Annotated in this window: 56 protein-coding genes and 9 tRNA genes (1 of these 65 running past the window's edge); 39 read left to right on the forward strand and 26 right to left on the reverse strand. The window is 44.5% G+C overall.

Annotated elements, in window-relative coordinates:
* A partial coding sequence (locus L3V23_RS19495; protein ID WP_237292795.1) for a 1-deoxy-D-xylulose-5-phosphate synthase N-terminal domain-containing protein occupies positions 1–892 on the reverse strand: 892 nt, incomplete at its 3' end.
* 313 nt (positions 893–1205) lie between these two features.
* On the opposite strand from L3V23_RS19495, the gene metK reads away from it, so the two are divergent.
* From metK to ruvX, 8 genes are all read left to right on the forward strand, one after another.
* Positions 1206–2360 (forward strand): methionine adenosyltransferase, encoded by a 1155-nt coding sequence (metK, locus tag L3V23_RS19500; RefSeq protein ID WP_102942709.1) that lies wholly within the window; start codon positions 1206–1208, stop codon positions 2358–2360.
* A gap of 232 nt (positions 2361–2592) precedes the next feature.
* Positions 2593–3390 carry a DUF2189 domain-containing protein gene (locus L3V23_RS19505; protein WP_237292796.1) on the forward strand — a complete coding sequence of 266 codons (798 nt, stop codon included), beginning with the start codon at positions 2593–2595 and terminating at the stop codon, positions 3388–3390.
* Between the two features lie 128 nt (positions 3391–3518).
* Positions 3519–4022: a SprT family zinc-dependent metalloprotease gene (locus tag L3V23_RS19510; RefSeq protein ID WP_102966999.1), complete on the forward strand. Its 504-nt coding sequence runs from the start codon at positions 3519–3521 to the stop codon at positions 4020–4022.
* A 136-nt stretch (positions 4023–4158) separates the two neighbouring features.
* Complete coding sequence (locus tag L3V23_RS19515) at positions 4159–4860, forward strand: endonuclease (protein ID WP_237292797.1); 702 nt, start codon at positions 4159–4161, stop codon at positions 4858–4860.
* 160 nt (positions 4861–5020) lie between these two features.
* Positions 5021–5752, forward strand: a complete 732-nt coding sequence (gene rsmE / locus L3V23_RS19520; protein ID WP_102942712.1) for a 16S rRNA (uracil(1498)-N(3))-methyltransferase — start codon at positions 5021–5023, stop codon at positions 5750–5752.
* Positions 5753–5764: 12 nt separating this feature from the next.
* Entirely contained in the window at positions 5765–6721 is a 957-nt protein-coding gene (gene gshB, locus L3V23_RS19525; RefSeq protein WP_102966996.1) for a glutathione synthase, read from the forward strand.
* A 26-nt stretch (positions 6722–6747) separates the two neighbouring features.
* On the forward strand, positions 6748–7311 hold the full coding sequence (locus L3V23_RS19530; RefSeq protein WP_042489186.1) for a YqgE/AlgH family protein: 564 nt from the start codon (positions 6748–6750) through the stop codon (positions 7309–7311).
* Between the two features lie 72 nt (positions 7312–7383).
* Complete coding sequence (gene ruvX, locus L3V23_RS19535) at positions 7384–7809, forward strand: Holliday junction resolvase RuvX (RefSeq protein ID WP_042489189.1); 426 nt, start codon at positions 7384–7386, stop codon at positions 7807–7809.
* A gap of 53 nt (positions 7810–7862) precedes the next feature.
* Here ruvX and L3V23_RS19540 read toward each other — a convergent pair whose 3' ends face one another.
* Positions 7863–8969 (reverse strand): PilT/PilU family type 4a pilus ATPase, encoded by a 1107-nt coding sequence (locus L3V23_RS19540; RefSeq protein WP_102966995.1) that lies wholly within the window; start codon positions 8967–8969, stop codon positions 7863–7865.
* An 11-nt stretch (positions 8970–8980) separates the two neighbouring features.
* Positions 8981–10018 (reverse strand): type IV pilus twitching motility protein PilT, encoded by a 1038-nt coding sequence (locus L3V23_RS19545; protein ID WP_102966994.1) that lies wholly within the window; start codon positions 10016–10018, stop codon positions 8981–8983.
* Positions 10019–10062: 44 nt separating this feature from the next.
* On the opposite strand from L3V23_RS19545, the gene L3V23_RS19550 reads away from it, so the two are divergent.
* From L3V23_RS19550 to hemW, 7 genes are all read left to right on the forward strand, one after another.
* The gene (locus L3V23_RS19550) at positions 10063–10767 is read left to right on the forward strand and encodes a YggS family pyridoxal phosphate-dependent enzyme (RefSeq protein ID WP_102966993.1); all 705 of its coding nucleotides are present in this window, start codon (positions 10063–10065) and stop codon (positions 10765–10767) included.
* 95 nt (positions 10768–10862) lie between these two features.
* Entirely contained in the window at positions 10863–11681 is an 819-nt protein-coding gene (gene proC / locus L3V23_RS19555) for a pyrroline-5-carboxylate reductase (protein WP_102966992.1), read from the forward strand.
* A 178-nt stretch (positions 11682–11859) separates the two neighbouring features.
* Positions 11860–12417 carry a YggT family protein gene (locus tag L3V23_RS19560; protein ID WP_042489200.1) on the forward strand — a complete coding sequence of 186 codons (558 nt, stop codon included), beginning with the start codon at positions 11860–11862 and terminating at the stop codon, positions 12415–12417.
* On the forward strand, positions 12417–12707 hold the full coding sequence (gene yggU / locus L3V23_RS19565) for a DUF167 family protein YggU (RefSeq protein ID WP_102955634.1): 291 nt from the start codon (positions 12417–12419) through the stop codon (positions 12705–12707). Before L3V23_RS19560 ends, yggU begins: the two co-directional genes overlap by 1 nt.
* Positions 12708–12772: 65 nt before the next feature.
* The gene (locus L3V23_RS19570) at positions 12773–13204 is read left to right on the forward strand and encodes a DUF4426 domain-containing protein (RefSeq protein WP_102966991.1); all 432 of its coding nucleotides are present in this window, start codon (positions 12773–12775) and stop codon (positions 13202–13204) included.
* Between the two features lie 24 nt (positions 13205–13228).
* On the forward strand, positions 13229–13828 hold the full coding sequence (locus tag L3V23_RS19575; RefSeq protein WP_102966990.1) for an XTP/dITP diphosphatase: 600 nt from the start codon (positions 13229–13231) through the stop codon (positions 13826–13828).
* Positions 13828–15000 carry a radical SAM family heme chaperone HemW gene (gene hemW, locus L3V23_RS19580; protein ID WP_102966989.1) on the forward strand — a complete coding sequence of 391 codons (1173 nt, stop codon included), beginning with the start codon at positions 13828–13830 and terminating at the stop codon, positions 14998–15000. Before L3V23_RS19575 ends, hemW begins: the two co-directional genes overlap by 1 nt.
* Here the strand turns inward: hemW and L3V23_RS19585 are convergent.
* The 3 genes from L3V23_RS19585 to trmB form a co-directional block, all read right to left on the reverse strand.
* Complete coding sequence (locus tag L3V23_RS19585; RefSeq protein WP_102966988.1) at positions 14997–15620, reverse strand: DNA-3-methyladenine glycosylase; 624 nt, start codon at positions 15618–15620, stop codon at positions 14997–14999. The genes hemW and L3V23_RS19585 overlap by 4 nt on opposite strands.
* A 21-nt stretch (positions 15621–15641) precedes the next feature.
* Positions 15642–16562, reverse strand: a complete 921-nt coding sequence (gene glsB / locus L3V23_RS19590) for a glutaminase B (protein ID WP_042489217.1) — start codon at positions 16560–16562, stop codon at positions 15642–15644.
* 115 nt (positions 16563–16677) lie between these two features.
* Positions 16678–17397 (reverse strand): tRNA (guanosine(46)-N7)-methyltransferase TrmB, encoded by a 720-nt coding sequence (gene trmB / locus L3V23_RS19595; RefSeq protein WP_042489221.1) that lies wholly within the window; start codon positions 17395–17397, stop codon positions 16678–16680.
* Between the two features lie 188 nt (positions 17398–17585).
* Between trmB and mutY the strand changes: the two genes are divergently transcribed.
* The 12 genes from mutY (at position 17586) to L3V23_RS19655 (ending at position 21685) form a co-directional block, all read left to right on the forward strand.
* Positions 17586–18635 (forward strand): A/G-specific adenine glycosylase, encoded by a 1050-nt coding sequence (gene mutY, locus L3V23_RS19600; RefSeq protein ID WP_102967004.1) that lies wholly within the window; start codon positions 17586–17588, stop codon positions 18633–18635.
* Positions 18636–18651: 16 nt separating this feature from the next.
* The gene (locus L3V23_RS19605; protein WP_042489224.1) at positions 18652–18924 is read left to right on the forward strand and encodes an oxidative damage protection protein; all 273 of its coding nucleotides are present in this window, start codon (positions 18652–18654) and stop codon (positions 18922–18924) included.
* Between the two features lie 164 nt (positions 18925–19088).
* Entirely contained in the window at positions 19089–20216 is a 1128-nt protein-coding gene (gene mltC / locus L3V23_RS19610; RefSeq protein ID WP_102966987.1) for a membrane-bound lytic murein transglycosylase MltC, read from the forward strand.
* A 109-nt stretch (positions 20217–20325) separates the two neighbouring features.
* Positions 20326–20401 (forward strand) — tRNA-Phe (locus L3V23_RS19615).
* A gap of 68 nt (positions 20402–20469) precedes the next feature.
* Positions 20470–20545 (forward strand) — tRNA-Thr (locus L3V23_RS19620).
* Positions 20546–20552: 7 nt separating this feature from the next.
* A tRNA-Phe gene (locus L3V23_RS19625) sits at positions 20553–20628 on the forward strand.
* Between the two features lie 46 nt (positions 20629–20674).
* Positions 20675–20750 (forward strand) — tRNA-Asn (locus tag L3V23_RS19630).
* Between the two features lie 397 nt (positions 20751–21147).
* A tRNA-Phe gene (locus L3V23_RS19635) sits at positions 21148–21223 on the forward strand.
* A 47-nt stretch (positions 21224–21270) separates the two neighbouring features.
* Positions 21271–21346, forward strand: a tRNA-Thr gene (locus L3V23_RS19640).
* A gap of 40 nt (positions 21347–21386) precedes the next feature.
* Positions 21387–21462, forward strand: a tRNA-Asn gene (locus tag L3V23_RS19645).
* Positions 21463–21498: 36 nt separating this feature from the next.
* Positions 21499–21574 (forward strand) — tRNA-Thr (locus L3V23_RS19650).
* 35 nt (positions 21575–21609) lie between these two features.
* Positions 21610–21685: transfer RNA gene (locus L3V23_RS19655), tRNA-Asn, on the forward strand.
* Between the two features lie 133 nt (positions 21686–21818).
* Here the strand turns inward: L3V23_RS19655 and djlA are convergent.
* Positions 21819–22679 (reverse strand): co-chaperone DjlA, encoded by an 861-nt coding sequence (gene djlA / locus L3V23_RS19660; protein WP_102966986.1) that lies wholly within the window; start codon positions 22677–22679, stop codon positions 21819–21821.
* 147 nt (positions 22680–22826) lie between these two features.
* Here djlA and lptD point away from each other — a divergent pair, with 147 nt between their 5' ends.
* From lptD to apaH, 6 genes are all read left to right on the forward strand, one after another.
* A complete protein-coding gene (gene lptD / locus L3V23_RS19665; RefSeq protein ID WP_102966985.1) occupies positions 22827–25235 on the forward strand; it encodes an LPS assembly protein LptD in 2409 nt (802 codons plus the stop codon).
* A gap of 46 nt (positions 25236–25281) precedes the next feature.
* Complete coding sequence (gene surA, locus L3V23_RS19670) at positions 25282–26577, forward strand: peptidylprolyl isomerase SurA (protein WP_102966984.1); 1296 nt, start codon at positions 25282–25284, stop codon at positions 26575–26577.
* Positions 26567–27559: a 4-hydroxythreonine-4-phosphate dehydrogenase PdxA gene (gene pdxA / locus L3V23_RS19675; protein WP_102966983.1), complete on the forward strand. Its 993-nt coding sequence runs from the start codon at positions 26567–26569 to the stop codon at positions 27557–27559. The genes surA and pdxA overlap by 11 nt, the downstream gene beginning before the upstream one ends.
* A 13-nt stretch (positions 27560–27572) precedes the next feature.
* A complete protein-coding gene (gene rsmA / locus L3V23_RS19680; RefSeq protein ID WP_102966982.1) occupies positions 27573–28400 on the forward strand; it encodes a 16S rRNA (adenine(1518)-N(6)/adenine(1519)-N(6))-dimethyltransferase RsmA in 828 nt (275 codons plus the stop codon).
* A 63-nt stretch (positions 28401–28463) separates the two neighbouring features.
* Positions 28464–28847 (forward strand): Co2+/Mg2+ efflux protein ApaG, encoded by a 384-nt coding sequence (gene apaG / locus L3V23_RS19685; RefSeq protein ID WP_102966981.1) that lies wholly within the window; start codon positions 28464–28466, stop codon positions 28845–28847.
* Between the two features lie 11 nt (positions 28848–28858).
* Positions 28859–29677 (forward strand): bis(5'-nucleosyl)-tetraphosphatase (symmetrical) ApaH, encoded by an 819-nt coding sequence (gene apaH, locus L3V23_RS19690; RefSeq protein ID WP_102966980.1) that lies wholly within the window; start codon positions 28859–28861, stop codon positions 29675–29677.
* A gap of 56 nt (positions 29678–29733) precedes the next feature.
* On the opposite strand, the gene folA is transcribed toward apaH, so the two are convergent.
* The 6 genes from folA to rplU form a co-directional block, all read right to left on the reverse strand.
* Positions 29734–30216: a type 3 dihydrofolate reductase gene (gene folA / locus L3V23_RS19695; RefSeq protein WP_102966979.1), complete on the reverse strand. Its 483-nt coding sequence runs from the start codon at positions 30214–30216 to the stop codon at positions 29734–29736.
* Positions 30217–30260: 44 nt separating this feature from the next.
* Complete coding sequence (locus L3V23_RS19700) at positions 30261–30734, reverse strand: threonine/serine exporter family protein (protein WP_180980185.1); 474 nt, start codon at positions 30732–30734, stop codon at positions 30261–30263.
* A gap of 2 nt (positions 30735–30736) precedes the next feature.
* Positions 30737–31498, reverse strand: coding sequence for a threonine/serine exporter family protein (locus L3V23_RS19705; protein WP_042489253.1), 762 nt, complete (start codon positions 31496–31498; stop codon positions 30737–30739).
* 129 nt (positions 31499–31627) lie between these two features.
* A complete protein-coding gene (gene cgtA, locus L3V23_RS19710; protein WP_102942736.1) occupies positions 31628–32803 on the reverse strand; it encodes an Obg family GTPase CgtA in 1176 nt (391 codons plus the stop codon).
* Positions 32804–33026: 223 nt separating this feature from the next.
* Positions 33027–33284, reverse strand: a complete 258-nt coding sequence (gene rpmA, locus L3V23_RS19715) for a 50S ribosomal protein L27 (protein WP_004409945.1) — start codon at positions 33282–33284, stop codon at positions 33027–33029.
* 21 nt (positions 33285–33305) lie between these two features.
* Positions 33306–33617 carry a 50S ribosomal protein L21 gene (gene rplU / locus L3V23_RS19720; RefSeq protein WP_042489259.1) on the reverse strand — a complete coding sequence of 104 codons (312 nt, stop codon included), beginning with the start codon at positions 33615–33617 and terminating at the stop codon, positions 33306–33308.
* A 268-nt stretch (positions 33618–33885) separates the two neighbouring features.
* Here rplU and ispB point away from each other — a divergent pair, with 268 nt between their 5' ends.
* Positions 33886–34857 (forward strand): octaprenyl diphosphate synthase, encoded by a 972-nt coding sequence (ispB, locus tag L3V23_RS19725; protein ID WP_102966978.1) that lies wholly within the window; start codon positions 33886–33888, stop codon positions 34855–34857.
* 69 nt (positions 34858–34926) lie between these two features.
* Here ispB and mdh read toward each other — a convergent pair whose 3' ends face one another.
* Complete coding sequence (gene mdh, locus L3V23_RS19730) at positions 34927–35859, reverse strand: malate dehydrogenase (RefSeq protein WP_042489265.1); 933 nt, start codon at positions 35857–35859, stop codon at positions 34927–34929.
* Between the two features lie 322 nt (positions 35860–36181).
* Here mdh and argR point away from each other — a divergent pair, with 322 nt between their 5' ends.
* From argR to L3V23_RS19755, 5 genes are all read left to right on the forward strand, one after another.
* The gene (argR, locus tag L3V23_RS19735; RefSeq protein WP_042489268.1) at positions 36182–36652 is read left to right on the forward strand and encodes a transcriptional regulator ArgR; all 471 of its coding nucleotides are present in this window, start codon (positions 36182–36184) and stop codon (positions 36650–36652) included.
* A gap of 368 nt (positions 36653–37020) precedes the next feature.
* A complete protein-coding gene (locus tag L3V23_RS19740; protein WP_042489270.1) occupies positions 37021–37989 on the forward strand; it encodes a TAXI family TRAP transporter solute-binding subunit in 969 nt (322 codons plus the stop codon).
* Positions 37990–38131: 142 nt separating this feature from the next.
* A complete protein-coding gene (locus L3V23_RS19745) occupies positions 38132–40711 on the forward strand; it encodes a TRAP transporter permease (RefSeq protein ID WP_102966977.1) in 2580 nt (859 codons plus the stop codon).
* Positions 40712–40773: 62 nt separating this feature from the next.
* Entirely contained in the window at positions 40774–41214 is a 441-nt protein-coding gene (locus L3V23_RS19750; protein ID WP_042489276.1) for a universal stress protein, read from the forward strand.
* 141 nt (positions 41215–41355) lie between these two features.
* Positions 41356–41742 carry a DUF2061 domain-containing protein gene (locus L3V23_RS19755; protein WP_042489278.1) on the forward strand — a complete coding sequence of 129 codons (387 nt, stop codon included), beginning with the start codon at positions 41356–41358 and terminating at the stop codon, positions 41740–41742.
* A gap of 43 nt (positions 41743–41785) precedes the next feature.
* Here L3V23_RS19755 and L3V23_RS19760 read toward each other — a convergent pair whose 3' ends face one another.
* From L3V23_RS19760 to L3V23_RS19815, 12 genes are all read right to left on the reverse strand, one after another.
* Positions 41786–42580 (reverse strand): hypothetical protein, encoded by a 795-nt coding sequence (locus L3V23_RS19760; protein ID WP_042489283.1) that lies wholly within the window; start codon positions 42578–42580, stop codon positions 41786–41788.
* Between the two features lie 98 nt (positions 42581–42678).
* A complete protein-coding gene (rraB, locus tag L3V23_RS19765) occupies positions 42679–43098 on the reverse strand; it encodes a ribonuclease E inhibitor RraB (protein ID WP_042489287.1) in 420 nt (139 codons plus the stop codon).
* A 213-nt stretch (positions 43099–43311) separates the two neighbouring features.
* Positions 43312–44757 (reverse strand): metalloprotease TldD, encoded by a 1446-nt coding sequence (gene tldD / locus L3V23_RS19770; protein ID WP_102966976.1) that lies wholly within the window; start codon positions 44755–44757, stop codon positions 43312–43314.
* A 2-nt stretch (positions 44758–44759) separates the two neighbouring features.
* Positions 44760–45599 carry a carbon-nitrogen hydrolase family protein gene (locus tag L3V23_RS19775; protein ID WP_042489293.1) on the reverse strand — a complete coding sequence of 280 codons (840 nt, stop codon included), beginning with the start codon at positions 45597–45599 and terminating at the stop codon, positions 44760–44762.
* 29 nt (positions 45600–45628) lie between these two features.
* Positions 45629–49525, reverse strand: a complete 3897-nt coding sequence (locus L3V23_RS19780; protein ID WP_102966975.1) for a YhdP family protein — start codon at positions 49523–49525, stop codon at positions 45629–45631.
* Positions 49526–49536: 11 nt separating this feature from the next.
* Positions 49537–51006 carry a ribonuclease G gene (gene rng / locus L3V23_RS19785; RefSeq protein WP_042489298.1) on the reverse strand — a complete coding sequence of 490 codons (1470 nt, stop codon included), beginning with the start codon at positions 51004–51006 and terminating at the stop codon, positions 49537–49539.
* Positions 51007–51031: 25 nt separating this feature from the next.
* Complete coding sequence (locus L3V23_RS19790; protein ID WP_042489301.1) at positions 51032–51631, reverse strand: Maf family protein; 600 nt, start codon at positions 51629–51631, stop codon at positions 51032–51034.
* A gap of 1 nt (position 51632) precedes the next feature.
* On the reverse strand, positions 51633–52121 hold the full coding sequence (gene mreD / locus L3V23_RS19795) for a rod shape-determining protein MreD (protein WP_042489304.1): 489 nt from the start codon (positions 52119–52121) through the stop codon (positions 51633–51635).
* Positions 52111–52998, reverse strand: coding sequence for a rod shape-determining protein MreC (mreC, locus tag L3V23_RS19800; RefSeq protein WP_102955313.1), 888 nt, complete (start codon positions 52996–52998; stop codon positions 52111–52113). Before mreC ends, mreD begins: the two co-directional genes overlap by 11 nt.
* Positions 52999–53047: 49 nt before the next feature.
* A complete protein-coding gene (locus L3V23_RS19805) occupies positions 53048–54091 on the reverse strand; it encodes a rod shape-determining protein (protein WP_042489310.1) in 1044 nt (347 codons plus the stop codon).
* A 149-nt stretch (positions 54092–54240) separates the two neighbouring features.
* Positions 54241–57645: a DUF6701 domain-containing protein gene (locus L3V23_RS19810; RefSeq protein ID WP_102966974.1), complete on the reverse strand. Its 3405-nt coding sequence runs from the start codon at positions 57643–57645 to the stop codon at positions 54241–54243.
* Positions 57646–57650: 5 nt separating this feature from the next.
* On the reverse strand, positions 57651–57671 hold the final stretch of the coding sequence (locus L3V23_RS19815) for an MSHA biogenesis protein MshP (protein ID WP_237292798.1). 429 nt of this gene lie beyond the right edge of the window; only the last 21 of its 450 coding nucleotides appear in the window; the start codon falls outside the window, past its right edge; the stop codon is at positions 57651–57653.

Raw genomic sequence — 57671 nt, forward strand, 5'->3', positions numbered from 1 at the left:
CTTTGGCATCCCAGTTCGCGTAGATATCTGCTGGGATTTCAAATGGTGCGTATTCCCAACCTAGGAATTCACGTGCTGCTTGGATTTCGTCTGCGCCTAGTGGAGCACCGTGACAGTCGTGAGAGCCGGCTTTGTTTGGCGAACCAAAACCGATGATGGTTTTGGTACAGATTAGAGTAGGACGACCTGTTTCTGATTTCGCCGCTTCAATCGCTGCGTTGATTGCGTCAGCATCGTGACCATCAACTGCAGGGATAACGTGCCAGCCGTAAGCTTCAAAACGTTTTGGCGTATCGTCAGCGAACCAACCTTCAACGTGACCATCGATAGAGATACCGTTGTCATCCCAGAATGCAATCAGTTTGCCCAGACCTAGAGTACCCGCAAGAGAACATGCCTCATGTGAGATACCTTCCATCATACAGCCGTCGCCCATGAATGCGTACGTGTAGTGGTCAACAATCTCATGGCCTTCTTTGTTGAACTGAGCAGCAAGCGCTTTCTCAGCCAGCGCCATACCCACAGCGTTGGTGATACCTTGACCTAGAGGGCCAGTGGTAGTTTCAACACCCGGTGCGTAACCGTACTCAGGGTGACCCGGAGTTTTAGAATGAAGCTGACGGAAGTTTTTAAGGTCATCGATTGAAAGCTCGTAACCAGTCAGGTGAAGCAGTGAGTAAATCAGCATCGAGCCATGACCGTTAGAAAGGATGAAACGGTCGCGGTCAGCCCAGTTAGGGTTTTGTGGGTTGTGGTTTAGGTGTGAACGCCAAAGTACTTCAGCGATATCCGCCATACCCATTGGGGCACCCGGGTGGCCAGAGTTAGCTTTTTGAACACCGTCCATGCTCAGAGCACGGATTGCATTTGCCAATTGTTTGCGAGACGCCATGTCAGCTCCTGATTGATTTAAGCGAAGTGAAATATACCCATCTATAATGGGAGGTATTGTTACAAAGCCCCTAGTTCACTGCAATCGTTTACTTGGCCGTTGAAGCAATTTTGTCGAATGTGCACGGATAAGATTGCAAGTTAAAGAAAGATACAAGCAAACGTTTGGTTATATCTAAAAGTGAAAAAGAGCTTGTAATTTAAGCATTCAAAACTAAAATAGCCGTCTAGATGTAGAAACGCCTACATAATGACCATTTTCAAAGTAGTGAAAAATCTGTTCCCTACTTTTTGACTATTTATATGGAGCTACCATGGCTAAACACCTGTTTACTTCTGAATCAGTATCAGAGGGACATCCGGATAAAATCGCAGACCAAATCTCAGATGCGGTTCTAGATGCTATTTTGGAACAAGACCCTAAAGCACGTGTTGCTTGTGAAACTTACGTAAAAACCGGCATGGTTATGGTTGGTGGTGAGATCACAACTTCAGCATGGGTTGATATTGAAGAACTAACTCGTGAGACTGTTCGTGAAATCGGTTATGTCCATTCAGATATGGGCTTCGATGCTAACTCATGTGCAGTTCTAAACACCATTGGTAAACAGTCTCCAGACATCAACCAAGGTGTTGATAAAGCCGATCCTAAAGAGCAAGGCGCAGGTGACCAAGGTATCATGTTCGGTTACGCAACAAACGAAACTGACGTATTGATGCCAGCACCAATTACTTACTCTCACCTACTTGTTCAAAAACAAGCTGAAGTTCGTAAGAACGGCACGCTACCTTGGTTACGTCCAGATGCAAAATCTCAGGTAACTTTCCAATACGACCAAGGTAAGATCGTTGGTATCGATGCAGTCGTTCTTTCAACTCAACACTGTGATTCAATCTCTACTCCAGATCTTCGTGAAGCAGTAATGGAAGAGATCATCAAACCTGTACTTCCTGCAGAATGGTTGAGCAAAGAGACTAAATTCTTCATCAACCCAACTGGCCGTTTCGTAATCGGTGGCCCAATGGGTGACTGTGGTTTGACTGGTCGTAAGATCATTGTTGATACCTACGGCGGCGCAGCTCGTCACGGCGGCGGTGCATTCTCTGGTAAAGATCCATCAAAAGTTGACCGTTCTGCAGCATACGCAGCGCGCTACGTAGCGAAAAACATTGTTGCTGCTGGTATGGCTGATCGTTGTGAAATCCAACTTTCATACGCAATTGGTGTTGCAGATCCAACATCTATCATGGTTGAAACATTCGGTACTGAAAAAGTATCTCACGACATCATCATCGAAGCAGTTCGCCAATTCTTCGACCTACGTCCATACGGTCTGCAAGAGATGTTGAACCTACTTCAACCTATCTATAAGAAAACAGCTGCTTACGGTCACTTTGGTCGTGAAGAATTCCCTTGGGAAGCAACTGACAAAGTTGAATTACTACGCGATTTCGCAAACATCAAGTAATTCAAAATGCTTTACTGACAAGCCCTCGCCAACTGGCGGGGGCTTTTCTTTTTCAACCTTCCTAAATCTGTTGCGGTTTAAATTTCCATCTGGCGATTTGTATTTTCCAACCTTATCTACAATAGTTAATAAAGTAATAGTTAATAAAATGTTACAAACGCGGTCGTTTTCTTAGAAATCCTAGGGAAGGCCCAATTTCTTAATTCACTGCCATATTGTTTTGGGAGGATTTATGCCTCGTACAATAGACCCTTCTGACTTCAAGCAAAAAGACAAAGAAGTCAGTCATCAGGAATATGCTCGCACACTGCCTTGCAATAAAGTGGAAATCTCCGCGCCTCTTCACTGGCTTGCTCTTGGCTTACACGACTTTATTCGCTTACCTTTAATCAGCGCCTTTTATGGATTCTGTTTTATGGCTGCTGCTGTTGGCATTGTTCTGCTTATTCAATGGCAAGGCACTCATCTTGTCGTGATGCCAGCCCTAGTGGTTTACATGCTAATTGGCCCTTTCCTAGCACTTGGCCTTTATGATGCAGCTTGGCAACGAGAACGAGGCAAAGAAAGTAGCTTATTACATTCGATGAAAGCTATTACGCGTAATAGCACATCACAGTGGATGTTTGCGGTCGCACTGGCTGTTGCGATGATTTTCTGGATGAGAATCGCTGCGCTTTTGCACGCACTCTATCCATCGGTGCAAGGAGCACCACTGACTGACTTCCTCCCATTCTTAGTCATCGGCTCTCTTATTGGCTTCATTATTGCCAGTGTTATTTTCAGCATCTCAGCGTTTTCAATTCCTTTAATGATGGAAAGACGTGTTGATGTGATGACAGCCATTTTCAGCAGTTTTAACGCAGTAAAATCGAACATCTCAGCCATGATTGTCTGGGCGGCAATTATCTGCGGCGGTATTTTAATCGGCTTTGCAACTTACGGAATCGGCATGCTCTTTACTATGCCGATACTCGGATATGCCACATGGCATGGTTACCAAGCAACGATTAAGAGAAAACATCAACCATAGGGTCTCCTCCTTCTTTTTATCATCTTGGCTCGAAGTTCTACTCAATGATAAAAAGAGGTTTGATGTTATAATCTCCCCGCTATTACCTGACTCTATAGGTAATAGTGGGGATATTTTTGGAGCCAGACTTGACCGATTTTCAACTGCAATACCAAGCATTATCACAAGTAAAAAAGTGTATAGACATTGCTTCTCTATACTTCAATCGCCAGTTCAAACTGCCAGAAATCAGCTATCGACTCAGAGGGAAAGCTGCGGGTAAAGCTTATCTTCAACTGTGGGAAATCCGCTTAAATCCCGTTTTATTCAAAGAAAATCAACAAGCTTTTTTTAATGAAGTGATCCCCCACGAAATAGCCCATCTCATCACTTATGCTATCTATGGACGAGTAAAGCCTCATGGCGCTGAGTGGCAAGCAGTCATGAATCAAGTATTCAATTTGCCTGCTGAAACCACTCACAAGATGTCTGTTGAATCGGTTCAGGGAAAAACCTTTGCCTACCAATGCTCCTGTAGCCAATATCCTTTATCCGTTCGTCGCCACAATAAAGTATTGCGTAAACAGGCCACTTACCGCTGCCAACAGTGTAAACAAACGCTCACCTTTACTGGCATTCAGCTCAGCGGATAAGTGCGAATGAAAAGTCGCGGCCAACCAACTGCGAGTCACTCGGATATTTTCAACCGAAGATAGCGATAGATTTCTCAACTAGATTTCAACTTAGAGAATGTTAGACTGTAAAAAACAATAAAATACAGTCCAACATATGCTTAATTATCGCTTTCTGCTGACAGCAGCTTTACTGCTTGTTTCTCACACTTCTTTCGCCGATTTTCCAAGCTCTTTTTCCAGCGCTAAAAACGAAGCTTTGAAAATTTATAAAGATCACCCAACCTCTTTTTACTGTGGCTGCGACATTTCGTGGCAGGGTAAGAAAGGCATTCCTGACTTAGAGAGCTGTGGATATAAAGTCCGCAAACAACAAACCCGAGCTAGCCGAATCGAATGGGAGCACGTTGTGCCAGCCTGGCAATTTGGCCACCAGCGTCAATGCTGGCAAGAAGGCGGACGTAAACTCTGTAGCAACAGCGATGCTGTGTTTCGCCGCATGGAAGCAGATCTACACAATTTAACGCCAGCGATTGGTGAAGTTAACGGCGACCGTTCAAACTTTAACTTTAGTCAGTGGAACGGGTTAGATGGCGTCACTTACGGACAATGCGAAATGCAGGTCAACTTCAAAGGGCGTAAAGCGATGCCTCCCGAAAGAGCTCGCGGTGCCATTGCACGCACTTACCTTTATATGAGTGCTGAGCATGGGTTTAAACTGTCGAACTCGCAAACCAAGCTTATGCAAGCGTGGAACAAAACTTACCCAGTCGATGAGTGGGAATGCGAAAGAGAAAGGCGAATATTCAAAGTTCAAGGCAACAGAAACCCATTTGTCTATGAACAGTGCTCAAAGTAAAGCCAGACAATAACTATCAGAACCTATCTCGGCATATAAACCCAGACCGATAAATGAGGGGTGATTCACATTTCCCCCTTGTTTTTTCGGCACAAAGCATCCATGTTAGATGCGAGATATCCCACGCTATTGAATAGCGATTTTGAACAGGAAACAACCCATGCGCATTCCCCGTGTCTATCATCCGCAGCCCATTACGCAGTTAGGCAAAATTAACCTCGACGACGATGCCGCTAATCACATCGGTCGAGTACTGCGCATGAAAGAAGGACAGCAAATCCTTCTGTTTGACGGTAGTGGTGCAGAGTTTCCAGCAGTCATCAGCGAAAGCGGCAAAAAACATGTGACGGTTGAAGTTACAGAACGTGTCGAATCCAGTAGCGAATCACCACTTGATTTGCATTTAGGGCAAGTAATTTCACGTGGCGACAAAATGGAATTCACCATTCAGAAATCTGTTGAGTTGGGTGTAAACACTATCACTCCATTATTGTCAGAGCGATGTGGTATCAAGCTGGATGAAAAACGCTTTGAGAAGAAACTTCAACAATGGCAAAAAATCGCCATCAGCGCTTGTGAGCAGTGCGGTCGAAACGTGGTACCCGAAATTCGTCCTGTGATGGAATTAGAACAGTGGTGTGCGGAGCCAAGTGATGCACTGAAACTCAACCTGCACCCTCGCGCTCAGTACTCAATTAATACACTTCCTGAACCGGTTACTAAAGTGCGTCTGTTAATTGGTCCGGAAGGTGGTCTTTCTGAAAAAGAAATCGATATGACCACCAAATACAACTTTGAAGAAACGTTGCTTGGACCTCGCGTCCTGCGTACAGAAACCGCAGCGTTAACCGCAATTACAGCTTTACAAGTTCGTTTTGGCGATCTTGGATAATGGAGACTTCCAATGATTAAACTCGGCATCGTAATGGATCCAATTTCATCCATTAATATCAAGAAAGATTCTAGCTTCGCGATGATGTTAGAAGCGCAGCGTCGCGGCTACGAAATTCATTATATGGAGATGAATGATCTACACTTAGATCAAGGTGTGGCTATCGCAGATACAAAAATCGTCACACTGAAAGAAGATCCAAACGGTTGGTACGAGTTCAAATCTGAGCAAACTATTAAGTTATCTGAGATAGATGCTGTATTAATGCGTAAAGATCCACCGTTTGATACTGAATACATTTACGCAACTTACATTCTAGAGCGTGCAGAAGATGAAGGTACGCTGATCGTCAACAAGCCACAGAGTCTTCGTGACTGTAACGAAAAACTGTTTACTGCATGGTTCCCAGAGCTGACTCCAACCACAATCGTGACTCGTAAAGCGGAAAAAATTAAGCAATTCAGAGAACAACATGGTGATGTGATCTTAAAACCGCTAGATGGTATGGGCGGTGCATCAATTTTCCGAGTGAAAGAAGGCGATCCAAACGTCTCTGTGATTATCGAAACTCTGACTAATCACGGCCAAAACTACTGTATGGCGCAAACCTTCGTTCCAGATATTAGCAATGGCGACAAGCGTATTCTGGTTGTAGACGGTGAGCCGATGCCTTACTGTTTAGCTCGTATTCCAGCACAAGGGGAAACGCGCGGTAACTTGGCAGCAGGCGGTCGTGGTGAACCTCGTCCACTGAGTGAAACTGATAAAAAAATTGCACTTGCCGTGGCACCAACACTGAAAGAAAAGGGTCTAATTTTTGTAGGCCTAGATGTGATTGGAGACAAGCTGACTGAGATTAACGTAACCAGCCCGACCTGTATTCGTGAAATTGAAGCGGCTTACGATATCTCTATCACTGGCAAGTTAATGGATGCCATTGAGACACGCATAAAAGCAATGGCGATGTAATACCAATCTTTGAGGTTGGAGACACTATGAATCTTACAAATCATTTTCTCGTTGCGATGCCGAGTATGAAAGATCCTTACTTCAAACACAGTGTGATTTACATCTGTGAACATAATGAAGAAGGCGCTATGGGGCTTATTATTAATGCGCCCATCGATATTACTGTCGGCGGAATGTTGAAGCAGGTTGAGATAGAGCCTGCTTACCCACAGTCGCAAAGTAAAAGCCTTAAAGAGCCTGTTTTCAATGGCGGTCCGGTATCAGAAGATCGCGGGTTTATTTTACACAGACCCAAAGATCATTATGAATCCAGCATTCGCATGACAGACGATATCGCGGTGACCACTTCCAAAGATATCCTAACGGTTTTAGGTACTGACGCAGAACCAAAAGGTTATCTCGTCGCCCTTGGCTATTCGGGCTGGGAAGCGGGTCAACTAGAAAGCGAGCTATCGGAAAACTCTTGGTTGACCATAGAGGCGGACTCGGATCTGATTTTCAACACTCCGACCCGAGATAAATGGAACAAAGCAATTCAAAAACTGGGAATCGACCCTATCCAGTTATCTGGTGAAGCTGGTCACGCCTAGCCCAATTAACAGCGCTCAATATCAATTGAGCGCTTCTGTTTTTATTTAAACAAAGTTTCAAAAGAGTTTTACATGTCGCGAACTATTATGGCCTTCGACTACGGTACAAAAAGTATTGGTAGTGCCATCGGTCAGGAAATTACTGGCACCGCCTCACCACTGAAAGCGTTCAAAGCCAATGATGGTATTCCGAATTGGGATGATATCGAAAAGCAGCTTAAAGAGTGGAAACCTGATCTTGTCGTGGTTGGTTTGCCGACCGACTTACATGGTAAAGATCTAGAAACCATTACCCCAAGAGCCAAAAAATTTGCTCAGCGTCTTCATGGCCGTTTTGGCGTTCAGGTTGAACTGCACGATGAGCGTTTATCAACAGCTGAAGCGCGAGCTGAACTTTTCTCGATGGGCGGATACAAAGCGCTCAGTAAAGGCAATATTGACTGCCAATCCGCGGTGATCATCTTAGAAAGCTGGTTTGAAAGCCAGTGGGGTGAATAAAACTCTACGCTGAAAGCAGAGACAAAAAACGCGCTTTATCAGCGCGTTTTTTATTAGTTCATATCGATTTTCACATTAGCCAGTGAACTTGAACTCGGAGTGTCTCCACGCTGAGTTTTTAACATCATGCGCAAATCATTGGCAGAATCGGCGCTGTGCATTGCATCTTGTTCAGTGATCTTGTCTTCCACTAGTAACTGATACAACGCTTGATCAAACGTCTGCATACCAATCTCTTTCGATTTAGCCATCGTCGATTTCAACTCGTGTAACTCTCCTTTGCGAATCAAATCTGAAACGCGAGGTGAATTGAGTAAGATCTCAAAAACACCGTGGCGACCTTTACCATTTTTATCACGAATCAGCTGCTGCCCCACCACGCCACGCAAGTTCATCGACAAATCAAACAAAAATTGCTCTCTCTGTTCTTTAGGCACAAGGTGCAATATGCGTTCTAACGCTTGGTTAGCATTGTTGGCATGCAATGTTGCCATACACAGATGCCCTGTTTCAGCAAAGGTCATTGCGTATTCCATAGTCTCACGACTGCGGATTTCACCAATCAAAATCATGTCTGGCGCTTGGCGAAGGGAGTTCTTCAGGGCCACTTCGTAGCTCTCAGTATCCAAACCCACTTCTCGCTGAGTGACGATGCATTTTTGATGTTCGTGTACGAACTCAATCGGATCTTCAACCGTTAAGATATGTCCACTGCGATGACGATTACGATATCCCGTCATTGCTGCCATAGTGGTGGATTTACCAGAGCCTGTCGCGCCAACAACTAGTACCAAGCCTCGCTTTGCAATCGAGAGATCCTGCAAAACTGCTGGCAGATTCAAGTCTTCAAATGTCGGAATTTGCGTTTCGATACGTCGAATAACAGCGCCCGGTAACTCACGTTGGAAAAAAGCACTCACCCTGAAACGTCCATTTCCTCTTACGATGGCAAAGTTCGCTTCGTGCGATGCGTTAAACTCAGCCTTACGCTCTTCATCCATCATTTCATGCAACAGAGCAAACACCTCTTGCTGTGAAAGCTTCTCCCCTTGCGGACGCATTTCACCATCCACTCGCAGCAATACTGGTGCACCGACAGTAATATATAAGTCCGACGCTTTGAGCGAGGTCATCGCTTCAAGGTAGTGATTCAATTCCATTTCATTCGCTCTTAAAAGGTAGAGATTTCAGACTCAATCTTCTTCTGCACTTCCGCCGGATCCACTAATCCTTGAGCAATCAGCTGTTTGGAGTTTTGATCCATGGTCTGCATTCCGTGAGCTGCGCCGGTTTGGATGATCGAATACATCTGCGCCACTTTATCTTCACGGATCAAGTTACGAATTGCAGGTGTGGCCAGCATGATCTCATGGCAAGCAACTCGACCTCCGCCAGTACGTTTTAGCAGTTTCTGTGCAATCACCGCGCGTAATGATTCAGACAACATAGAACGCACCATATCTTTATCGTTGCCTGGAAACACATCAATAATACGGTCAATGGTTTTTGCTGCTGAACTGGTATGCAGAGTACCAAAGACAAGGTGTCCTGTTTCCGCAGCTGTCAGAGCTAAACTAATGGTTTCTTGGTCACGCAACTCACCGACCAGAATCACATCTGGATCTTCACGCAGTGCTGAACGCAGTGCATTTTTGAAACTGTGCGTATCGCGGTGAACTTCGCGTTGGTTGATCAAACACTTATCGTTGCTATGAACGAACTCGATTGGATCTTCAATGGTAAGAATATGCTTGTTGTGATTCTTGTTGATGTAATCAACCATCGCAGCCAAAGTGGTGGATTTACCAGAACCTGTTGGGCCTGTCACCAGAACAAGACCTTTCTCATAGTTAGCAATTTTGCTGAAAATCTCGGGAGCATCTAACTGGTCAAGAGTAGGAATGACTGTCGGGATGGTTCGAAATACCGCAGAACAGCCGCGTGCCTGGTGGAATGCATTCACACGAAAGCGTCCTACATCCGGAAGTTCAAAAGAAAAATCCACTTCGAGTTTTTCTTCAAACTCATTGCGCTGAGCATCATTCATCACTTCAAACACTAGACGATGAACATCTGCATGGGTAAAAGCAGGCACGCCAAGCTTTCTTACTTCGCCATCTATACGTACCATAGGCGGAACACCTGCAGAAAGATGTAGATCTGACGCATTATGCTTTACACTAAAATCCAGTAACTCAGCGATATTCATTTATTTATTTTCCTTAGGGTCTGTAGACCAAATAAAGTCAGGCTATGAGTAGTATTCAACAAAATATCAAAGATATCATTTCACAAATTGAGCGCGCACAACAAAAGTGTGGACGTAGTCCAGACTCAGTGCAACTTCTCGCAGTGAGTAAAACCAAACCTGTCGAGGCAGTTCTAGAAGCGGCACAAGCCGGGCAACGCAGTTTTGGTGAAAACTACGTGCAAGAAGGCGTCGAAAAGGTTCAGTATTTTCAGCACAATCATCCCGATCTTAAGCTAGAATGGCACTTCATTGGACCGCTGCAATCGAATAAGACTCGTCTTATTGCTGAAAATTTCGATTGGATGCATACCATTGACCGAGCCAAAATAGCTCAGCGACTCAGTGAGCAGAGACCAGCGAATCTACCACCATTACAAGTATTGATTCAGGTTAACACCAGCGGAGAGGCTTCCAAATCAGGCATTTCCGAAAATGAAGTATTTGAACTGGCTGAATTGATTTCTGGCTTACCAAACCTCATGTTAAGAGGATTGATGTCGATTCCTGAGAACGTTTCAGACTATGAATCCCAATTTGCTGCGTTTAAAAAGCTCGCGGATTTAAAAGTAAAACTGGCTGAACGATTTCCTAATATCGACACCCTATCTATGGGGATGAGTGGTGATATGGAAGCAGCGATTGCAGCAGGCAGCACCATAGTTCGTATCGGTACCGCTGTATTTGGTCAGCGTGACTATAGTCATTAGCAAAAGACAGTCCGTAAACAAAAGACAGCCATTAACAAAAATGGCAATCGCTAATAAAAAAGCTAACACTAAAATTTTTGGATAGAAGAGCAGACATGGAACAGAGAACAATCGCTTTTATTGGTGCGGGTAATATGGCTCATGCGATTATCGCAGGTCTTGTAGCCAGCGGTTATGATGCAAAGAAAATCATTGCAACAGCGCCTTCAGAGACGCGCCGCAAGCCACTGGAAGAGAAATACGGCATTCGTACCACCAGCGATAACCTTGCAGCAGCACATGAAGCGGATGTGGTTGTGTTGGCGGTTAAACCTCAGTTAATGGCTGATGTGTGCGCACCTCTACAAGCGGTAGACTATTCAAACAAATTGGTGATCTCCATTGCTGCGGGTATTTCAGTGGCACGTTTCAATGAAATGCTGGCAACTGAACTGCAACTTGTTCGCGTGATGCCGAATACGCCATCGTTGGTAAACAAAGGCATGGCAGGTCTGTATGCAGCACAATATGTTTCTCAAAAAGACAAGGATTTCACATCAGAACTGATGTCTGCGGTAGGTGAAGTGTGTTGGGTAGAACAAGAATCTGGCATCAACAGTGTGATTGCTGCGGCAGGTAGTGCGCCAGCTTATTTCTTCCTCTTCATGCAAGCGATGCAAGAAGAAGCAATGGCTCAAGGGTTTGATGAACAAACAGCGCGTCTGCTTGTCCAACAAGCGGCTCTGGGCGCTGCGGAAATGGTACAAGCCAACCCTGATGTATCACTGGCAACACTACGCGAACAAGTGACATCTAAAGGTGGCACGACAGCTGAAGCTATCCGTACATTTAACGAAAATCATCTTTCAGAGATTGTTGCCAAAGCGATGCAAGCTGCGGTTTCAAGAGCTGAAGAGATGGAAAAACTATTTTAATTAGCGAAACACCTATACCCAAACTACTTAAAGTTGCAGGTAGGTGGCAAGTGAGTGAATCCCCATGAGCATAGATAACTATGTGATTGGGGTGAACGAACGTAGTCCCTATACCAAAACATAAAGCGCTGCAGCTTCAAGTAGGAAGGGTACAAACAACTCAAACTAAGGGCTCTCTATGAATTCTATGAGTTTTCTAATCTCCACAGTGTTTGACCTTTATATCATGGTCGTGATCCTACGTATCTGGCTACAAGCAGCACGTGCAGATTTCTACAACCCATTTTCTCAATTTATTGTTAAAGCAACCCAACCTGTCGTAGCACCACTACGCCGCGTTATTCCATCAGTAGGTAGTGTTGATTTGGCGACAGTGCTGTTTGCCTACGTACTGTGTGTCTTGAAATTTGTCGCAATGATACTTATCGCATCAGGCGGTGCAGTTAGCTTCAGTATTGACTTCCTGTTCCTTGGACTTCTGTCGCTGATAAAAGCAGCGGGCGGTTTACTGTTCTGGGTACTACTACTTCGCGCGATTCTAAGCTGGGTTAGCCAAGGCCGTAGCCCAATTGAGTATGTATTTCATCAACTGACAGAACCAATGCTGGCACCGATTCGTCGTATTCTTCCTCCTATGGGTGGTTTCGATCTTAGCGTGTTAGTACTGTTTATTGTGTTGCAGTTTGCCAACTTCCTGATGGGCGATATCATCGGTCCTATCTGGTATCAACTATAATGAAAGCAGCTTGGTTTGATGGTGACGACTTAATTTTACGGCTCTATATTCAGCCGAAAGCCAGTCGTGACAGCATTGTTGGTTTGCATGGTGAAGAGCTAAAAATCGCAATAACAGCTCCACCCGTTGACGGTAAAGCCAATGCCCATCTCACCAAGTATTTAGCCAAACAATGCAAAGTGGCTAAAGGGCTGATAGAAATAGAAAAAGGCGAACTTGGCAGGCATAAACAGATCAGAATTATTTCGCCTGCTGAGATACCTAAAGAAATTCAAGCCATTATTCAATAACCAAACTTTCATTCCCCACTCCTATGTGGGGAATGTTTTTAGTCTAGATCAACAAGGAAACGACCATGCGCCAGTGGATGATAGCTCTGCTACTTACCTTTGTCGCTCTGCCAAGCTCAGCAGAGCAGTTTCAGAACATCAAAGATATTGAAGTGCACTACTCTGCTTTCAATTCAACGTTTTTAACCCCTCAAGTCGCACGCAGCTATAAACTCACTCGCAATGGTTATTCTGCCATTCTGAATATTAGCGTGTTAGACACTTCATCCCTTGGTAAACCAGCGGTTGAGGCAAAAGTGTCAGGGAATGTGAGAAGTTTATTAGGTAACATTCGCGACCTTGAGTTTACTGAGATCAAGGAAGGCGAAGCCATCTACTACTTGGCTGAATTTCCGATTAACAACGAAGAAGATTTAATCTTTGACATCGACGTTAATGCTGGCAATAAAGGTGCAGGCAAAGTTAAATTCACCCAAAAATTTTATGTTGAAGAATAACGTCGAACATAGAGATAACAGAAAATGAAAAAGATTGTATTAGCGACTGGCAACCAAGGCAAAGTTCGTGAAATGGCTGACTTGCTGGCTGATTTTGGTTTCGACGTTGTCGCGCAAAGCGAGTTCAATATCTCTGAAGTGGCAGAAACAGGCACCACTTTCATTGAGAATGCGATTATCAAAGCGCGTCATGCAGCGAAAGAAACTGGCTTACCAGCGATTGCTGATGATTCTGGTTTAGAAGTCGATTACTTAAGAGGCGCACCGGGCATTTATTCCGCTCGTTACGCAGGCGAAGGCGCATCTGATCAGCAGAACCTAGAAAAACTGCTTCAAGCAATGCAAGGTGTTCCTGAAGTAGAGCGTACTGCACGTTTCCACTGCGTATTGGTTCTGATGCGCCATGAAAACGACCCAACACCGATTGTCTGCCACGGCAAATGGGAAGGTCGCATTTTAGAGCAAGCACACGGCACCAACGGTTTTGGCTACGATCCTGTGTTCTTTGTCCCTGAAGACAATTGCGCTTCCGCTGAATTAGAACCTGCACGTAAGAAGCAGCTTTCTCACCGTGGTAAAGCTCTGAAGAAACTGTTCCAAGCGATCGAAGAGCAAAATCAATAATGCTGACACCGCCTGATCTTAGCCTTTATGTACACATCCCTTGGTGTGTACAAAAATGCCCATATTGTGATTTCAACTCTCACGCACTAAAAGCTGAGATCCCAGAAGATCACTACATTGATGCTCTGCTTGAAGATCTTGATACCGATATCGAGCGTTATAAGCTTGCTGATAATCCTCGTAAACTGCATTCGATCTTTATTGGTGGTGGTACACCAAGTTTGATATCTGCCGAGGGGATCAAGCGATTACTGCAAGGTATTGAAGATCGAATAGCGTTTAAACCGAATATTGAAATCACCATGGAAGCCAATCCGGGCACGATTGAAGCTGAACGCTTTGCCGGATACAGAAAAGCAGGTGTTACACGTATCTCAATTGGTGTGCAAAGTTTTGCACCTGAAAAATTGGAACGCCTAGGTCGGATTCACGGTAAAGATGAAGCTTTGCGAGCGGCAAATCTGGCGCATACCATTGGACTCACTAGCTTCAATTTAGATTTGATGCATGGTTTACCTGATCAAACCATTGAAGAAGCATTAGCCGATCTCGACCAAGCGATTGCATTGAATCCGCCGCATTTATCTTGGTATCAGCTAACCATTGAGCCAAACACCTTATTCTATTTCAAACCGCCTACATTGCCCGATGACGATGCCCTGTGGGACATCTTTGAATTAGGGCATAAGAAGCTCACTGAAGCGGGTTACGTGCAATATGAGATATCTGGCTACAGCAAGCCGGGGTATCAGTGTCAGCACAACCTAAATTACTGGCGCTTTGGAGATTACTTAGGGATTGGCTGTGGCTCTCACGGCAAGCTTAGCTTTAGTGATGGACGTATTGTTCGCACAACTAAAGTGAAGCACCCGAAAGGCTATCTGGCGGCATTCCAGAACCTGACCAAGCCATACTTAGATTCAGAGCAACTAGTGGCCGACGAAGACCGTCCTTTTGAGTTTTTTATGAATCGCTTCAGATTAATCGAGCCATGTCCGAAAGCCGATTTCGTCACAACCACAGGCTTAGAACTGAGCGTGATTCAACCAACCATTAACTGGGCTTTGGATTTAGGTTATTTGAGCGAAGATGCTACGCACTGGCAAATCACAGAAAAGGGCAAATTGTTCCTCAATGATCTGCTTGAAGCGTTTATGGCAGAAGAAGACTAATTCGCCATTGAAGTGAAAAGGTCGGTATCCAGACTCTGCCATACATGAAGCGCAAAGTAAGAACGATAAGGTGTGACTGTCGACAAAATCTCTTGTTCACTCACACCTTCTTTTTCTGCAATCAAAGCAAGACCTCTGGCTAATGCCACATCCCCTTTTGACCACACATCCGGTAATCCAAAAAAGAAAATCGCCGTCATTTCGGCTGTCCAAGGACCAATCCCCCAAAGCTGAGTCAGTGTTTTAACTATCTCAGATTCCGGCATTATGGCGAGTTCTTCAGGAACAATGACTCTCTGCTCCAGCGCCTCTCTCACACCACAAATCGTTTTGATTTTGGCGTTCGACAGACCGCACCCGCGCAGCGCTTCTCGGTTCGACTCAACAAATAAATCCAACAATTGCTGATCGGTAGTTAACAACAACTCGACGCGCTGCCATATAGTGCGAGCGGCAGTATTCGAAAGTTGCTGCCCTGCTACTGAGCGAGCCAAGTAGGGAAAGAAGTTCTCTTCACCTTGCAGAGAGAGTTGTTGAATACCGTTAGCTTGAAGTAGTTGTTGTAGGTAAGGAAGCGCACTTGTTTGCTGCAATAATGCTTGATGAACGGCTTGTGACATCTTCCTTACCTCTCAGAATTTTTAGAATATTGAGCGGCCGATACGTTGCGCTAATAACTCAAGCGCCCGTGTTCCTGCCAGTGAGTTACCTGAAGCGTCCAGCTCTGGAGACCAGACTGCAATGGTCATCTCACCCGGAACGATGGCCACAATACCGCCACCTACGCCAGATTTACCCGGCATTCCGACACGGTAAGCAAACTCCCCCGCCCCATCATACAAGCCACACGTTGCCAGTAGCGCATTAACCTGTTTGCTTTGCGTCGGGCTAATAATCTCTTCACCGGTGTGAACGGACACCCCTTTATTGGCAAGATAGCTGAAGGTTTTTGCCAGTTCAACACAGCTCATTTTAAGCGCACAAGCGTGAAAGTAGTTGTTCAACACTGGTAATACATCGTTGTGGAAGTTACCAAACGAGCGCATAAGGTAAGCGATGGCCGCATTACGATCGCTATGCATCATTTCCGATGCGGCAACGACCTTATCGTAAAGAATATGCTGTTCACCGCTAAGTTGACGTGCGAAATCGAGCAAACGTTGACGAGGCGCAGACAGGCGACTGCTGAGCATATCGGCGACCACAATCGCGCCGGCATTAATAAACGGGTTGCGAGGTATACCTTGTTCAACCTCGAGCTGAATAAGAGAGTTAAATGCTTGGCCTGAAGGTTCTTTGCCAACGCGACTCCAAATCTCATCGGGTTGATAAAGTCCCATCGCCAGCGTCAAACTCAAGGCTTTTGAAATGGATTGAATAGAGAAACCTTCATCGGCATCTCCAGCTTTAATCACTTCACCTTGATTGGTATAAACTGCGATACCTAACTTGGTGTTTGGTACCTCTGCCAACGCAGGAATATAGTCAGCGACTTTTCCTTGGCCAATCAAATGTCGAACGTCATCCAGTATGTTTGTAAGTATTTCTGATGTCGGTTTCATCGAATCCACTTATCGGTGTCAAAGCGCCAGATCGATATCCAAACGCAAAGGTTAAAAAATGCCAACATTGCAGCAATGTTGGCATTTTCAAGATTCATTGAATGGATATAAAAAACTAGCTCACACGCTTGTATTTAATATCCCAAACTCCGTGACCAAGACGGTGACCACGTTGTTCGAACTTCGTCAGTGGTCGCTCATCTGGACGAGGAATATAATCACCTTCTTGGGCGATATTTGCAAAACCAGGTGCTTGATTCATGATTTCAATCATGTGTTCTGCGTAATTTTCCCAGTCAGTTGCCATATGGAAGATACCTTCATCCACAATCAGCTTTTGACGAACCATTTCAGCAAACTCCAGCTGAACAATACGGCGTTTGTGGTGACGCTTTTTATGCCAAGGGTCAGGGAAAAACAGTTGGAGTGTGTGCAGGCTGTTATCAGGAATCATGTTCGCAAACACTTCAACCGCGTCATGGCACATAACACGTAAGTTTGTCACACCCGCTTCACGAGCAGCAGATAAACATGCACCAACACCTGGGCTATGAACTTCAATACCAATAAAGTTTTTCTCTGGAGCATTCTTTGCCATCTCAACCAAAGATGCGCCCATGCCAAAACCGATCTCTAGAACCACTGGGTTGTTATTGCCAAATACTTGATTCCAATCGAGCAGGCTCGTTTGATATTCGATACCCATAGTTGGCCAGCATTCTTTCATCGCTGCTTCTTGGCCTTTAGTCAAACGACCTTCGCGACGAACAAAACTGCGAATTCGACGAACGATTTTGCCATCTTCTGTGAACTCGTTAGTGGTTACTTCACTCATTGATATTGCCTGTATAAAATTTAGTCTTGAGTTTGAGGGCTGTGATTATCCAAAGAATTACTTTAGGTGCAAGCATTATTGTTGCTCAAATCACCACAAATACCCGTAGTTTTTGTCTGTTTTACATCCTGAGCATTATGTGGTGCAATTTTGCCCCATTATTTTAATAAATATAGATGAGTAAAGTCGTGACCCCTTTCGCTAAGGCAATTCTCACTTGGTATGACAGCTACGGTCGTAAAAATCTGCCATGGCAGCAAAATAAAACTGCATATAGCGTATGGCTGTCGGAAATTATGCTCCAGCAGACGCAAGTTGCTACCGTGATCCCATACTACGAGCGATTTATGCAGCGCTTTCCTACGGTGACAGATCTGGCGAATGCAGAACAAGATGAAGTTCTCCATTACTGGACAGGGCTTGGTTACTACGCGCGAGCTCGTAATCTTCATAAAGCAGCCAAAACTGTTGCTGAGCAATACAACGGTGAGTTTCCAACTGATATTGAAGCAATGAATGCTCTGCCCGGTGTTGGTCGCTCTACCGCTGCCGCCGTTCTATCATCAGTTCACAAACAACCACACGCTATTCTAGACGGAAACGTGAAACGTACTTTGGCTCGTAGCTTCGCTGTTGAAGGTTGGCCTGGAAAGAAAACCGTCGAAAATCAACTTTGGCAATACGCTGAAATGCATACGCCAAAGCAAGATGTCGACAAGTACAACCAAGCCATGATGGATATGGGAGCGATGATCTGCACCCGCTCAAAACCGAAATGCAGCTTGTGCCCAGTTGAAGAGTTTTGCCAAGCAAAACAACAAGGTAATCCTTTGGATTATCCGGGTAAAAAACCCAAAACAACCAAACCTGAAAAAGAGACTTGGTTTGTAATTCTGCGTCATGGCAACGAAGTGTGGCTTGAACAACGTCCTCAAAGCGGTATTTGGGGTGGACTATTTTGCTTTCCAGAAAGCAGCAATTCAAAGATTGAAAACGCTTTGGATAAACGAGCTATTCACGACAAGCAAGTTCTATCTAAAAAGCAACTTATCGCTTTTCGCCACACTTTTAGTCACTATCACCTCGATATCACCCCTGTTTTGCTAGAGTTATCCTCCAAACCGGAGATGATAATGGAAGCTGGCAAAGGTCTTTGGTATAACTTAAACAAACCTGAAGAAGTTGGCTTAGCTGCACCTGTAAAACAGTTATTACAAAGCCTTCTGTATGAGATTTAACTAAGAGGAAATCCTTATGAGCCGCACGGTATTTTGTGCTCGACTAGAAAAAGAAGCTGATGGTTTGGATTTTCAGCTTTACCCAGGTGAACTCGGTAAACGTATTTTCGATAACATTTCCAAAGAAGCTTGGGGTCAATGGCAAGCAAAACAGACCATGTTGATCAACGAGAAAAAGCTCAACATGATGGATCCTGAACATCGTAAATTGCTTGAACAAGAGATGGTGAACTTCTTGTTCGAAGGCAAAGATGTCCATATCGAAGGCTATACTCCGCCAAGCAAATAACCGATTGCCCAACAGTAGATAAAGAAAAACCCTATTTTATCGAAGGAAAATAAATGACATCATTAGCTCGGAGTCTGTCGATTCTAGGTTGAGATGTCATTTTTATTTAATCCTATCAAACTGAATAGAACTCAGTTTGAGTTTGAGGCTGCTATGAGGAGCGCATGAGAAAGCTTGCTTACTGTGTTATTGCCCTAATGCTGGTTGGATGTAGTCGCGAATTCGTCGAAAGTATTTACGATGTGAACTATGAACCAACTAACCGTTTCGCAAAAAATTTAGCCCAACTTCCGGGGCAGTTTGAAAAAGATACAACAGCACTTGATGCGCTCATCAGTAGCTTTTCTGGCAACATTGAAAAGCGTTGGGGTAGCCGAGAAATTAAAGTTGCCGGTAAAAGTAACTACGTAAAATATATAGACAATTATCTCAGCCGAGCTGAAGTAAACTTCCAACAAGGCAAAATTATTGTTGAGACTGTCTCTCCGACAGATCCTGAAGGGCACTTAAAACGAGCGATTGTTACGACCTTACTCACCCCCGACGATCCAATGAACGTTGACCTTTTTTCTTCGCAAGAGATTGAATTAAAAGGACAACCATTTCTATACAATCAAGTATTAGATCAAGACAAACAGCCTATCCAATGGGGCTGGCGGGCGAACCGTTTTGCCGATTATCTGATTGCGAACAAAATAAAAGTGAAGCAAGTAGATTTCAAAAAAGCCTACTACGTTGAGATTCCTATGGTGGAGGATCAGATTCAGATCCGAAGTTATCAATACGCCAACATAGTACAAAAGGCGTCGCGCAAATATGACATTCCAGAGGATCTCATTTACGCCATCATCAAAACAGAAAGCAGTTTTAACCCTTACGCAGTCAGTTGGGCCAATGCGTATGGTTTGATGCAAGTGGTACCTAAAACGGCTGGGCGAGACGTGTATAAACTGGTGAAAAACAAGTCTGGTCAGCCATCGCCAGAATATTTGTTTAATCCGGAAAACAACATTGATACGGGTACTGCGTATTTCTACATCCTGAAAAATCGTTATTTAAAAGATGTCCGCAACCCTACGTCTCTTGAATACAGCATGATTTCTGCCTACAACGGTGGCACTGGTGGTGTGCTTAACACCTTTAGCAGAGACAGAAAAAGAGCGATGTCTGATCTGAATTCACTGCAACCAAATCAAGTTTATTGGGCGCTGACAAAAAAACATCCTAATTCTGAATCGCGCCGTTATCTGGAAAAAGTGACGAAATATAAGAAAGAATTCAACGCACAGTGATAAAAAACGGTCAATTAGCTCAAAACAACAGCGATCAACACGATTTTTAGTTTTTTTATAAAAAACAGGTTGACGCAGAGAGGGAAAATCCGTTTAATAGCGCTCCGTTGCCCGGATAGCTCAGTCGGTAGAGCAGAGGATTGAAAATCCTCGTGTCGGTGGTTCGATTCCGCCTCCGGGCACCACAATTTGATTGTTGGTGTCTTAAGACATCAATAAGTTAGCAAAGCGTTTTAGTAAAAGATTATAGTGCGCCGACTTAGCTCAGTAGGTAGAGCAACTGACTTGTAATCAGTAGGTCACCAGTTCGATTCCGGTAGTCGGCACCATTCTTTTGCCTCGATAGCTCAGTCGGTAGAGCAGAGGATTGAAAATCCTCGTGTCGGTGGTTCGATTCCGCCTCGAGGCACCATTATTTGGTGCGATTATTCCTTTAGTTAGGAATACACACAAATAATTCCCCCTTAGTTCAGTCGGTAGAACGGCGGACTGTTAATCCGTATGTCGCAAGTTCAAGTCTTGCAGGGGGAGCCACTTTTAAAGCCAAGTCGAAAGACTTGGCTTTTTTCATTTCTGCATCTTTTTAATTTCATCAATAGAAAAACTCATAGCGTTAACTTCTCCCCTAGCCTACCTATCAAGCTCAATGATTATTGTTGAATAACGTTGTCTTCAATTTAAAAGCTAACTAGCCGAATCCCCTTTCAAAGGCAGACTTAAAATAGGCGCTTTAGACAAGTTAGTGGTGCTATTTGCTCGTAAATGTCAGTGTTAACTCACTCTTAGTGCACCTTTATTAACAGAAACCCCCGCCATTTTTTAACGAAAATGGGCAAAAACAAGTCACTAAGTATAGAAAAGCAACAAACGATATTTTTTTTGCAATTTAGTGTTGACGTTAAATGCGAAAAACCTTTTAATACACCCCGTTGCCTCGATAGCTCAGTCGGTAGAGCAGAGGATTGAAAATCCTCGTGTCGGTGGTTCGATTCCGCCTCGAGGCACCATATTTAAGTTGTTGGTGTTTAGAACGAGCAACAGAAAGAAAATTTGGGCCGACTTAGCTCAGTAGGTAGAGCAACTGACTTGTAATCAGTAGGTCACCAGTTCGATTCCGGTAGTCGGCACCATTCTTTCAAACTTGTCACCTCGATAAGTAAAAAAAACAATTCCCCCTTAGTTCAGTCGGTAGAACGGCGGACTGTTAATCCGTATGTCGCAAGTTCAAGTCTTGCAGGGGGAGCCACTTTCATTGATGAGTATATTTATACTTGTTGATAAAGCCGACTTAGCTCAGTAGGTAGAGCAACTGACTTGTAATCAGTAGGTCACCAGTTCGATTCCGGTAGTCGGCACCATTATTAAAAACATATCTAAGATATGTAAAAGCAATTCCCCCTTAGTTCAGTCGGTAGAACGGCGGACTGTTAATCCGTATGTCGCAAGTTCAAGTCTTGCAGGGGGAGCCACTTTTGAAGCCAAGTCGAAAGACTTGGCTTTTTTTCTATCTGCGATTTGTCTATCTGTCATTTAGGATAGCGACAGCTTTCAAGAGCGGTAAAAAAGGGCAAGCTCTGCTTACCCTTTTGATTTCGATTCAATTTACTTAAAGCCTTTTTCTTTTTTGATTAAGTCATAGGCTTGTTGAATTTCCTGAGATTTCTCTTTAGCAACATTCATCATCTCTGGGGGTAAGCCTTTAGCCATCAATTTGTCTGGGTGGTGTTCATTCATCAACTTACGATATGCACGTTTAATCGCTTTATCATCGGCACTTTCGCTGACGCCAAGCACTGAATAGGCATCCGCCAATCTATCCTTAGTTGACGCTTGTTGCCACTGCCCTCCCCCAGATGAATGTTGCTGATGTTGATGCCCGCCAAATCCACCACCATGCTGGAAACGGAAAGAAGCTTCTTGCATGCGCAAGCGGCTTTCAAGTTGTTCTGAAGAGAATCCAAGTCCCTGAGCAATCTTGTGCAGTACGTTTCTCTCACTCGGATGGATATCTCCGTCCGCAAAGGCTGCTGATATTTGTAGTTCCAAGAAGAACTGCATTAAATCAAATCGGCCACCAGTGGAGATACGCACTTTCTCGAGTATATTTTCCAAAGGAAAATTTGCGTCCTTCCCCTCTCGGAAAGCATTCTGTGCCGCCAGCCTTTGTTCGCCATGCAGATTCATGCGATCCATCATGATACTCGCGAGCTGGATCTCTTCTTTTGTGACTTTGCCTTTTGCTTTCGCAACATGTCCCATCACGGAAAATGCCGCTTTGAAGAACTCTTCTTGTCTTTCTGCTTGGCTTGGACCAGAACCAAACGATCCTGTATGAAAACCCGCTTGATTTAAACGTCTAGCTTTATCAAATTGATGTCCAAGAAATAGACCAAAAATGGCGCCAACGGGTCCTCCGAACAGAAAGCCGAAGAAAGCGCCAAGAATTTTGCCAAAAATATGCATTATGTGCTCTCAATCTATGAATTTTTTAGGAGTAAAGCGGTCTGATAGTGCCGGGAGAGTTAATTTCCTTTATGATATCGAACGTTATCATTTAGCATTTGCTCCCAATATTGGAATTACACAAGTTCAACAGGATAGTACAATTCAATGTCACTTTTTTCCCGCTCATTTTTAGCTGTTTCCATTAGCGCTGCACTGTTTGCACCACAAATCCATGCAGAAGATACGCTAGATGACAGTGCGCAAAAGTTGCCTGCTATCGATCAGTGTCTTATCAATGAACCTGAACCAGTTAATCCGAACGAACAGCCTATCAATGTCGAAGCGGATAATCTAGAAGCAATTAATGGCGATAAAGCGACTTATTCCGGTAACGTCGTGGTTGTGCAAGGTAAGAAACGCATTGAAGCGGATAACGTCACTCTGCACCAAAAAGACAACATCGCGGTTGCTGAAGGAAACGTGAATTTCAGTGATGGTGAAGTTAAAGCCGTAGCGGATAAGGCGGTCAATAATCTCAACAATGATGAGATGACGCTAGAAAACACTCGCTATAAGTTCCTGTGTGAGCCAGGCCGTGGTGATGCTAAATATGTAGCCAAAACAGGTAAAGCGGTTTATGAAATCGAAGACGGTTCTATCACCTCTTGTCCTGAAGATGATAACTCTTGGCGTCTACGCGCATCCAGTATTGATATCGACCAAAACGAAGAACAAGCAACCTTCTACAACCCTCGTTTAGAAATTCAACGCGTTCCCGTTTTTTATTTGCCGTTCTTAACCGTTCCAATTGGTGATACGCGTAAAACAGGTTTCTTGTATCCAACAGTCTCGTATGGCACTCGAGACGGTTTCGAGATGGATATTCCCGTCTACTGGAACCTGGCACCAAATTACGATTTAGAAACCACTTATCACTATATGCAGAACCGTGGTTCGCAGCTTAACAGTGTATTTCGCTATCTGAGCGATTTTGGTCAAGGTCAGATCAAATCCGAATATCTCAATGAAGACCAGCTTCACTTAGATAAAGGCGCTCGTTGGGGCTACCAATACGAACACAGCGGTATCTTCCAACAAGCATGGAAGTTTGAGGTCGACTACTCAAAAGTCAGTGATTACAGCTACTTCTCAGATTTGGATTCCAGCATTGGTAACCGTGAGGATGGTCAGCTTATTCAGGAAGGCCAAGTAACTTATCGTAGCCAAAACTGGGATACGTCCATTCTGGTGAGGCAATTCCAATTGTTACTGGAAGATCAAACCAGCGCTAACCAGCCTTATCGTTTAATGCCTCAGATAGCATTTAACTACTATGCCCCAGAACTAATGCGTTATTTGGATTTTGATCTGAAAAGCCATGTCTCGCGTTTCGAGACCGACGGTGAAGGAAAACCATCAGCCACTCGCTTACACATTGAGCCAGGATTCAAGATCCCACTGGCTAATACTTGGGGCAGTTGGACAACTGAGGCGCGCCTGCTCGGAACCTATTACCAACAAGATATCAAAGATGTTGATACCTCTTACCAAGATAGTGATGGCGATGGGAAAAATGACAATGACTACTATGGTTTGGAAGAAAACGTTTCACGCGTAATTCCAGAGTTCAGAACCAATGCTGGCATTATTTTGGAGCGCGATACGGTTCTCTTTGATAACTACACCCAAACGCTCGAACCGCAAGTCCAGTATTTGTACGTACCGAACAAAGATCAAAGCAACATCGGCCTATACGATACAACTCTGTTGCAAACAGACTACTATGGTCTGTTCCGCAGTCGTAAGTACAGTGGTGTTGATTACATCGCATCAGCAAACCAATTCAGCTACGGTGCATCTAGCCGATTTTTTGATGAAGCATACAAAGAGCGCCTAAACATCGCTTTTGGTCAGATTTTTTATATCGACAAAAAGTTTAAACCTTCCAACTACTCAGAAGAGAACAATTCAGATTCAGGAAGTAAGACCAATTACTCTGCTTGGGCAATGGAAATGGACTTCAACTATGATGATTTCCTTTTCTACCATGGGGGAGTTCAATACGATGTTGACACCAGCGCACTGCAGTTGGCTAACAGTACTCTAGAGTATCGATTTAACGATGGATTTATCCAGACTAACTATCGTTATGTTACTAAGGAATATATCGAGAACACTGTAGGTGAAAGTATTGATGTTGCAAACATCACCCAAGACGGCATCTCACAAGCAGGCGTTATCGCCGGCTACCAGCTATCTAGGAAATGGTATGCAAGTGCCCAGTATTTCCACGACTTAACCACTGATGAAGCATTGGAGTGGCTAGCGAACTTACGTTACACATCTGACTGCTGGTACATGGGCTTCACATACAGCAATCAGTTGAAGAGTTGGGGAACCACCAGCATCAACGATGTGGCGTATTACAAAGATCCAGTTTACGAAAACAACTTTAGTTTCAACATCGGTATCATTGGTTTTGGTACTAGTGTAGGCGCGGGCTCTAGTATGACAGGAGTTGACAGCGCAGGTAACTCTCTAAGCTATGGTCGTCCATTCTTCTTGAATAACTAATTTACGACTCAGATAACGATAAGTTATTAAGATAATAGGAATTTAAATGAACTTGTGGAAACACACCCTCTTAGGTTTAGTCGCAGCTCTAAGCATGAGCAATGTTAATGCTGCACCAGTAGAACTCGACCGCGTTGCCATCATTGTAAACGGTGGTGTTATCTTACAAAGTGACATCGACAGCGCATTAAAAACGGTCAAAGTAAATGCCAGTAGTAATGGTCAATCTTTGCCAGAAGAATCGGTTCTGCGTGATCAGGTAAGAGAAAAACTCATCATTGATACGCTGCAACAGCAAGAAGCAGAGCGCATTGGCGTGCGTATTGACGATGCTCGACTGAACGATGCTATCGGTAATATTGCCAAACAAAACAATCAAACATTAGAAAAGTTGCAGGCTTCAGTAAGCGCACAAGGCCTCACCTATGCAGAATTTCGCGAACAAGTGCGAAAAGAGATGTCAGTCAGTGAAGCCCGAAATGCCATGGTTCGTCGTCGTATCAATATTTTACCAGCTGAAGTCGATACATTAGCTGAGCTCCTTGCTCAAGAAACCAATGCAACCGTTCAATATAAAATCAGCCATATTCAACTGCGCTTCAATGATAACCAAGATAAAGCTCAGTTAGAAAAGCAAGCGAATGAACTGGTTGAACAACTCAACTCAGGTGCTGACTTTAGTAAAATGGCTTACAGCTACTCCAAAGGTCCGAAGGCGTTAGAAGGTGGGAACTGGGGTTGGATGCGTAAAGAAGAGATGCCAACCATTTTTGCCGACCAAATCAAGATGCAAAACAAAGGTAGCATTATCGGGCCATTCCGCAGTGGTGTTGGTTTTCATATCTTAAAAATCGATGATGTAAAAGGCTTAGAAACAGTTGCGGTAACTGAGGTAAATACTCGCCATATTCTGATCAAGCCAACCATTATTCTAAGTGATGAAGGCGCGAAGAAGAGACTTGAAGGTTTTATCGAGCAGATTAAAGCTGGTAACGCGAACTTTGGCGACCTAGCACAGCAATACAGCCAAGACCCAGGGTCCGCTGCACAACACGGTGAGCTAGGTTACCAAACGCCAGATTTGTACGTTCCAGAATTTAAACATCAGGTAGAAACACTACCTGTCGGACAAATCAGTGAACCATTTAAAACCGTACACGGCTGGCATATCGTAGAAGTACTTGATAGACGCGAGGTAGACCGAACAGACTCTGCGTTGAAGAACAAAGCCTACGGTATTCTGTTCAACCGTAAATTCAACGAAGAAGCCGGTGCTTGGATACAAGAACTGCGAGCAAGTGCATTTGTTGAAGAGTTAAAAGGTGATCAGGATGAAAATTAAACGCATCGTGGTTACCGCTGGTGAGCCTGCGGGTATTGGCCCCGATCTTGTTTTAGCGCTATCCAAAGAAGACTGGACACATCAAATCGTTGTCTGTGCGGATAAAAACATGTTGGCGGAAAGAGCGACAGCGCTCGGCATCAATGTTGAACTGCTTGATTACAATGCTGAGCTAACGCCACAACCTCAAAAAGCAGGCACGCTGGTCGTCGACCACTTCGCGACCACAGCACCTGTTGTTGCTGGTCAGCTCGATGAACAAAACGGACATTACGTATTAAAAACATTAGAAAGAGCCGCTTTGGGCTGTATGAATAATGAATTTGATGCTATTGTCACCGGCCCTGTACACAAAGGGGTGATCAACCGAGCTGGTGTTGCCTTTAGTGGCCACACTGAGTTTTTTGCCGAGCAATCTAATACACCACTGGTGGTGATGATGCTGGCAACGGAAGGATTACGAGTTGCACTTGTAACCACGCATATACCATTGGCTTACGTTTCTAAAGCGGTAACCAGTGAGCGTCTAGAAAAGATCATTCATATTCTCCACAAGGATCTCGTTGAGAAATTTGCGATTGAGCAGCCTACTATATATGTATGCGGCCTTAATCCTCATGCAGGTGAAGATGGCGTGTTGGGTCGAGAAGAAATCGACACCATTACTCCAACATTGGAAAAATTACGTCAGCAAGATGGCATAAATCTGATTGGTCCACTGCCAGCAGACACCATCTTCAACGACAAATACTTGCAAAAAGCGGATGCCGTTTTAGGTATGTACCATGATCAAGTTCTCCCTGTATTGAAATACAAAGGTTTTGGTCGTTCTGTGAATATCACATTAGGTCTGCCATTTATCCGAACGTCTGTCGACCACGGAACAGCGTTAGATCTTGCTGCTACGGGTACAGCCGATATTGGTAGTTTCAGAACAGCACTCGCTCAAGCTATTGAATTAGTTGATAAGAAAACGAATTAACTTCGAGAACACTATGAGAAATGATGTCCACTTAGGACACAAAGCGCGTAAACGTTTTGGTCAAAACTTTCTAAACGATCCTTATATTATCGACGGTATCGTTTCAGCAATAAATCCACGTCCGGGTCAAAACTTGGTTGAAATCGGTCCAGGTCTTGGCGCTATCACTGAGCCCGTTGGTCGTGAAGTAGATAAGTTCACAGTAATCGAGCTAGACCGTGACTTGGCCGAACGTCTGCGTAACCATCCTGAATTGGCAGATAAACTGACCATTCATGAAGGTGATGCCATGCGTTTTGACTTTACTCAGTTAGTAAAGCCAAACAACAAACTGCGTATTTTTGGTAACCTGCCATATAACATTTCTACCCCACTGATGTTCCACTTGTTTGAATATCATAAAGACATTCAAGATATGCACTTTATGCTACAAAAAGAAGTGGTGAACCGTCTTGCAGCAGGCCCTGGTAGCAAAGCGTATGGCCGCTTAACAGTTATGGCTCAATACTACTGCAAAGTAGTGCCAGTACTTGAAGTGCCGCCAACAGCATTTGTTCCGCCGCCAAAAGTAGATTCAGCAGTTGTGCGCTTGGTTCCTTATGAAGAACTGCCTCACCCAGCGACGAACCTGAAATGGCTAGATCGCGTAGTTCGTGAAGGTTTCAACCAGCGTCGTAAAACTGTACGTAACTGCTACAAAGCATTAATGCCGCTTGAAGTGTTAGAAGAGCTTGGAGTGAACGCATCCATGCGTCCAGAAAACCTGACTCTGGCTCAGTTTGTTGCGATGGCAAACTGGCTAGACGCAAATGCTTCTGATAGCAATAAGAGCGACGAGTAGTAAACTAAAAACAGGACGACATAGCTCGTCCTGTTGTTTTTCCTATCTTGATAAGGAGTTCACATGGATGATGTCTCTGCGCCTTGTATTAAGATTCAAGTTCATACCAAATATATCCCTGAACAATCGACTCCTGAGCAGATGCGCTACGTATTCGCGTACCTGATTACTATTAAAAACCTGAGCCCTGAAACTGTACAACTCATCAGCCGTCGTTGGTTAATCACCGATGCCAATGGCAAGCAACTGGTTATAGAAGGTGATGGCGTGGTCGGCGAACAACCTTTTATTGATGCCAACGATGAGTACACCTATACCAGTGGAACGGCAATTGAAACACCTGTTGGCGTAATGCAAGGGCACTACATCATGCACGATCATGAGGGTAAAGAGTTCATCGTCAATATCGAGCCTTTCCGTTTGGCCGTCCCTAACGTTTTAAACTAACCGGAGTAACAGTGGCGAATTATATTGTTGGTGATATCCAAGGCTGTTTTGACGAACTTCAGTTACTGCTTGAACAAGTTAATTTCGATCCGAAAGAAGATATCTTGTGGGTAGCGGGTGATCTCGTCGCTCGCGGCCCTAAATCTTTAGAAACGTTGCGCTTCATTCGTTCGTTGGGTGATGCCGCAAAAGTCGTTTTGGGTAATCACGATTTGCATCTCCTTGCGGTCGCCTGTGGCATTCATCCAATTAAAAGCAAAGATAAAACACGACCAATATTAGAAGCAGAAGACAGAGATGAACTCCTGCACTGGCTGCGTGAACAGCCACTGTTTTTAGAGCACGATGAGTTTGTTGTTTGTCATGCGGGTATCTCACCTAAGTGGGATTTAGACACTGCGCGTGAATGTGCAAAAGAGATCGAATCCATACTGCAAAGCGATCGTTGGATGTGGCTGATTAAAAACATGTATTCCAACCAACCAGATCAATGGCGATCTGATCTTAAAGATCTGGATCGCTATCGCTATATCATTAACGCTTATACTCGCATGAGATTCTGTTTTATCGATGGAAGACTGGATATGAAGTGTAAACTTCCTCCGTCGGAAGTCAGTGGTAATCTGCTACAGCCTTGGTTCGATCTCAAAAACAGAGTACCAATTGAAAAGACCGTTCTGTTTGGACACTGGGCAGCACTGGAAGGTTATCACGGCAAAGATGTAATTGGACTTGATACAGGATGTGTGTGGGGTGGACATTTGACTCTGCTGCACTGGGAAGAAAAGAAGTTCTTCACTCAGGATGCACTCAGCGCCGCCATTGAATAGAACTCAAATAAACAAAGCCCAGCGATAATGCTGGGCTTTGTTTTTTATCCAATGATTTAGTGACGTTCTAGAATCACAAACTTCATATCGTAGGCGTTCTTTTCATCAGCCGAAAAGGTTTCTCTATGGCTTTCCAGCCAACCATCTCCCCAATCAGGGAACTGCGTATCACCTTCGATATCAGCATCAATATAGGTGACATACAGACGGTCAGCCTTGGGCAGACAAGTCGCATACACGCTACCGCCACCAATGATCATCACCTCTTCAACGTCATCTGCTAGCTTAATAGCTTCTTCAATTGAAGTAGTCACCTTCACGCCTTCAATGTTCAGGCTAGGATCACGACTGATCACAATATTCTGCCGTCCCGGTAGAGGGCGTCCAATCGATTCGTAAGTTTTACGACCCATGATAACGGGCTTACCTAAAGTACAACGCTTAAACCAAGCGAAATCTGCAGGTAAGTGCCAAGGCATTTGGTTATCTTTACCAATAATTCGATCATTTGCCATCGCGGCAATCATACTGATGATCATTATTCTTCCCTATTAGACGATTACTTCTTCAAACTGTCCGTTTGTTAAACCACGGGTTTGCGTCGATAGAATAACAGCCCCGGCACCGCAAGACCAACCGCTAGGCCGGCGATAATAAACATTGCTTTGAGGAAGTTCTCAAATAAAGTCTCTAACAGTTCTGGTCGAAAACCTAAATGGTTGATTTCCACCATAGCGATCATCGCTTTATAAGTGAAAACACCGGGCACCATTGGAATAAGTGCAGCGACAGTAAACACTTTAGGATGAGCCAAAAACTTATGCGACCAGTGAACACCTATCATGCCGACAATTGTGGCGGCAAAGAAGGAGGCCCACTCAATAGGAATGCCAAACTGCATCATTAAATAGCGCGAGCCATGGCCTATAGCGCCACCCAGTGCACAATATTTCAGCGCAGGAACAGGGACGTTAAAAACCAGAGCAAAACCAACCGCCGGAATAGCAGCAAAGAACATGTCGTTAATAAGACCAAACAGCAATTGCCAACTTAACATCTCTACCACCCCCACACGCCAGTAATACTCATGGCAGCAATAATTCCCAGACACGTTGCTAGAGTCAGCAAGCTTGCCATCACAAAACGGGCAATACCCACGTTTACAAAGCCTTTGAGCATATCAGCAACAGAGTTAATTAATGGGAAACCGGGTACCAGCATCAGCACCGAAGATGCCATAACGATGGTTGGTTTATTGCCGAGTTGATAGATCACAGCTTGAGCGGAAATGACTGACGTGACAAAAGCGGTCGCCGCAAAGTTCAGCAGCGGGTTGAAATGACGATGTCCGATTTCCTGACGAACGAACATACCGACAGCGGAAGCAACAAAGGTAATAGCAAATACCGTCCAGTCACCGCCAGCGAGACGGGAAAAAGAGGAACAGGACAGCCCAATCATCAACACTACCAACCAACGGTTGTAACGCTCAGGGCTAATCTGGTTAAGTTTCTTTTGCGCTAAGGAATGATCCAGCAGACCTTTTTCCATCATGATGCAAATACGTTGAATTTGAGTTACAGCACGCATGTTGATACCACGATCAGCGCAGCGTCTGGTGGTAGTAATACAGTGGTCACTTTCCAGTGTCGTGACAACCAAAGATCCTGCTGAGAGTGAAACTTCCACCTCTGTCATGCCACAGGCACGCCCCATCCTTTCCATGATCCCAACCACCAAAGCGCTTTCAGCGCCGTGAGCCAGTAACATTTGACCTGCTTGTGCGATTAACCTCGATACGGCTCTCTGTCTGGATGCCATGATTCCTTTCCTAACGTCCTAAGGGTAAAAACTGTGAAGCACTAGTTTGCATGAAAATCATATCGTGAAATATGATTTAGACACAAAAAAGCCGCAATAAATCTTTGCGGCTAATGTCAGTAGGCAGAACTATTCACGTACATAGATAACGTGACCGTCATCTTCTTCGTCGTCCCAGTCATCCCAATCGTCATCATCATCTTCAGTGATAACATTGCGACCTGCCATTGCGTCTTTGTGATAATCATCCCACATAAACTCAACTTTTTGCTCTTCGCTTAACTCTTCTTCTGCACGAGGTAGAGTTTCCATAAAGTCAGCCAGTTCGCGACAAAGCTCAGCAGTGCCCTGTTTGTTTACTGCTGAAATCTTGAAGTATGGACCTTCCCAAGCTAGCGCTTCTAAGATCTCTTGGATCTTTTCATCCGCTTCTTCTTCAAGCATCAGATCCGCTTTGTTAAACACTAACCAAACTGGCTTCTTCGCTAGTTTTTCGCTGTATTGCTCAAGCTCATCCATAATGGTCAGAGCATTTTGCGCAGGCTCACTTCCATCAATAGGTAAAATGTCGATCATGTGAAGCAGTACGCGACAACGCTCTAGGTGTTTCAAGAAGCGAATACCTAGACCAGCACCTTCTGCGGCACCTTCGATAAGTCCTGGGATGTCAGCAACAACAAAGCTCTTCTCAGGTACAACACTCACTACACCCAAGCTTGGGATCAATGTCGTAAACGGATAATCCGCTACCTTTGGTTTCGCCGCTGATACAGAGCGAATAAAGGTCGATTTACCTGCGTTTGGCAAACCTAGCATACCTACGTCAGCAAGCAGCAATAGCTCAAGACGCAGTTCACGAACCTCACCTTTCGTACCCATGGTCTTTTGACGTGGAGCACGGTTTACAGATGATTTAAAACGAGTGTTACCAAGACCGTGCCAACCACCTTTAGCGACCATCACTTTCTTGCCGTGTTCAGCTACTTCACCAACGATTTCATTGGTGTGAATATCCACTGCGCGAGTACCTACAGGTACTTTCAGAGTAATATCTTTACCACGTTTACCAGTACAGTTACCGCCACCACCGTTTTGGCCGCGTTCAGCTGCGTAAAAACGCTGGAAACGATAGTCAACCAGTGTATTCAAGTTCTCATCAGCTTCGATGTAGACATCGCCACCATCGCCGCCGTCGCCACCATCAGGGCCGCCTTTCGTTACGAATTTTTCACGCCAAAAGCTAACAACGCCGTTACCGCCATCGCCCGCTTCGACTTTAATTACCGCTTCATCAACGAATTTCATTACTTACTCCGCATTACTTGCGTTGCAATATCACTTATTACCAGTGATATAAATTTTAGCAGATCCAGATTCATCGCGTTGACGAGAGATCTAAACCTACATATTGGAACAGATAAGGAGGGACTCTATATTCTTCTACTGAAGAACCCCTTCTTTTTTGTTCTGCATAAATAAAAAACCCCACCGTAACGGTAGGGCTTTTGAATTCAGTTAGGTATTAAATTTATTCAGCTTCGATGCTAACAAATTTACGGTTTTTAGGACCTTTAACTTCAAATTTCACTTTACCTTCAGTAAGAGCGAAAAGAGTGTGGTCTTTACCGATACCAACGTTAGTGCCAGCGTGGAACTTAGTACCACGTTGACGAACGATGATGTTACCTGCTAATACAGATTCACCACCGAAACGCTTAACACCAAGACGTTTACTTTCTGAATCACGGCCGTTACGAGTAGAACCGCCAGCTTTTTTGTGTGCCATTGTTAAACTCTCCTAAGTTACTTAAGCGTTGATGCCAGTAATTTTCACTTCAGTGAACCACTGACGGTGGCCTTGTTGTTTACGAGAGTGCTTACGACGACGGAACTTAACGATTTTAACTTTATCGCCACGGCCGTGTTGTACTACTTCAGCAGTAATTTTACCGCCTTCAACAAGAGGTGCACCAACAGTGATTTCTTCACCGTTAGCAACTAGAAGAACTTTATCAAATTCAACAGTTGCACCAGTTTCAACGTCTAATTTCTCTAAACGAAGAGTTTGACCTTCGCTTACACGGTGTTGTTTACCACCAGATTGGAAAACAGCGTACATATTTTACTCCGCTCTTTCCGCACAGCCTATGCCATATGTGAGCAATGAGGGTGTGCGCTAAACTAATCATCAATAGGGCGCAGATTCTACGTGAATGATGGTCCTATGACAAGCCATATTTTAAAAAAATTGGCGAAAAGCTAATCGCCAAACAAAAGTGCCGCAATCATGCCTTTATGGCGTGTATTAATCAATGCTTTTTAGTGTATTATTCAACAATTCTAGAAGACAAAATGCCTTACAAGCTCTAACTTCAGCCGGATGTACAATGGATTTTAAAGCTATCCAAGCGCTTACTGCCGATGACATGGCAAAAGTGAATGAAACAATTCAAGCTCAGCTCAACTCTGATGTCTCTTTGATCAATCAACTCGGGTTCTATATTGTCGGTAGTGGCGGCAAGCGTCTAAGGCCTTTACTGGCTGTATTGTCAGCCAAAGCCCTAGGTTACGAAGGCACCGCACATACAACCGCTGCGGCATTTATCGAATTTATTCATACTGCAACCCTGTTGCACGACGATGTCGTCGATGAATCAGACATGCGTCGAGGTAAAGAAACAGCCAATGCGGCATTTGGAAATGCTGCCAGTGTGTTGGTCGGCGACTTTATCTATACTCGCTCATTTCAGATGATGACAGAGCTAGGATCAATGAAGATCCTTAAGCTTATGAGCGATGCTGTAAACGTGATTGCAGAAGGTGAAGTTCAACAATTAATGAACTGCAACGATCCTAATACTACTGAAGAACTGTATATGCAGGTTATCTATTCTAAAACTGCTCGCCTGTTCGAAGCGGCAACTCAAATCGGTGCGATTTTAGTTGAGGCTCCAGAAGAAGTAGAAACGGCTTTGCAGAACTACGGTAAATATTTAGGTACCGCATTCCAGCTAATTGATGATGTGATGGATTACACTTCTGACGGCGAAGAAATGGGTAAAAATGTCGGCGATGACCTAGCAGAAGGAAAACCGACTCTGCCGCTACTGCATGCAATGCGCAATGGCACACCGGAACAAGCTGAAATGATTCGCGACGCAATTGAGCATGCAAACGGTATGGAACGTCTGAACGATATCCTCGCTACGATGGAGCAAGCAGGTTCCCTCACATATACCGTGAACAAAGCATTGGAAGAAGCGGATAAAGCGATTGCACAGCTTGAAGTTCTACCAGAGAGCGAATATAAGCAGGCATTAGTTACTCTTGCCCATATGGCAGTGAATCGCAGTAAATAATCATAAATAAGTAGCCATAAAAAAGCCGCTCCATCTGGGGAGCGGCTAGAAAATAGTTTAAACACAGAATTACTTAACGAACTCAACACCAGTTTGAATATCGCCGTTAAGTGTTTCTAGCATGCCATCCAACGCAGCTTTTTCAAACTGGCTAAGCGGACCGTAGCTCAACACTTCTTCTATTCCGTTTTTACCTAACTTAACTGGTTGAGCAAAGAAAGGTGCATGTTCGCCGCTACCTTCAACATACGCGTATTCAATAACATCTTCACCTTGTAGAGCTTTCACTAGAGACAAACCAAATCGGCAAGCCGCTTGTCCCATAGATAGCGTTGCACTACCGCCACCCGCTTTTGCTTCTACAACTTCTGTACCCGCGTTTTGAATGCGCTTAGTCAATGCTTCCACTTCTGCATCTGTGAATTCAACACCTTCTACTTGAGAAAGAAGAGGAAGAATCGTCACACCGGAGTGACCGCCGATCACAGGAACTCGAACATCACCTGGATCTTTCTGTTTCAGTTCAGCAACGAAAGTCTCAGCACGAATAACGTCCAGAGTAGTAACACCAAACAGTTTACGCTTGTCGTAGACACCCGCTTTTTTCAAAACTTCAGCCGCGATAGGAACAGTAGTATTCACAGGGTTGGTAATAATACCCACACACGCATTTGGACAAACTACTGCAATGCGTTCAGCCAGAGATCTTACGATGCCAGCATTCACATTAAATAGATCCGCACGATCCATACCCGGTTTACGAGCAACACCAGCGGAAATTAAAACAACATCAGAGCCTTCAAGGGCAGGAGTTGGATCCTCACCACAATAGCCTTTGATAGAAACAGGGGTTGGTATATGACTTAAGTCCGCAGCAACACCAGGCGTTACCGGAGCAATATCATACAGGGCAAGATCTGATCCTGCAGGTAAACGGTTTTTAAGCAATAAAGCAAGGGCTTGACCAATGCCGCCAGCGGCACCAATAACAGAGACTTTCATTATCGTTCTCCTTGTGAGTTTTTGTCTTATTTATGTTTTGTAGGGTAGTGTAATATCTGACCAAAAAATTATAGTAATCACAAGTTGATTACAAACAGTTAACGCCAGCTTTGCGACTTCGAACACTTCCTAGATAACTCGCAAATCGTTAACTGAGTATTGACATATCCCTTGCCCCTTTAAATCTTCCTTTCTCTCTCTTCCTGAGCCCGAATTGTATCTATTTAAAGTGACCTTTTAGACAGTTTTGAACCTTAATTTGCCTGTAAGTGAATATCTATGCGAGAATATGCACCATTATTGAATTAGTGGTAACCAAAATATGCGTAGTGCAGATAAACAAGACAACCTAGTCCGCGCTTTTAAAGCTTTATTAAAAGAAGAACGATTTGGCTCTCAAGGCGATATCGTTGACGCTCTTAAAAATGAAGGCTTTGACAATATTAACCAATCTAAAGTCTCCCGTATGCTTACCAAGTTCGGTGCTGTACGCACACGTAACGCAAAAATGGAGATGGTCTATTGCTTACCTGCTGAATTAGGCGTCCCAACTGTATCAAGCTCTCTGAGAGAACTCGTACTGGATGTTGACTACAACAATGCACTCGTGGTTATCCACACAGGCCCAGGTGCAGCTCAACTTATCGCACGTTTACTTGATTCTCTTGGTAAATCTGAAGGTATCCTGGGCGTTGTCGCTGGTGACGATACTATCTTCATTACCCCTACACTAAACATTACAACTAAGCAGCTATTTACCTCTGTTTGTGAACTGTTTGAGTACGCTGGTTAAATAGCTATCTGAGTGTAACTCATTAATCGCTATACATTATTACCTTTCTAGAAGTCACGTACTGGGATCAGTACGTGACTTTTTTCTATCTGTAATCCTCAAAATCAACAATTGTTTACTCACTCAAAACTAATGCAACCCGTGAATTACAAAATTGAAACATCATGAAACAATTCATTCTAAGTTAGTGGTAATACTTAGCTTTTATGACTACATTTTTAAACATCACTATTATTATGTGATGTTTTTTTGCTATTATCCTGACACTTTTTCAACATAAGGATTGAAAAAGATACTGTTTCTCATGAAGAAACGACCAAAGCAGCTACACTTGTTTTGGGTAATTATGAATGAAGGAAGGGAAATTCATGGCATTGAATAAAATCATAAAGGTCGGCGCTATTGCTGCAACAATTCTTGGTGCAGGCGCTGTTAACGCGCAAGAGTTCATCACAATCGGTACTGGTTCTGTCACTGGTGTTTATTACCCAACTGGTGGTGCAATCTGTAAGCTTGTTAACAAAGACCGTAAAGAACACAACATTCGCTGCTCTGTAGAATCTACCGGCGGTTCTATTTACAACGTAAATACAATTCGCTCAGGCGAGCTTGATTTCGGTATCGTGCAGTCTGACTGGCAATACCACGGCTACAACGGTACAAGTGAATTTGCAGAACAAGGCCCATTCAATAAATTACGCGCGATGTTCTCTCTTCACACAGAACCTTTTAACATCATCGCTCGCACTGATGCTGGCATTAATGGTGTAGCCGATCTTGCTGGTAAACGTGTAAACATTGGTAACCCAGGCTCTGGCGACCGCGCAACAATGCAAGTTGTTATGGATGCATTTGGCTGGACAAATGACAGCTTCACATTGGCTTCTGAGCTAAAAGGCTCTGAGCGTTCTCAAGCATTGTGTGATAACAAAATTGACGCATTCATCTACATGGTTGGTCACCCAAATGGCTCAATCAAAGAAGCAACTACATCATGTGACGCTAAGTTAGTTCCTGCGACTGGCGAGCAGATCGACAAGATCGTTGCGGGCAACCCATACTACGCATACAGCACAGTTCCAGCTGGTATGTACCGTGGTACAGATCAAGATGTGAATAGCTTCGGTGTAGCCGCGACTCTAGTAACAACGTCTGATGTTTCTGATGAAGTCGCTTACAACGTTGCAAAAGCGGTATTTGAAAACTTCGAAACTTTCACTCGTTTGCACCCTGCATTTGCAAACTTGAAGAAAGAAGACATGGTTAAAGCGGGTCTTTCTATCCCTCTTCACCCAGGTGCTGCGAAGTACTACAAAGAAATCGGTCTGCTAAAATAATTACTGGCAACTCCGACAATAAGGAGGCTTAGAGCCTCCTTATTGTTAATCACTATTTACGTTCAATATTTTGGGTTTTCACTCATATTTAGAAAACCTCTCTTCGTTGTAACTCTTTACCATCATTAAAAGGATAATGTACATGACGCAGACAAATTCTCCGTCTCAAGATGTGCAAGAGATGGTCGCACAAGCGGATACAGGCGCCAGAAACCCAAGTGGTATTCCGGGTCGCATTTTGTGGTTTGTGCCACTATGTTGGTCATTGTTCCAGCTTTGGTACGCATCTCCGTTACCGTTCATTTTTAACTTCGGCGTACTTAACGATACTCAAGCAAGAGCAATTCATTTATCGTTTGCTGTCTTTCTTGCCTTTACAGCCTATCCGGCTCTAAAGAACTCTTCACGAGACCGAATCCCGCTTATTGACTGGGTATTCGCACTTGTAGGTAGCTTTTGTGCTTCATATATTTATATCTTCTACGCACAGTTAGCAGGCCGCTCAGGTGCCCCAACCTTGCTTGATGTAGTTACCGCATCTGCCGGTATGCTATTGCTGCTGGAAGCAACTCGCCGAGCGCTTGGTCCACCGTTAATGGCGGTTGCTGCGGTATTCTTGTTTTACACCTTTGCTGGCCCATATATGCCAGAGGTTATTGCTCACAAAGGTGCGAGCTTAAATAAAGCAATGTCTCACCTATGGCTAACAACAGAAGGTGTGTTCGGTGTAGCTTTAGGTGTTTCTACCTCATTTGTATTCCTGTTCGTGCTCTTTGGTGCAATGCTGGAAAGAGCAGGTGCTGGTTCATACTTCATTAAAGTTGCTTTCTCTTTATTAGGTCACATGCGCGGCGGCCCAGCAAAAGCGGCTGTTGTGGCATCCGGTTTATCAGGGCTGGTTTCTGGTTCATCGATTGCCAACGTTGTGACAACAGGTACGTTTACTATTCCTCTAATGAAGAAAGTTGGCTTCCCAGCATCAAAAGCAGGCGCTGTCGAAGTTGCGGCCTCAACTAATGGTCAGCTCACGCCGCCAATCATGGGTGCGGCTGCATTCTTAATGGTGGAATACGTCGGCATTTCTTATGTAGAAGTTATCAAAGCTGCACTTTTACCTGCGCTAATCTCTTATATCGCTTTGATCTACATTGTCCACTTAGAAGCGTGTAAAGCAGGCATGCAAGGTCTGCCAAGACGACACACTTCGACATTCTTACAAAGCATGCTCTCTTTCACCGGAACTATTCTGGCTATCTGTGTCATTAGTGCAGTGGTTTATTACGGAATTGGCTGGACAAAAGATGTTTTCGGCTCATTAGCAACCGTGCTAGTGGGCATAGCCTTACTTGCTTCCTATATTGCGCTGGTCAAGGTGTCATCTAAATATGCCAAAGAAGGCGGCTTTAATCTTGACGAAGATATTCAGGAGATCCCTGATGTTGGTCCAACAGTAAAATCTGGCCTGCACTTTCTATTACCGATTGTTGTTTTAGTTTGGTGTTTAACCGTTGAACGTTTTTCTCCGGGCTTGTCTGCGTTTTGGGCAACCGTCTTTATGATGTTCATTCTGCTGACACAACGTCCGTTAATGGCAGTGTTTAACCAATCGAATGATGCGGCTGAACAAGCAAAAGTAGGTGTTGTCGATTTGCTTGAAAGTTTAGTTTCTGGTGCTCGAAACATGATTGGTATCGGGGTTGCAACCGCAGCTGCCGGCACGGTCGTGGGTGTGGTAACGCTGACAGGTATTGGTCTTGTGATGACAGACTTCGTTGAGTTCATCTCAGGCGGTAGCGTGATTATGATGCTACTGTTTACTGCTGTGATCAGCCTGATTTTAGGTATGGGCTTACCAACAACAGCAAACTACATTGTGGTTTCAACGCTGATGGCTCCGGTTATCGTCACCCTTGGTGCTCAGCACGGATTAATCATCCCACTTATCGCCGTTCACTTGTTTGTGTTCTATTTCGGTATTTTGGCTGATGATACACCACCTGTAGGTCTGGCTGCATTTGCCGCAGCTGCAATTGCTAAATCCGATCCAATTCGTACCGGTATTCAAGGTTTTACCTACGACATACGAACCGCCATTTTGCCGTTTATGTTTGTATTCAACACCCAGTTACTGTTAATGGGTATTGATACGTGGTGGCATCTTGGACTAACCATCATCTCATCGATTATCGCGATGTTACTGTTCTCAGCAGCGACACAAGGTTGGTGGTTTACCAAGACAAAATGGTGGGAAGTTGTTGCTCTGCTCGCTTTGACATTTACTTTCTTCCGCCCAGGTTTCTGGTGGGATATGGTTTACCCAGCACAAGAAGTGCATCCGGGTGTTGAGCTTGCTCAAATCGTAGAACAAAAGCCTATTGGTGAACCTGTACAACTGCTGGTTGCCGGTGAGACTATTGACGGTGACTTCGTATCTAAGACAGTGCTACTGCCATTTGACGACAGAGCAGCAACTCCAGAAGAACGTATTTCTTCTATGGGGCTAATGCTCAACAATGATGGTGAGAAAATGATCGTTGATATGGTGGAGTTCGGTAGCCCTGCAGAATCAGCAGGTATCGATTTTGGATGGGAAATTGAATCGATCATTATTGATAGTGAACGACCAATGAAAGAATGGGTATTCCTTCCTGCTCTACTACTGACAGTGCTACTTGGCTGGAATCAACGAAGAAGAGCGAAAAAAGAGCAAGTTATAGCCTAACCCTTCGTCTGGCTAATCCATTAACGGAATAGCCAGACTTTATCACTCAGAGAAATGACATTATGTATAAAAACATTCTTGTTCCTGTTGATTTAAATGAGCACGGTTTCTGTGACAAGGCTGTTGAACATGCGGTTTGGCATGCAAAACAGAACAACGCTAAAGTTCATCTGCTCAATGTTCTGCCTGGCATTCACATGTCGATGGTTGCTACCTACTTCCCTAAAGAAGCAGCAAAGCAAATGAAAGAAGATGTGAAACAGCAACTGAAAAAATTTGCACAGCAGTTCAGCACTGACGGCGTTGAATTTGAAGTGTATGTTGCTGAAGGGAAAGCTTATAGCACCATTCTTGATTACGCTAAAAAGGTTCACGCAGATCTGATTATCATGCCAAGTCACAAACGATCTCGAATCGATAAAGTGGTATTAGGTTCTGTCGCCAGCAAAGTTGTTGAAAACTCACCTGTCAATGTACTGGTTATCAAACCAACGGGTCTATAACAGCTTAACAATAGAAAAAGGCGCTCAATGCGCCTTTTTTGTTAGTTTTTGCCTATCACAGTAATTCAAAAATACCACTAGCGTTAATGCGAATAGTTATCAATAATAAACCCAACAAAGAGAGACAAGGTTGGGCACTTTATGAAAAAGACTATCAGTTTTGCAGCATTACATTTCAGCATTGCATTTACCGTTGCATACGTACTGACAGGCGACATCATTCTAGGTAGCCTGATCGCAATGCTTGAGCCAATGGTGAACACCGTAGCATTCTACTTCCACGAGAAAGTTTGGGACAGACACGCTCCGCTACAGCGCTATGCTCATAACCCAAGAATCAAAACCATGAGCTTTGCTGTTATTCACTACACAGTGGCATTTAATGTGGCCTACATGCTAACAGGTAGCTGGTTAATTGGCGGCGTTATGGCACTGATTGAGCCAAGTTTTAACACTTGTGCTTACTACTTCCATGAAAAATTCTGGCAAAGTAAAGCCGATCATAATCACTGGCAATGTGTTCACTAAGAGAAAACCCCAACTCTAAGAGCTGGGGCTTTTGGTTTCTACTCTATACGAAGTGAGTCACGCAGAACTCTCTAGATAGACCGAGCTGGCACACTTTTCTCTGCCCATCCAACTGGATGCTTAACTCATAAAGATCTTTCGGATTTGGATTAGCTTTATCGTAATACTTCGGGGCGTCGACCTGAAACAGTGCACTGACATGGTCACTACGGATATCAATTGGCAGCTGATACGTCATGCCATCAAACTTGACCGCTGCTGATACTAGACCCGGAAAGAACGTAGTGAAGTGCAAATTCACCAGCAACTCACAACCACCACCGTAGTGCCAGATTTGTTCTGTAGTGACAGCACCTAAACGTACATGACGGATAAATTGCAAATAAGGCTCACGCCATATGCCTATTCTGTCATCGTACTTATTCACCTCTTCACTCAACAAACAAACTTCAGCGTCTTCTTCATCCAGCAGGCAATCTTCATCTTGTTCCAGAAAGAGGATCTCAAAACGATTTCTTCCTAGTGTTAGCTGCGGAAGAACATCTTTTCGATAAATCTTCTGAGAGCCGTCACAATCAAACAGAGCGACACCGTTCAAACGGACTTCCGCATGATAATCGATACCTTCCAGAACAAGGTCGACGGCTCCGAAGTTCAACATGCTCTCATCGACTTCAATATCGTGCATGAGATGCCATTCCTGATGTGCAATCTCGTCTTCAGACAAAGTTTGAGGTAACACAGCACTGAGTGGTGACGGAAAAGTGATATCGTCCTGCGGTATGGATAAATCGGTGAGCGGTGAAAGTTGCCATAAACCGGCGAGAGAAAGCTGCATAATATTCTTATTGAATGATTTTCTTTTAGGAGAGTTGGCACCATTTAAACATAGTGGCAATAAAAAATACCAGCCTAGGCTGGTATCTATATTAAGACTTACTCTTCATCATCGTCTTCATCTTCGTCAGGGTACAAGGCATCTTCGCCCTCGTAGTAAGTACCCCACCCGTCATAGATGATGTCGTATTTTTCAGCTAGATTAACCAGTTTTTCAACTTGAGCGTCGATCGCTGCTGGATCAAGAGCAGACTGCATAGTTGCATCAAAGCACAGCAGTTTGCTGCCGTCTTCATCTTCTGCTTCTTCAGCTTCAAGAACTTCAAAGCCCATTTTAAAAGCTTCAACAGCAGCTTTTTCTAGCTTTTCGAAATCTTCAGCGAAAAAGTGGTGTTCAATCTCATACAGCGCTTCAGGATCACTGCCATCTTCCAGCAGTGCTTGAATGATTTCGCGAGTATCTTCCTTTTGAATTTCTAGGAAGTCTTCCACTGATAGATAATCATCTTGTTGAGGCATAAAAATGTGCTCCAAAGTGTACAAAAAGGGTATCAATTTAATTGCGCGCAATATCGCATGGATCGTTGTGAATTACCACCTGCATGACGATCTTAAAACGATCTTTCTGGTAATACACAATTTATTGCTAACAAGTCATTCTCTGTTAACAAGCAACAAAGCCTACAATATTCCATAGGCTTTGATTTAATGCTCACGATTTGGAGGACACGGTTATTCCGTGCCACCCACTGTCAACGCATCCAGTTTCAGTGTCGGCTGACCAACACCTACAGGCACACTTTGTCCAGCCTTGCCGCACACACCAACACCACGGTCAATGCTCAGGTCATTACCCACCATAGAGACTTGCTGCATTGCTTCAATGCCAGAGCCAATTAAGGTTGCGCCTTTAATTGGGCGAGTCACTTTACCGTTTTCAATTAAGTAAGCTTCGGATGCTGAAAACACGAACTTACCGGAAGTGATATCAACCTGACCACCACCGAAGTTAGGCGCATACACCCCTTTCTTAACCGTAGAAATGATCTCTTCAGGAGTATGTTGACCCGGCAGCATGTAAGTGTTGGTCATACGAGGCATTGGCAAATGAGCGTAAGACTCTCGGCGGCCGTTACCCGTTGGAGCAACACCCATTAAACGCGCGTTGAGCTTATCTTGCATATAGCCTTTAAGAACACCGTTTTCGATCAGTACATTGTATTGACCATTCACACCTTCATCGTCCACGTTCAGTGAACCACGAAGATCTTTCAAAGTGCCATCATCGACAATAGTACAAAGATCGGAGGTCACCTTCTGTCCGATTTTTCCAGAGAATACTGATGACTCTTTACGGTTGAAGTCGCCTTCTAGACCATGGCCTACCGCTTCATGCAGTAGAACACCCGGCCAACCAGAGCCTAATACCACTGGCATAGTGCCCGCAGGTGCTGCATCAGCTTCTAGGTTAACCAGTGCCTGACGGATCGCTTCATCCGCATAAGAAAAAACGATCTTCTGTCCGTTCTCTTCATTTAAGAAATAGTCGTAGGTAAAACGGCCACCGCCACCAGCACTGCCGCGTTCACGGCGATCGCCACGTTGCGCTAATACGCTGATAGATAAACGAACTAATGGACGAATATCGCCAGCATAAGTACCGTCTGTCGCCGCAACTAACACTTGTTCATGCACGCCACTCAGGCTAACAGAGACTTCTTGAACGAGTGGTTCTTTGGTACGGATGTAAGCATCTATCTGCTGTAGTAATTCTGTTTTCTTCTGTTTTTCCCAGCTTTCTAATGGGTTAACAGCCGCATAATAGGTTTGGTTACTATTGCGTTTAAAGGCTTGTACAGATGCATTCTGCCCTTGTTGTGCAATACCGCGCGCAGCAATCGCACTTTGCTGTAAACCTTCTAACTGGATTTGGTCGGAATACGCGAAACCTGTTTTCTCGCCAGTGACAGCTCGCACGCCCACACCACAGTCGATGTTGAATGAACCATCTTTGATAATGCTGTCTTCTAAAATCAAAGACTCATGCCAGCTAGACTGGAAATAAATATCTGCATAATCAATCTGGCGGGTTGCGATGCTCGACAGAGTATCGGCAATGTCTTGCTCAGTAAGCCCTGCCGGTTTTAATAATGCTTCTTCAATGCGGGTTATACTCATGTTTAGCTCTTTTTCTCTATAAATTGATTATGAAAGCGTGTGTGGGCACTAATAGGCATAGCAGCACGCACACTCTCTATTTGTTCTAACTCGATATCAACAATCAGACTTGCAGCATCTTGCTCTAGTGAAGCAATGATCTCACCCCAAGGACTGATCACCATTGAGTGTCCCCAAGTTTCTCTTCCGCAAGCATGATGGCCACCTTGACCAACTGCGATAACCCAACACTGGTTTTCTATCGCACGAGCCCTTAGAAGAACTTCCCAATGCGCCTTACCAGTTACGGCGGTAAACGCAGCAGGTACCAACAGTATCTGGGCTCCTAATCGACGTAATTCTGCATACAGATTAGGGAAACGAACATCATAACAGATGGACAATCCCAGCTTAGCAAAGGGCGTTTCTGCCACAACGATATCGTTACCCGGCGTAAACGTTTCTGATTCACGATAACGCTTGTGGCCATCAGCAACGTTAACATCAAACATGTGCAGCTTATCATAGTGAGCCACAATATGACCTTGCGGATTAAACAGAACGGATGTGGTAGTCACGCCTTGAGTCTCCGCTGAAGTTCGGCGAATCGGCATACTACCGATGAGAACCCAAACCTGCTGCTCTACAGCTAAGCGCGATATTCTTGCCTGAACAGGCCCATCACCCAGTTCTTCAGCACTGTTGTGGTAATCCTCTTTGTTACCAAACACTACCGCATTTTCTGGGGTAACCACCCATTTAGCACCTTGCTTTGCCAGCAGTCTGGTTTGCTGTTCAATATAAGTGAGATTCTCATTCACATCCGAGCTGGATGTCATTTGAATTAAACCAATACGTTCCATGTAAATAGCCCAACCTACTTTTGTCTGACTTATTGTGCGAGATCTCTAAGTTTTTTCGGCAGCTTAAATTCACCGCGACTACGAGAGAGTTCTTTTACTGTCGGTGAATCCATCGGACCTTTCACCTCATAATTTACTTCGGTGAAAACTTCGACTACAGGTGCTATCACCGTGGTAATCGCCAACACATATAACGCCGTTTGCGGCGTTACCGCAAATGCGGTCAGTACCGGAATACCAGAAGTAATGTCCGGTACAAAGTTAACTTCTGCATCTACGGTACGAGTATTGAGATCCGCTAATCCCTTAATGGTCATGTCACCAGCAATAGCATCCATCTTTATATCATTGGTAACAAAAATGCCTTTATCAACTTCACCGCTGCCAGTGATCGAATCAAAGGCCATACCTTTATCGAATACATCACTGAAATCGAGCTGCATTTTACGAATGATAGAGTCTAAGCTGAACAGGCCCAAGAACTTCGCAGCGCCGCTGACATCGGATATCACCCCTTTACCCAGCTCCGTTTTTACATTGCCTTGAACGGTATTGACCTTCATCGACCAAGGAGCGCCATCCCATTGCAAGTCACTCCACATGTTGAACGAAGCTTTTTGAATTCCTGAACTGATACCGAATCGTTCCATCAGGTCGCTGTTGTTTTCACCCTGAACTTCAAACTTTAGCTTAGTGTGGCTGGTTGTGTCAGTCAGTGTCCAGTCGCCACTCATATGAACAGTATTAGTACCACTCACCACATCCACTTTTTTCCACTCCAGAGTGTTGCCTCTACGCTGGAAATCCATATTCACTTTGCCAACTTTATAACCTTGCAGCCAAAAGTCGTTAATGACCAGAGTAAGATTCGGCATCAGGCGATGAAACTCTCGGTCAAACTCGGAAATCAGAGGGTCCGATTGTTTAGTATGCGCCGCCAATAAAGGTTTCGGCTGTTCTTCATCTAACGATGGAACAAACACATGCAGACGATCGAAAGAGACCGATAAATCATAAGGCTGAATATAATTGGCTTGCCCTTTTGCTTCTTGGCTTTCCAAGTTCATCACCCAGCCAAGACCTTTCCGACGCGCATTAAAGTCAACATCGTGCCACTCAATATCGGCAAGGGTCAGTTCTTGAGTTTTTAGATCGACACGTTGCGGAACTGGAATCTCCGGAGTGTTCATTTTATCTAGACTTGACTTGCCCGCTTTAGCGACAGGCACATCATTCATCACAGCAATCCAGTCATCTAAGTTAAATCGGTCAAGACGAACCTGAGCATGGTGCCCAACAACAGGACTGATTTTAAAACCACCTTGCCCAAGCACTAAGTTGGTCGCTGTTAACACTGGCGTTTTAGGTCTGATATCAATCTCAGCCTGATACTTGGCTTGAGGAAGCTGAAGACGCGCAGTAATCGATTCCTGATTCCCTGAAGCCTGCAGATGCGCTTTGCCCGCTGCTTTCGTTTTCTTTGCCAATGGGTACGGGTATTCACTCGCAACCATTTTCAGGTCTGCGGTACTATCTATCTGGTAAGTAAAGCCAACATCATTTAACTGCAAAGCCACACTGGTTTGCCACGGTGCGTGACCTTTCAGACGCTTGAGCCAACGTTCTCCAACATAAGGCACCAGAGGTTTCACATCCCAGTCACCGATAACATCAATGTTTACCACATAACCTTGAGGCGTACTTTCGCCCTGAAAATCAAAGGAGATCGGTTGTTTTAACAACTTGGATGACAAGCCCGCAGCGGTAATCACATCGTTGTCGAAGTTAATGCGACCGGATACCGAATCCAACATCATTGGTGGAGCATCAATATCCACATGGTTTTTTGACAACTCAGCCCAACCCCAAGCGCGAGGTTCTTTGTCTCGGGTAAACGGAATATTTAACTGAAACTCAGAAGTAACTTCACCGCTCACTTGAACGGCGTTAAGCGCCGCACCCACAGAATCAACCAGCGGTGTCGCCGTCATATACGCTCGAACGGCATTCCCTTCCGCCACAGCACTGGCTTCAATCTCGATATGACCATCCGGCGCTAAACTTGGGATGCGCCCTGTGATTCGTTTGGCGTTCACATCCATTAACGTTGCTGCATTTGAATCTAAATACATGGCATCGTTTTCGAACAGCAAATCCAATTGCAAATTAGTGATCGTCGGCCAAGCGGTATCAAAACTAAACTTACCTTCTTTCAGCCCGACCCATGCCTGAAATACACCATTATGCTCCTGATACGGAAATGAGCCTAAATCGCCATACCAAATCAGTTTGGCGGTATCGACTCGCCCACCTTGAATGGCAGTAGACAAGTAGTCGGTTAAGTCATCGCCCAGCGCAAGAGTTGGCAAATAACGCCAAGTTTCACCCGCGTTATAAGCATCCGCTTCTAGATAAAATGACAGGAATGGACTTTTATCGTGAGGAAAATCGAGACGAAATGCGCCTAATGCCTGCAAGTCAGGAGTCGCAACGGTGACTTTATCAGCCCAAAGCGACCAACCGTCACTGCCCGTTTGCCAAACCAAATTCACATCACCGTGGCGAATGTTCAGTGGCGCCTGAAATACATCGCCATACGGCAAGGTATCATCAATCAATGTGGCATGGATTTTTGCAATATCGGCAGAACCGCTAATCTTTGCCTGAAGTTGATGCACTTCAGGAAGTAAGTACCATTGTGCGATCCGGCCATCTGTTAGCTGCGCTGAATAACGCAGTGAGTCGATGGTTTGCCCCATAGAAACTCGGATATCTTCCAATAATCCGCCCGGTTTCAGGTCATGAATCAGCTTGGTTGATTGCTGAGAATCTGGCATCAAAGCCGCTAGAGGCAAGAGCGTTTCTACATCTATTTGAGAAAGATTTAACGTCCAGCCTTCTGGTTGCCAATCAAGAGCAACATCGAGATCTGGCCAAGCCGTATCATTAGTTCGTAGCTGTAAAGAGTGGGCATTAACCTGCCACCCTTTATCAGTAGGCATTAGCTTAACAATGCCAGACTCCAGCAAGAGTTCGTTGGAACTGCCTTCTTCCCCCCAGATAAGCTCTGAAGGTTTCAGTTCAACGTAGCCATCAACGGGCTGATTGTGATTCAGGGTCATCCACGCGTTAAAGCTTACTCTTCCTCGCTCAATACCTGTTTCTTCCTTCAGGTAACGAGTTAACCAAGGGGTAACACGAAGATTGTCGGCACTCGCGTAGAAATCACCAGAAATATCAAGCAATGAGCCATGGTCTTCAAAGTCAGCACTCACTAACAGAGAGTTTATATTGGCATCCGCCAAGCTCACTTCACCTTCTGCAAAATGGTGAGAGCCTTTGTTCCGCCAACGCAGCTTAGCGATATCAAGCTGACGGATTTCGCCGGCCATTGTCTGGTACAAAATGGTTGAGTTAAGAAGCGAAAAACTATCAAGCTGGCGTAGGAACAGGTCGTCCAGCAGTTGCACAACTTGTCCTTCATTGCTCGCCTCAGAGTTTGCGTCAGAACTATCGTCGCGATCAGAATCAGCAATACGGTTCCAGTCAATGGAGCTGATATCCAACTTCATGCCATGAATGCTCATATCCGCTATCACTGGCTGGCGATTTAGCAGAGACTGAAATAAGTCAAATTCGATATCAATTTGCTGAGTAGATATGTGGATTTTACTGCTTACGGGAAGTTCCGCTCTTACTGCTTTAAGAGCGAGTGAAGGGTGCGTGTTTTTCCAAAAACCACGCACATCGGTCACTTTAAACTGTATGTTGGTTTGCTGAGTCGCCCAGCGCTCAATTTCACTTTGGTAGCGATTCATTTCAGGCAGCAGTACCCGCAAAGCAGTTACCACAACAGCCAATAACACCAATAGGCTAACAATAAGCCATAAAATAAATCGCCCAAGGCGGGTAAAGGTTGAGCTCACTCAATATCCTTTTACATCATCACAACATCAAATTGTTCTTGGATATACAGAGGTTCCGCTTGAATACGAACTTCTTTACCAATAAACAGCTCCAGCTCAGCAAGCGCATGAGACTCATCTCCTTGCAAAGTCTCTGCCACTGCCGGAGATGCGTACACAACAAACTTGTCTGAGTCGTAGGCTCGGTTCACTCGCGTAATTTCACGCAGTATTTCAAAGCAAACCGTTTCAACGGTTTTCACCGCTCCACGACCTTCACAAGTTGGACAAGTAGAACACAGAACATGTTCAATACTTTCTCGTGTACGTTTACGAGTCATCTCAACTAATCCCAACTGAGTAAATCCGTTGATGTTCGTTTTGACTCGGTCTTTGCTGAGCGCAGCTTCCAGCGAAGCAAGTACTCGCTTGCGGTGATCATCGGAAGCCATATCGATAAAGTCGATGATGATGATGCCGCCCAGATTTCGTAAACGCAGCTGGCGAGCAATAGCCTGTGTTGCTTCGATGTTGGTGTTGAATATGGTCTCTTCGAGATTACGGCGGCCGACAAAAGCGCCGGTGTTGATATCAACCGTCGTCATGGCTTCTGTCTGATCGATAATCAGATAGCCGCCAGATTTAAGCTCGACTTTACGCTCCAAAGAACGTTGAATTTCATTCTCCGTGTCGTACATATCGAAAATGGGTTTATCACCTTCATATAGCTCAAGTTTGTCGGTCAGCTCTGGAACGAACTCGGACGTGAACTCTTTGAGATTTTCGAATTCCAGACGTGAATCAACCAAGATGCTGGTCAGTTCTGTGCCGACAAAATCACGAATAATACGTTGAGACAGCCCTGGTTCACCGTAAAGCGTTGAACGAGTTTTGTATTTCGCACGACGCTCCATCACTTTAACCCAGAGGCGTTTAAGGAAAGCCGCATCTTGCGCCAATTCTTTTTCGTCCGCACCTTCAGCCGCGGTACGAATGATGAATCCACCATTCTCGTCGCAATACTGTGCCACTACTGCTTTTAGGCGATTACGTTCAGCTTCACTTTCAATTCGCTGAGAAACACCTACGTGCGCAGAACCCGGCATATAGACCAAGTAACGCGATGGTAAAGTGATATCTGTGGTTAAACGGGCACCTTTGGTTCCCAAAGGATCTTTCACGACTTGCACAACAATATCCTGACCTTGGCGAACCAATTCAGAAATATCGCGTACTTGGAACTGTTGTTTTTCGTTTTCCGCCACACATTCTGTGTGAGGAACGATATCTGAAGCGTGTAAAAAAGCTGCTTTGTCTAGGCCAATATCCACAAAAGCCGCTTGCATACCGGGTAGAACTCGACTGACTTTACCTTTGTAGATGTTTCCGACAATGCCTCTTTTTGCTTCACGTTCAATATGGATCTCTTGAAGGACTCCACCTTCGATCATTGCCACCCGTGTTTCACTCGGTGTGACATTCAAGATCAACTCTGCACTCATGAGCGCACCTCAATTTTTAATAATACTAAAATATAAATTCGTGCAAGAGCTGGTCAGTTTCATAGAGCGGTAATCCCACCACTGCGTGGTAGCTACCTTCAATCCTAGTTACAAATCGCCCACCCAATCCTTGAATGCCATAACTGCCAGCTTTATCGCAAGGCTCACCACTTTGCCAATATTGTTCTATTTCTTGCTCTGACAAGGGTTTGAACCATACATCTGTGGTCACGACCACAGAACGATGTTTTTCTTTTGCAGCGACCGTCACGGCCGTCATTACTTGATGCTGAGTCCCCGAAAGATACTCAAGCATCTCTTTGGCGTGAGAAAAGTTTTGTGGCTTTTCTAATACGCGATTGTCTTGAACCACTATTGTGTCCGAGCCTAAAACCACATAGTCCTGCTCGTTCACATTAAGATTAGCCGCGTTTTGCTTAGCCAGTTCTAGGCCAGCTAAAGCCTTATCGCGAGACAAACGTTCTACATATTGAACGGGAGATTCACCGTCTAAACGCTTCTCTTCAACATTTGGGACTAACACATCAAACTGATATCCCAATTGAGAGAGTAGTTCTCGGCGTCTAGGTGAACCAGACGCCAGAATTAATCGTTGTTTGTTCATTCTATTTTATGTGCCAATGACGTCGAACTCGACGCAGCAATAAAAACATCCATGGCCAAAGTATACAGCTAATTAAACCACTCCAGAGAGATAATGGGTTAAATGTGACATCCTGAATGAGATATTCTCCAAAGAAAATCAACACTTCAAGCGCCATAGCGAGCAGACCAACCACAAAAGCTTGCTGCCAAAGTGCCATATTTCGCATCACTAGGAAGTTCATGGCGACAATGTAAATCACGATGGACATCATCATCCCTCGGATACCGAGAGTCGAGCCTAATAACAGATCCCAAAGAAGACCTAGCACCAGAGCAGAGCCCACATTGACACGGTGAGGCAGAGCAAGAACCCAGTAACAGGTCACCAACAAGATCCATGATGGTCTCAACAGATCAAGGGAACCCGGCCAAGGGATCGTCTGGAAAATTAAGGCACACAGGAAAGAGCCCCAAATAACAAATCGGCCTCCCCAATCACTACTGCCCATCTGTTACGCCCTCTTCAATATCTTCTGGGTTTGCGAGTAATACTTTTTGTTGGCGGTCTTCATTCGGCCAAATCAATAACAGGTAACGTAAGCGATCAAAATCGACTACAGGCTTAGCTTTTATCGAGGCAAATTCGCGACGTGTATCTTTATCAACATCGGTAATGTAAGCCACCGGATATCCTTCCGGATAAACACCACCAAGACCAGACGTTACCAGCATGTCACCGACATCGATATCGGTACTGGTTGGAATATGCTCTAACTGGATTTCGTCACTTTGTCCGTTACCGGAAGCGATCACTCGAATATCGTTGCGGATATTCTGCACAGGAATAGCATTGTTCGGGTCGATAAGCAGTAATACACGGCTGTTGTGCGCGGCAACAAACGTTACCTGTCCGACAATACCTTTCTCATTGATAACAGGCTGACCTTCGTAGACGCCGTCCGTTCTGCCTTTATCAATCACCACCTGATGGCGATATGGTGATGTATCAACAGCCATTACTTCTGTAACAACTTTCTTCTCATCACGGACAAATTCAGACCCAAGCAATTTACGTAAACGCTGGTTTTCTTCACGGTATTGATCAAGCAGGGTTAAGTCGCTTTTAAGCGTCATCACTTCACGTTTAAGATTTTGATTCGAACTCAACAGTTGATCACGAGTACTGAACAGAGAGTAAAAATCGTTAAACATGGTACGCGGCAAATCTGCAGCATACTGAATAGGCGCTACTAGGCTATTGAGCAAATAACGTACATTTGCGAATGCTCCTAAACGACTATCAGCCAGCATTAGGCTGGCTGATAACATGACCGCGAAGAACAGTCGTTGTTGGAGAGATGGTCCTCGACCAAATATTGGCTTCATCTTATAACAATCCTATTGGGCACCTCGTTACAAGGTGCCTGACAAGCCATTACTCATCGCTGAACAGATCACCGCCATGCATATCGATCATTTCTAGAGCTTTACCGCCGCCACGAGCCACACAAGTTAGTGGTTCTTCAGCGATCACAACAGGAATGCCGGTTTCTTCCGTTAATAGACGATCAAGATCTTTCAGTAGTGCACCACCACCAGTCAGAACCATACCGTTTTCAGAGATATCAGAAGCCAGTTCTGGTGGACATTGCTCAAGCGCAACCATCACAGCAGAAACGATACCCGTTAGCGGCTCTTGCAGTGCTTCCAAAATTTCGTTTGAGTTTAGTGTAAAGCTACGTGGAACCCCTTCAGCGAGGTTACGGCCACGAACTTCAATTTCCATCACTTCATCGCCAGGGTAAGCCGAACCGATTTCGTGCTTAATTTTCTCAGCGGTTGCTTCACCGATTAAGCTGCCGTAGTTACGACGAACATAGTTGATGATAGCTTCATCAAAACGGTCACCACCGATACGAACAGAAGAAGAGTAAACAACACCGTTCAATGAGATAACTGCAACTTCAGTTGTACCACCACCGATATCGACCACCATTGAACCTGTTGGCTCAGAAACACGTAGGCCAGCACCAATTGCTGCTGCCATTGGTTCATCAATAAGGTGCACTTCGCGTGCGCCTGCACCTAGTGCAGATTCACGAATCGCACGGCGCTCAACTTGAGTGGAACCACAAGGAACACAAACAAGTACGCGTGGGCTTGGTTTTAGGAAACTGTTGTCATGCACTTGACGAATAAAATGCTGAAGCATTTTTTCAGTCACGTAGAAGTCAGCAATAACACCATCTTTCATCGGACGAATTGCAGAGATATTACCCGGCGTACGACCTAACATTTGCTTAGCTGCATGACCGACAGCCGCTACAGTTTTTCCACCACGGCCTTTGTCTTGGCGAATAGCAACTACAGATGGTTCATCAAGGACAATGCCTTGACCTTTAACATAAATAAGAGTGTTGGCAGTACCTAAGTCAATTGATAGGTCGTTTGAAAACATGCCACGAAGTTTTTTGAACATATTCTTCGTTCATCCTGCAAGAATTGAAGATAAAAATTGCACTAAATGTACCAACGCCTTGCCGTCACAGCAAGGCATTGACGCATAAACATGGACTCAAACACGCAATTTCTAACATATTCCTAACTTAGGTTAAGAAAAATTGCTTGCTATTGTCCTGTTAGCCCACTTTCCCCTCGGAAAATAATGCGGTCATTGCCACGATAGACCCCGAAAGTCACAACGGCGGACGGATCTTCATCGCCCCGATCGCGCCAGTTGTATTGTAACCAAGGTTGATTTGTATAACTTGTACCACAGCTTACATTCATTTCTGATAATTGTGGTGAAGTATCTGACATTCTGAGCCAAAAACGAATTTGCTCCCTCAAAGAGCTGGCATCCATATTAGAATGCGGCTTAGCAGAAAGCTTATTGCTAACACCATTTTTTACTGCAACGGCAGAATCCGCACCTTGAAGTGATGCACTCGAAGCCGAACCAGAACCGGACCAAACCGTTTGCTTACAAACATACCCACCCAGAGAGACAAACGTCGAACCAGAGTCTTGCTCGTTTTCTATAAACCGCGAGCCATTCCAGTATTCGGTGCGCAGAGGAATATAAATGGTACTGGTTGAGGTTCCGCCCACATCATCGAGTACCATGCGACCGTAACGGATATCGGGTTGAGCTGAAAACGGCTTACCTGTGTCCAAGGTAACGCCTGAACTGTTGAGCTCTAAGTTAGGTGCTTCTGATGTTTTGAAATCCACACCATCGACTTTCACACCTGATGAATTTGCAGTCACACGAAGTCCAAATCCATCTTCATACGGGCCGTCTGCACGGGTAATTAAAGGACTAGAGGAGGTTTGTAACTTGTTAAATTGAAATGGTGCATCACTCACCTGCAACTGAGCACCAGACCATTGACTGCCGCCATCCCAGAAATGCAGATCATAATCTTCGACACGAGAACCGAATTCACTGTTGTCATCAGAAGTGTCAACCGTAAGAAGCTTCACATCCGCAATCAGGCTCGGACTAAAACTGCTGTAGTTGGTCGTCGCCCCGCCCTGCATATTTTGTGCTTCAACGACAAAATCATAGGCAATGGGCTGCCCCATATACATAAATTCATCATGGTTTGATGAGTAGTTCCAGTTGTTGCTGATAAGCGATAACCACGCAGGATAGAAACGGCCAATGTCTCGATATCCCTGATTGATATTCATGCCCAAATAGCTTGCCTGAGTATCAGCATTTACACGTAGAACACCGACTTCACTCCACGCTAAACCGCTAAATGGCAAGTAGCTATTGCTAACACCTTCGCTGTTGCTAAGCGCGAGCGTTCCTGACAATGTTCCATCCGCACCGTCACTTGGTTGGGCAACAGTATGAGTCAGTTCAACAGTGGAGTTCAGCTCACTACCTGCAATGAAAAAATTCTGTGTAACGGGAGAGCTACAGTAACTCGACGTTTCTATGGCTTCACTACCACTGACAGGATCACTGTCATTGCCCGTCGTTGAAACCCAACGCAATGGCCGAACATTTAGTGCAAAAGCATTCCCAGCCGGGGTAAAGCCAGCGCTGGAAGCATCACTAATATTACCGTTCATGGACGCATTATCTGGTGAGCAAAGTGCGAATGTCCAAGGACGGGAGTAAACCGTGAACTGGCCTTTTAGCGTACCGCTGCCTTCAATTGGGCAGTTATCAAACCCAGTACAATTAAAATTGCTGTCTTCAAGTGTTACTGTGACTTGCCCAGAATCATCCAGAGTCAGCTCGCTGCTTGCCTCACCCTCAGTAAATTGCGGCGCATAGGTTAAATCACCAATACCGTTAATTGGGGCGACCCACGCCGATAGCTTTGCAGTCAAAGCGCCGTTATAACCTACATCCACCACCTCACCGCTACTGCAAGCCAGTGTTTTGGCGCTCACGGTTTGCGGTTTATTGGCAATCACATACTGGTCATCAACGGCAATTTTATATGGCACAAACTGATAGTTGCCAGCAACCGAAGCCACGTCCGAATAACCGTCAAGACTAGCGTTCACCGAGACACTTTGGCTTTTTCCACTACTGGATAAGGTGATGTTGCCTTTTCCACCAAAGAGAGCTACTTCTTTCTCTACACCATTAATAGTAACCGAAGCTGTGCCACTAAAATCACTGGCTAATGATCCATCAGACATGACAGACAAAGTGATGGGTAAATCTTCGCATACGAGTGCAACATCTAATACGGGCGAAAGCTCAAGGGTGTAATCTTCTTCAACGTTCCCCCCCGTTAGGCAAGCTCCCTCACCAATAATATTGATGTTTTGCGTAGACATTGTCAGCGAGTTAGCCGTAATCGCTCCTCGGATCGTGACTGGATTACTAAAGGTTACTCTGTCTGCTAATATCTGCGCCGCAAAGTCGATGTTGGGCGTGCTAAATACCAGTGATGCTGAAGGTCCGTAGATAATGAGATCTTTCTTGCCACCTACATCGATAGTATCAACGGCATTATTCTGAGTAAGGGAAGTGACAAGATTGAGAATAACATCGGAGTGAACCTTCAATGTTCCACCATTGAAGCTTACCGAACCCAAAATATAGTTCCCAGAGTGAAATATCGTTTCTACACTCCCTCCTGATATATAGCTCTGAATAGCAGGTCCAGTACCATTGTTTATTGGTTTAAAATTGATAACAAAATGTTTGTCAGACGAAGAGTACTCCTCAACATTCAGTGACTGCAATGATCCCAAAATATCGACATACACAGTACCGTTAGATTCGGAGAATTGACAATTCTGTGCCAAAGTACAGTTTGATGTGTAATTCCAAGCAGTAATAGACAGATTGACTTTGCTATCAAAACTCACATCTATGGGTTCAGGAGTTTCAACTTTAGGCGCACCACCAATACAACTACCCACTTCACACGCTCCCGGCAGGCCAGCCTGATAAGAAAAAATATCATAGCTTGTTTTTAATTTTCCATCAGATAAGTAAGCACTAACGTACTCTGCAGACCATCCTGTAATAATGCTATTCGAGTTTTGGATATTGAGCGAGGATCCTGATTTCCAACTTTGTGCGGGTTCAGGGAAATACTTACAAAGATCTGGTGAAACTTCAGGTTCTTTAATCCCGTCCTGACAAGAGAAACTTACATCGTCATTATCAGATAAAACATGAATATTCCCTTGATGGACGTATCCATAATAAATTTCAGGTTGGTTCCAACTTCCACCTATAGGTTTCTTGTAGTACTTGAGAATACCATTATCAGCATCGTTAATAATTCGGATGGCATATTGCAAGCCATTGATTAACTGATCTTCTTTAAAGATATAATTCAGACCACTATCGGATGCACTTCCGGTGTACCATAAAACTTCCGTTTTTTTGTAGCCAAAGTTCGTTACATATATTTCTTGTGGGGTTGGTTTACCAGTAACAATCACTTCGATGGTGAAATTATTATGACCTTGAAAGTCACATCGATTCGCAGCGAATAGCGAGCTACTAAACAATAAGATAGTAAGGTAGAAAAAAAACTTCCTCACAACTACTACTCCTTCACCCAAACTTC

It is taken from the genome of Vibrio sp. A1-b2 (genome assembly GCF_021726015.1).
GTDB classification, from domain to species: domain Bacteria; phylum Pseudomonadota; class Gammaproteobacteria; order Enterobacterales; family Vibrionaceae; genus Vibrio; species Vibrio diazotrophicus.

What these genes read in the sequence shown, in the direction of transcription:
- yggU (WP_102955634.1), top strand. Translation starts at nt 12,417, where the DNA reads ATGAAAGCAGCTTGGTTTGATGGTGACGACTTAATTTTACGGCTCTAT.
- L3V23_RS19745 (WP_102966977.1), top strand. Translation starts at nt 38,132, where the DNA reads ATGACGCAGACAAATTCTCCGTCTCAAGATGTGCAAGAGATGGTCGCA.
- L3V23_RS19805 (WP_042489310.1), bottom strand. Translation starts at nt 54,091, where the DNA reads ATGTTCAAAAAACTTCGTGGCATGTTTTCAAACGACCTATCAATTGAC.
- tldD (WP_102966976.1), bottom strand. Translation starts at nt 44,757, where the DNA reads ATGAGTATAACCCGCATTGAAGAAGCATTATTAAAACCGGCAGGGCTT.
- L3V23_RS19545 (WP_102966994.1), bottom strand. Translation starts at nt 10,018, where the DNA reads ATGAATATCGCTGAGTTACTGGATTTTAGTGTAAAGCATAATGCGTCA.
- rraB (WP_042489287.1), bottom strand. Translation starts at nt 43,098, where the DNA reads ATGCCTCAACAAGATGATTATCTATCAGTGGAAGACTTCCTAGAAATT.
- mreD (WP_042489304.1), bottom strand. Translation starts at nt 52,121, where the DNA reads ATGGGCAGTAGTGATTGGGGAGGCCGATTTGTTATTTGGGGCTCTTTC.
- L3V23_RS19750 (WP_042489276.1), top strand. Translation starts at nt 40,774, where the DNA reads ATGTATAAAAACATTCTTGTTCCTGTTGATTTAAATGAGCACGGTTTC.
- L3V23_RS19550 (WP_102966993.1), top strand. Translation starts at nt 10,063, where the DNA reads ATGAGTAGTATTCAACAAAATATCAAAGATATCATTTCACAAATTGAG.
- proC (WP_102966992.1), top strand. Translation starts at nt 10,863, where the DNA reads ATGGAACAGAGAACAATCGCTTTTATTGGTGCGGGTAATATGGCTCAT.
- rsmE (WP_102942712.1), top strand. Translation starts at nt 5,021, where the DNA reads ATGCGCATTCCCCGTGTCTATCATCCGCAGCCCATTACGCAGTTAGGC.
- mltC (WP_102966987.1), top strand. Translation starts at nt 19,089, where the DNA reads ATGAGAAAGCTTGCTTACTGTGTTATTGCCCTAATGCTGGTTGGATGT.
- L3V23_RS19705 (WP_042489253.1), bottom strand. Translation starts at nt 31,498, where the DNA reads ATGGCATCCAGACAGAGAGCCGTATCGAGGTTAATCGCACAAGCAGGT.
- trmB (WP_042489221.1), bottom strand. Translation starts at nt 17,397, where the DNA reads ATGAGTGAAGTAACCACTAACGAGTTCACAGAAGATGGCAAAATCGTT.
- apaG (WP_102966981.1), top strand. Translation starts at nt 28,464, where the DNA reads ATGGATGATGTCTCTGCGCCTTGTATTAAGATTCAAGTTCATACCAAA.
- rng (WP_042489298.1), bottom strand. Translation starts at nt 51,006, where the DNA reads ATGAGTGCAGAGTTGATCTTGAATGTCACACCGAGTGAAACACGGGTG.
- L3V23_RS19790 (WP_042489301.1), bottom strand. Translation starts at nt 51,631, where the DNA reads ATGAACAAACAACGATTAATTCTGGCGTCTGGTTCACCTAGACGCCGA.
- folA (WP_102966979.1), bottom strand. Translation starts at nt 30,216, where the DNA reads ATGATCATCAGTATGATTGCCGCGATGGCAAATGATCGAATTATTGGT.
- L3V23_RS19515 (WP_237292797.1), top strand. Translation starts at nt 4,159, where the DNA reads ATGCTTAATTATCGCTTTCTGCTGACAGCAGCTTTACTGCTTGTTTCT.
- mreC (WP_102955313.1), bottom strand. Translation starts at nt 52,998, where the DNA reads ATGAAGCCAATATTTGGTCGAGGACCATCTCTCCAACAACGACTGTTC.
- L3V23_RS19570 (WP_102966991.1), top strand. Translation starts at nt 12,773, where the DNA reads ATGCGCCAGTGGATGATAGCTCTGCTACTTACCTTTGTCGCTCTGCCA.
- L3V23_RS19775 (WP_042489293.1), bottom strand. Translation starts at nt 45,599, where the DNA reads ATGGAACGTATTGGTTTAATTCAAATGACATCCAGCTCGGATGTGAAT.
- ispB (WP_102966978.1), top strand. Translation starts at nt 33,886, where the DNA reads ATGGATTTTAAAGCTATCCAAGCGCTTACTGCCGATGACATGGCAAAA.
- pdxA (WP_102966983.1), top strand. Translation starts at nt 26,567, where the DNA reads ATGAAAATTAAACGCATCGTGGTTACCGCTGGTGAGCCTGCGGGTATT.
- glsB (WP_042489217.1), bottom strand. Translation starts at nt 16,562, where the DNA reads ATGAAACCGACATCAGAAATACTTACAAACATACTGGATGACGTTCGA.
- L3V23_RS19605 (WP_042489224.1), top strand. Translation starts at nt 18,652, where the DNA reads ATGAGCCGCACGGTATTTTGTGCTCGACTAGAAAAAGAAGCTGATGGT.
- mdh (WP_042489265.1), bottom strand. Translation starts at nt 35,859, where the DNA reads ATGAAAGTCTCTGTTATTGGTGCCGCTGGCGGCATTGGTCAAGCCCTT.
- L3V23_RS19575 (WP_102966990.1), top strand. Translation starts at nt 13,229, where the DNA reads ATGAAAAAGATTGTATTAGCGACTGGCAACCAAGGCAAAGTTCGTGAA.
- L3V23_RS19700 (WP_180980185.1), bottom strand. Translation starts at nt 30,734, where the DNA reads ATGTTAAGTTGGCAATTGCTGTTTGGTCTTATTAACGACATGTTCTTT.
- metK (WP_102942709.1), top strand. Translation starts at nt 1,206, where the DNA reads ATGGCTAAACACCTGTTTACTTCTGAATCAGTATCAGAGGGACATCCG.
- djlA (WP_102966986.1), bottom strand. Translation starts at nt 22,679, where the DNA reads ATGCATATTTTTGGCAAAATTCTTGGCGCTTTCTTCGGCTTTCTGTTC.
- rpmA (WP_004409945.1), bottom strand. Translation starts at nt 33,284, where the DNA reads ATGGCACACAAAAAAGCTGGCGGTTCTACTCGTAACGGCCGTGATTCA.
- rplU (WP_042489259.1), bottom strand. Translation starts at nt 33,617, where the DNA reads ATGTACGCTGTTTTCCAATCTGGTGGTAAACAACACCGTGTAAGCGAA.
- L3V23_RS19740 (WP_042489270.1), top strand. Translation starts at nt 37,021, where the DNA reads ATGGCATTGAATAAAATCATAAAGGTCGGCGCTATTGCTGCAACAATT.
- L3V23_RS19560 (WP_042489200.1), top strand. Translation starts at nt 11,860, where the DNA reads ATGAATTCTATGAGTTTTCTAATCTCCACAGTGTTTGACCTTTATATC.
- ruvX (WP_042489189.1), top strand. Translation starts at nt 7,384, where the DNA reads ATGTCGCGAACTATTATGGCCTTCGACTACGGTACAAAAAGTATTGGT.
- lptD (WP_102966985.1), top strand. Translation starts at nt 22,827, where the DNA reads ATGTCACTTTTTTCCCGCTCATTTTTAGCTGTTTCCATTAGCGCTGCA.
- L3V23_RS19530 (WP_042489186.1), top strand. Translation starts at nt 6,748, where the DNA reads ATGAATCTTACAAATCATTTTCTCGTTGCGATGCCGAGTATGAAAGAT.
- gshB (WP_102966996.1), top strand. Translation starts at nt 5,765, where the DNA reads ATGATTAAACTCGGCATCGTAATGGATCCAATTTCATCCATTAATATC.
- cgtA (WP_102942736.1), bottom strand. Translation starts at nt 32,803, where the DNA reads ATGAAATTCGTTGATGAAGCGGTAATTAAAGTCGAAGCGGGCGATGGC.
- rsmA (WP_102966982.1), top strand. Translation starts at nt 27,573, where the DNA reads ATGAGAAATGATGTCCACTTAGGACACAAAGCGCGTAAACGTTTTGGT.
- surA (WP_102966984.1), top strand. Translation starts at nt 25,282, where the DNA reads ATGAACTTGTGGAAACACACCCTCTTAGGTTTAGTCGCAGCTCTAAGC.
- argR (WP_042489268.1), top strand. Translation starts at nt 36,182, where the DNA reads ATGCGTAGTGCAGATAAACAAGACAACCTAGTCCGCGCTTTTAAAGCT.
- L3V23_RS19760 (WP_042489283.1), bottom strand. Translation starts at nt 42,580, where the DNA reads ATGCAGCTTTCTCTCGCCGGTTTATGGCAACTTTCACCGCTCACCGAT.
- L3V23_RS19505 (WP_237292796.1), top strand. Translation starts at nt 2,593, where the DNA reads ATGCCTCGTACAATAGACCCTTCTGACTTCAAGCAAAAAGACAAAGAA.
- L3V23_RS19585 (WP_102966988.1), bottom strand. Translation starts at nt 15,620, where the DNA reads ATGTCACAAGCCGTTCATCAAGCATTATTGCAGCAAACAAGTGCGCTT.
- hemW (WP_102966989.1), top strand. Translation starts at nt 13,828, where the DNA reads ATGCTGACACCGCCTGATCTTAGCCTTTATGTACACATCCCTTGGTGT.
- L3V23_RS19540 (WP_102966995.1), bottom strand. Translation starts at nt 8,969, where the DNA reads ATGGAATTGAATCACTACCTTGAAGCGATGACCTCGCTCAAAGCGTCG.
- L3V23_RS19755 (WP_042489278.1), top strand. Translation starts at nt 41,356, where the DNA reads ATGAAAAAGACTATCAGTTTTGCAGCATTACATTTCAGCATTGCATTT.